This is a genomic window from Catenovulum adriaticum (genome assembly GCF_026725475.1).
In the GTDB taxonomy this organism is placed as follows: Bacteria; Pseudomonadota; Gammaproteobacteria; order Enterobacterales; family Alteromonadaceae; genus Catenovulum; species Catenovulum adriaticum.
Genome location: NZ_CP109965.1, coordinates 402,874 through 460,544, shown reverse-complemented (window position 1 = coordinate 460,544; position 57,671 = coordinate 402,874). Strand labels below are relative to the sequence as shown.

Below are 57,671 nucleotides of genomic sequence, written 5' to 3'. Positions count from 1 at the left end.
ATGTCTGAGTCCGCATAAACTGGTCGGCTTAAATCCTGATATTTAAGCATTACAGGCCACAAATATTCAGGATCCCAGCGATTTTCCTGCGCAATATTGCCTTGCACCATCGCCAGTTTAACTTGCTTGTTAACTTGATTAGCCGCTTGACTGCTTGTTTGGTAATCAGGATAAGGCGTGAGCAAGCAACCCAATAAAACAACCAAAATAGCAAATACAGGTTTAACGGCCGTTTGAAAACCTAACGGACTGGCAGGCATAGCATTTAAATTTTTTGCTATCAAACTTGGAAAAACGGCAACGGTCATTAAGCAAGATAATAAGATCAGTACAAAACTAATCCCCACCTCACCAATATATGGCGCAAGCACGGCAAAAAAGGAATGGGTTTGACTATAACCAATAGATAACCAAGGAAACCCCGTTAAAACAAAACTTCGAAGCCACTCAAACAATAGCCAAGTGGCTGGCAAGGTGAAAATAGCAAATCGAGTATATCGTTTTAACCAGTGGCTAAGCGCAATGGCAGCGGTAAAATATAAGGCTAAATAAGCGGCTAAAAGCCCTATCATAGCTACAGAGCCTAATGGAGGCACATCACCATATTGATCTAAGCTAACGTATATCCAACTAACGCCAGATCCAAACCAGCCCAAAGAAAAGAAAAATGCATGGCGCACTGATGCTCTGGGCGTAGCCAAAAAACAACAACTAACCAACAAAGGAAATAATAAATAAATTAACCAATATTGATCAAAAGGTGCAAATGCAAAAGAGCTCAAAGCACCAGCCAGCATTAGGCCAAAACTAACTCGTTTTGCATTTATTAGCGTCAACTCAAACTATCCTTTTCAATAGGTTCTTCTTTTGGAATGCTCATTTGCAATTGATTAATCCGGCGTCCATCACAGCTAACTACTTTAAAATTAAAACCGTATATTTCGACCGACTCACCTTTTGCTGGCAAGTGTCCAAAAGCTTGAGTAACCAACCCACCAATGGTGTCTATATCATCGGCTTTCCATTCCGTATTAAAGTAGCCATTAAATTCTGAAATTTCAGTTAATGCGTTTACCGCATATACATAGCGAGTGACCCGTCGAATATCTTCTGGCTCAATGGCATCGTGCTCGTCTTCAATTTCACCAACAATGAGTTCCAGAATATCTTCAATGGTCACTAAACCTGATACATTGCCAAATTCATCAATCACAATAGCCATGTGATATCTTTCTTTACGAAAGTCTTTTAATAAAATATCAAGGCGTTTACTTTCAGGGATTACCACTGCAGGGCGCAGTAATTCAGCAAAGCTAAAGTTATCAAACCCATTGTGATAAACATAAGCTAATAAATCTTTTGCTAATAATATTCCTTCAATATGATCTTTATCTTCGCAAATAACCGGAAAACGGCTATGCGCTGATTCGATCATAATCGGTAAAAAAGTTTCAACAGGCTGGGATAATTCAATCGTCACCATTTGTGATCTTGGGATCATTATGTCTCGCACACGCATTTCTGCGATATCCAAAACCCCATCAATCATTTCTTTGGTGTCGTTATCAATTAAAGCTCGCTCGGCGGCTTCTTCAAATACTTCATGTAGTTCTTCACGGTTTCTCGGCTCTCCGGTAAAAATCTGGCCTATTTTATCTAACCAAGATTTGTTCGAGGAGCCGTTACTAGAGTGAGGGTTGTCTTCGCTCATATAAAGTTTATTCTCTGTCAATCAACAATCTGTAGTTTGTTCAGTTTTATAAGGATCGTCAAACCCTAATTGCAACAAAATACGTTTTTCCATGCTTTCCATCAATTCAGCTTCATCATCTTCAATATGATCATAACCCAAAAGATGTAAACAGCCATGGATAACCATATGCGCCCAATGGGCTGTTTCGGTTTTATTTTGCGCTTTAGCTTCTTGCTTAACAACGTCCGCGCAAATGACCAAATCGCCTATTAGCGGCAATTGAATCCCCGGAGGATTTTCAAACGGGAACGACAATACATTGGTCGGCTTATCTTTTCCACGATAATCGTGATTTAATTGCTGACTTTCTGCTAGTTCAACAATTCTAATCGACAGTTCTGTTAAATCTAAACCTCGTTCAACTAATGCAGCCTGAGCCCATAGAGTAAATTGTTCTAATTCAGGTATATTACCTTTATATGCAAGTTGTACATCGAGCTCAAGTGGTATTCCGGCTACATCTAACGTTGTCATGATTGGTTTTGCTCGTCTTTTTCAGCTTGCTCAGCACGCCGTAAACGAGCTTTTTCTATTTTTTCACGCTCTTGTATCTCTTCCCAACGTTCATAGGCATCAACCACACGTTGCACGACAGGGTGGCGTACTACATCATGAGAACGGAAAAAGTTAAAGCTAATATCTTCAACATCAGCCAATACATCAACGGCATGACGCAAACCAGACTTTTGACCTTTAGGTAAATCTACCTGTGTAATATCACCTGTAATCACAGCCTTGGAGTTAAAACCAATTCGAGTTAAAAACATTTTCATTTGCTCAACCGTGGTATTTTGGCTTTCATCCAAAATAATAAAGGCATCATTTAAAGTACGGCCACGCATATAAGCTAAAGGCGCAATCTCTATAACACTACGCTCAATTAAACGTTCAACTTTTTCAAAACCTAACATTTCAAATAAGGCATCGTATAAAGGACGTAAATAGGGATCAACTTTCTGGCTTAAATCACCCGGTAAAAAACCCAATTTTTCACCTGCTTCAACCGCCGGACGTGTTAATAGTATACGGCGCACTTCTTGTCGCTCTAGCGCATCAACAGCACAAGCGACCGCTAAATAGGTTTTACCTGTACCGGCAGGCCCAACACCGAAGCTAATATCGCTATTAAGAATTTGATTAACGTATTTACTCTGGTTAGGATTCCGAGGCTTAATAACCCCACGTTTGGTTTTAATAAAAGCTTCTTTACCAATATCAGATTGATCGGTTAATTGCTCAAGAACATTAAGCTCCTGAATTGCCAAATGAACTTGCTCTGAATCTAGCTCTGCCGCTTTGCCTTTAACCACCTGTGTTTCAACATAAAGTTTACGTAATAATTCAGCCACGGCTAAGTTAATTTGCGCTTTACCGGTAATTTTAAACGCATTATCCCGATAACTTAACTCCACGCCCAAGCGGCGCTCTATCAATTTTAAATTATCATCGAATGGGCCAGCTAAACTAGCAAGTCGAAAACGGTCGGCAGGTTCAAGGAAAATTTCTAATGATTCAATTTGGCTACTCAAAAAGCAATACCCTCTTGGTGTTAAAAATTAATTTAAAAAATTGGTATAAAATACCGTACTGGTATATTAAAGACAAAACAGCCTGCATTTGTCAAAGAAACAAATGCAGGCTTGTATTTTTTGCAAAGCTAACACAGTTTAATTAGGAACAAATACACCCACACCCGATTCATCCGGTGCTTCTTGTTTTGCTCGACTTAAAATTTGTGCTGGCGCGGTTTCAACTCTAAGATTCATTTCATCTTCGGTGCGAATCAACTCACCCCGCAACGAGTTGGTCCATACATCCACAATTTTGACATCCACAAATTGACCAATACAAGTATGTGGGCCTTCAAAATTTACAACTCGATTATTTTCAGTACGGCCGCAAAGCTCCATTGGATTCTTTTTAGACGGACCTTCCACCAAAATACGTTGCTCTGTATCTAGCATGCCACGTGCAATTTGCAAAGATTGCTGATTAATACGTTGCTGCAATAAGTATAAACGCTGTTTCTTTTCATCTTCACTGACATCATCAGGTAAATCTGCAGCTGGTGTACCTGGGCGGGCACTGTATATAAAACTAAAGCTCATATCAAAGCCGACTTTAGCAATTAAGTCCATTGTCTCTTCGAATTCAGCATTACCTTCACCCGGAAACCCAATAATAAAGTCAGACGACATGCTTAAATTGGGTCTCACTTTTTTAAGTTTTCGAATAGTTGATTTATATTCAATGGCCGTATGACCGCGCTTCATCAAAGTTAAAATACGATCTGAGCCTGATTGAACCGGTAAATGCAAATGATCAACCAACTCTGGGATATCTTTGTAAGCTTCAATGATATCATCGGTAAATTCAACTGGGTGCGATGTGGTATATCGAATACGGTCAATGCCATCAATTGCGGCAACTAAACGTAACAGCTCAGAAAAATGGCAAACGTCACCTTCAAAATGCTCACCACGATACGCATTCACATTTTGTCCAAGCAAGTTAACTTCACGTACACCTTGATCGGCTAATTGCGCAATTTCGTATAAAACATCATCTACCGGACGCGATACTTCTTCACCACGGGTATAAGGCACAACACAAAAAGTGCAATATTTAGAACAGCCTTCCATAATAGAAACAAACGCACTCGGGCCTTCTGCTTTAGGCTCTGGTAAACGGTCGAATTTTTCAATTTCAGGAAAGCTAATATCAACAACTGATTTTTCACCGCCCCTAATTTGATTAATCATTTCAGGTAAACGATGCAAAGTTTGAGGGCCAAATACAATATCAACAAAAGGCGCACGCTGGCGGATGTGATCCCCTTCTTGCGAAGCGACACAACCACCAACACCAATTACCAAATCAGGCTTATTCACTTTTAATTCTTTCCATCGACCAAGTTGATGGAATACTTTCTCTTGTGCTTTTTCACGAATAGAGCAGGTATTTAATAAAATCACATCTGCATCTTCTGCTTGTTCAGCGACTGAAAAGCCATGAGTTGAATCTAATAGGTCTGCCATTTTTTGCGAGTCGTACTCGTTCATTTGGCAGCCCCAGGTTTTAATATATAACTTTTTGCCCATTTAAAAACGCCCAAAAATTAACCAACGGGAAAATGACCGCGTATTGTAGCGAGTTTAGCGAAGCCTGACCATAGTAAAGCGATGAAATATTACAAGCATTGGTGTTTTTTTATCCATCAAGTGTAAACTTAGCCAAACTTAACTCAAATCGAGTGAATATTTAATTTAAAATTAAAGCTTAAATATAAATAATGACTTTCGAATAATTAACCCCTAAGCCTAACCTGGCTGACAAAAAATGCTATGTAAAACATGGATAATTTTGCTGACATTAGCATCGTTTAAACGATAAAATATCGTTTGAGCATCGCGCCGAGTTTTCACGTATTGCTCGCGCCTTAACCAAGCTAAATTTTGCGATAAGCTCGACTGTGATATTCTAATTTGATCATTTAGCTGAGAAACAGAAAGCTCACCTTCTTCCAATAAACACAAAATCATTAACCTATGTTTGTTGCTTAATGCTTTTAGCAGGCTCTCCGCTTGTTCAGCATTTTTCTCTAACTGTGCAAATGCATTCTTGTCTATCATTTTTGTCATAGCTACTTAATCAAAGAACAAGCCTAGGTTATCTATAAAAAATAACTAAGGCTATTCGGTTACAGAGTTTATTTAGCCATATTAACATATTTAGTTAAAAACATGCCTAGCGCCATAAAGACAATAAATACCGAAATTTTACTTGTATCACCTAATATATTCACTAATGCTGGCCCCGGGCAAATGCCGGCAATCCCCCAACCAGCACCAAATATCATGCCACCTAGCACCAAAGGTTTGTCTATCTTTTTGTTAGCAGGTAAATCAAACTTGTCACATAAAATGGGTTTATTACGCGTTTTAATCAATAAATGATAAGCACTAATAAAAACGACTAACGCAGATCCCATAACAAAGGCTAAACTGGGATCCCAATGGCCACTAATATCTAAAAAATTTAAGACTTTTTGTGGATTAGCCATTTGTGACACTATCAGCCCAATCCCAAAAATAACACCTGATAATAATGCAACTATCAACTGGATTATAGATTTCACATTAAGCTCCTACTGTTATTAACTTTACAATAAAGACGGTTACAATCGCACTTGCCATAAAAGTACAAGTCGCGATAATAGAACGTTTAGAGAATCGCCCCACCCCACAAATACCATGTCCACTGGTACAGCCAGAGCCTAACTTACTGCCAAACCCCACTAAAAGCCCCGCAATAGCTAAAGTAAGCCAAGATGCATCTAACTCTACTGGTAAATAAAACCCAAAAGGTTGAGCAAGCAATGGACTAATGATTAACCCTGCAATAAATGCTACACGCCAAAAGCGGTTAACGGTTACTTCCGGTTGGTTTAAGCCGGTTATTAAGCGCGAAAAAATCCCGGATATTCCCGACACTTTGCCAACTAGCAGCAACATAATAATTGCAGCCAAAGCGATTAACATGCCTCCTATTGAAGCTTCTATTGGGGTAAATTCTGTCATTTTATATTCTCCAAAAGTTGATTTAGCTGAAGTGAGAGCCAATATTAATAAGCGTTAAATATAGGTATTTTAATAAAAGATTTTCCACTCGCTGATTTTTCAGGTAAAGCACCCGCTTTAATATTCACTTGAAGTGATGGGTACAATAATTTTGGTGCCGCCAATGTGTTATCTCGTTGTGTTCTAATATCGACAAAGCTATCGATACCAGTATCTTGGTTAACATGAATATTGGCTGCTTTGCTTTCTTTCACACTGGTTAAATAAGCCAGCTCACGCTGATTAGGTTGATAGTCATGACACATCCAGATCTTTGTATCGTCTGGCAAAGCATAAATACGCGTAATACTTTGATATAACGTTTTTGCACTTCCACCCGGAAAATCACATCTTGCAGTGCCAGCATCCGGCATAAATAAAGTATCGCCCACAAATAAATTACCATCGACTAAATAACTAACACCATCAGGTGTATGTCCTGGCGTCGATAATACTTCAATCGTAAATTGTCCTAACGGTAGCGCTTGCCCATCTTGTAATAAACAGTCAAATTCAGCGCCAGTTTTTGAAATATCTTGCTCATTTAAATCAAAAATATCAGCGAAAGTTCGTTGTACTTGAGCAATATTTTCGCCAATGGCCACTTTTGAAAGTTGCCCACTTTGCATCAAGCTGGTTTTTAAATAATGAGCCGCGGATAAATGATCAGCATGAGCGTGTGTTTCAAGTATCCACCTTACATTAAGCTGGTGAGCGCTAATAAACGCTAGTTGCGTATCTGCAAATTCTGTCGCCAAACGACCCGATACACCATCATAATCTAACGCACTATCAATAATAGCCGCAGATAAATTTTCCGCATCGTACACAATATAACTCAGTGTACTGGTTAATGAATGAAAAAAAGCTTTTACCTGTACACTACTCATACTCACCTCATAAAATATATTCCACACAACTTTGTATATTATAATTTAATAATGTACGATATACAAATCTAATTTAGCGAGTTTATAATTATGCTTTTGATATTATTCAGTGCGACTTTTATTGGAATCAGTTTAGGTTTGCTAGGCTCTGGTGGGGCAGTTTTAACTGTCCCTATTTTAATCTTTGGCTTTCAGCTAGATGAAAAGGTCGCAATAGCAAGCGCTTTAGCAATTGTCGCTCTCATTAGTTTATTTAGTTCTATTAACAACTACAAACAACAGCTAATTGACTGGAAATCTTTAAATCGCTTTATAATGCCCAGCTTAATTGGCAGTTACATTGGTGCAGTTTTAGGCGCTTATGTTAGTAATAATGTACAATTAATCGTTTTTTCTCTGGTGATGCTCATTGCCGGCATAAAAATGCTTAAACCAGTTAAAACAGAGTCTAAACCCGTTTCAAACTTAATCATTGTTACAGTCGGTTTGCTCATTGGGATTATCACTGGGTTTGTAGGTGTGGGAGGCGGATTTTTAATTGTGCCAGCTTTCATTATTTTATTAAACCTACCCTTAAAAAACGCAGTCGCGACTAGTTTAGTCTTGATTTTTGCCAACTCAAGCATTGCATTTTGCCAATACTTTTATGTATTTAGCGTTAACTCAATACAACTAAATTGGATATTAATAAGTACCTTTTCAGGCTTTGGGATACTGGGCAGCTACTTAGGACAAATTTTATCAAATAAATTAAATACAAACATAATATTAAAAATATTTGCTTGGGTATTAGTTATTTTATCTTTATTTACTTTTTATCAGGGGGTTTCAGGCGGGTAAATACGAGTTTATTTTAGGCATAAAAAAAGGGCAAACCCGTTAGGTTTACCCTCTGAAAATATCAGTTACTAATTAAAGAGCAACGATGTTTTCAGCTTGAGGACCTTTTTGACCCTGTGATACTACGAACTGAACTTTTTGGCCTTCAGCTAAAGTTTTGAAACCTTCGCTAGAGATTGCACTGAAATGTGCAAAAACGTCTGGACCTGATTCTTGCTCGATGAAACCAAAACCTTTAGCTTCGTTAAACCATTTTACTGTACCAGTAGTTGTATTAGACATAATAATATCCTGAAATTTAAAAATAATATTGCCTCAAGAGGCTCGAATTGCATGAAAAATATAGACTTGGATTTAAAAACTGCAGGACGAGTGTTACGAATAATACAACGAAATGTAGGATGTAAATTATAGACTTTCTTTCTAGCTGATGAGTACTTTATAGACATAATAGGCTTGTGTCTACTATTAATTTAATTTTTTTCAAATTAAGCAAATTAAAAGCACAGCTTACGGTATAATCTTATTATTAGTGACAAAGCAAACAAGGCCATGGCATGACAGACACAAATCCTTATTTAAATAACCCACTGCACGGATTAAAGCTAGAGACTTTAGTAACTGAGCTTGTTGAACATTATGGTTTTGAAATTTTAGCCGAATACACTCGAATAAAATGTTTTGATAAAAAACCTTGCATTAAATCCAGCATTAAATTTTTAAAAAAGACCGCTTGGGCGCGCGAAAAATTAGAGATTTTTTATTTATACAAATACAAAAATTTACCAAAACCAGATGATACTAACTATGCCCTGCCCCCTCGAGAGCGCATAGTGCCAGAACACCAAAAGCCACGTCAGCCAATTGAATTAGTGTTAGGTGAAGCGCCACCACCCAAACAAAGAAGCAGCCAGCCTAACAATAGCTCAAGGAATAGATCAAGCAATAGAGCCAGTAACGACCCATACAAACAAAATAGCAATCCTAAACGAAGCCACCGTGATCAAGACGAACCTTGGGATCCTTGGGCAGCACACAGATAAATAAATGAGTCTTTAGATAATCACGGCTTGAGGCAATTTTGGACTTCAAGCCAGTATTAAAATTGGATGATTATTCAGGTTTAAATAAGCCAATAACCTGACCTTCTCTTTTACTTGAAGCGGCTACTTGTGCATCGGTTTGGCTTTTAATATCTCCGCAGTCAACGCACTCAACTTTTTCAACTTCATTTTCTTTATATAACATTAGCGTATCTTGTCCTTTGCATTGCTGACATATAGCACCTGCTATAAAACGCTTTTTATGCTTCATAATTTGCCGCCATATATTTGATTGCTAAAAGATATGTTAAGAGTGTATTTAACTATCATGTCTAATTCCAGTAACATAGCGTTTAATAGCCCTATAACTTCAACTTTGATTTGTAAAACAAGGCAAATAATAGCCTGATTTACTACGCTATCTCAAAGTTATCACTCAAATTGCGGTAATAAATGATTTCAATACAACAAATTTCCTTACAACGTGGCCAGAACTTTTTATTAGAAGGAGCTAGTGCTGTTATTCACCCTGGCCAAAAAGTGGGTCTTATTGGTAAAAATGGCTGCGGTAAATCTAGCTTGTTTGGATTATTTAACCAGTATTTACAAGTGGATGCAGGAGAACTGCACATACCTAACAACTGGGTTATTGCTAACGTAAAACAAGAAACACCAGCCTTAGAACAAACCGCTATTGAATATATAATTGATGGCGACCAAGAATACCGCCAAATTGAACTATCAATCGCCAAAGCAGAACAAGAGCAAGCCCAAGTGCAAGCCGGTGAAAAATTAGCTCAGCTTTACGAAAAAATGGAACACGTAGACGGCTACACTATTTACGCGCGTGCTGGGCAATTATTAGCAGGTTTGGGATTCAATGAAAAACAGCAACATTCACCCGTTTCTGATTTTTCAGGTGGGTGGCGAATGCGGCTAAATTTAGCGCAAGCACTTATTTGTCGGTCTGATTTGTTACTACTGGATGAGCCAACTAACCACCTTGATTTAGATGCTGTCATTTGGCTTGCGAAATTTTTAAATCAATACGCTGGTACTTTAGTGGTTATTTCACATGACAGAGACTTTTTAGACGAAGTTTGCCAGCAAATATTGCACATAGAGCAACAAAAAATTCATACCTATAAAGGCAATTATTCACAATTTGAAGTACAGCGCGCGACTAAGCTTGAGCAACAACAAGCCATGTTTGAACGACAGCAAAGAGAGCGGGCGCACATGCAAAGTTTTATTGACCGCTTTAAAGCGAAAGCCAGTAAAGCTAAACAAGCTCAATCGCGCGTAAAAGCATTAGCTAAAATGCAAGTTATAGGGCCTGCGCATGTCGATAGTGAATTTAACTTTAGCTTTAGAGAGCCAGAAAAAAATCCAAACCCGCTTATTTCACTCAAACAAGTGAGTGCCGGTTATCCGGATAAAACGATTTTAGAAACCATTAAACTCAATTTAGTTCCGGGTAGCCGAATTGGCTTACTCGGCAGAAATGGGGCGGGTAAATCAACCTTAATCAAATTACTCGCCGGTGATTTAAAACCGCTTTCAGGCGAGCATACCGCCAGCGCCGGCCTAAATATTGGGTATTTTGCGCAGCACCAATTGGAGCAATTAAGAGTAAAAGATTCACCACTTGAACACCTAGCTCGTTTAGCGCAAAAAGAAACAGAACAGCAACTGCGTGATTTTTTAGGCGGTTTTGGCTTTAACGGCGATCAAGCACTCGATAAAGTTGAAAATTTTTCTGGTGGCGAAAAAGCCCGCTTAGTATTAGCTTTATTAGTCTGGCAAAAGCCCAATTTACTGCTGCTAGATGAACCAACAAACCATTTAGATTTAGACATGCGTCTTGCGTTAACCATGGCATTACAAGAATTTGCAGGCGCTATGATTATTGTTTCGCATGACAGACACATATTACGCAGCACCTGCGATGATTTTTATTTGGTTGATAATGGTCAAGTGGAGCCGTTTCAAGGTGATTTGGAAGATTACGAAAAATGGCTAACAGAGCAGCAAAGCAGCCAACAAAATGATAAAACAACTAACGACAAGGCTCATTCGGCGGCCAATAAAAAAGAAACCAAACGTCGCGAAGCTGAATTCAGACAAAAAACCAAACCACTACGCCAACAAATTGATAAATACAGTAAAATTGTAGATAAATTACAAGCACAGCTCGATGATATTGAAGCTAAACTAGCCGATACTGAGCTTTACACAGACGAAAATAAATCAATTTTAACCGATTTAATAAAAAGCCAAGCCAATGTTAAAAGCGAATTAGAAAAAGCTGAAGAATCTTGGATGTATGCTGAAGAAGCATTAGAAAATGCACAAACTGAGTTTGACCAGTCTTAAGGCGACACAATGAAAAACGCAGGTTTAAATAAACAAAAGATCGATATTAACGACATTTGGCAGCAAACCTGCGCTTTATATCAACAAGCAGATATCAAAACGCTATGCCTAAACTTACAAAATAACTATCAAGCGAACGTAAATTTGGTTTTAATATTAAGCATATTGCAAAATCAAGGTTATCAATTTACTCAAAACCAGTTAAACGACTTACTACAAACTGTATTAGCATTTAGTCAGCAAACTACCGTACTAATCCGCCAAGCCCGCTTTAACTGGCAACAATACAAAAACACAGCCAAACCTAATGACTATTTAATCGTAAAGAAAAGCTTATTAGCGACAGAGCTTCACTTTGAACAGCAAGAACAAAAGCTAATTATTGAGCTTTTAAATAAAGCACTTGCCAGTCCGTTAAGCTATCCCCCCACACTCCCCCCCTCATCTTGGTACTTTGCACAACAAAACATACCAACAGATAAACTAAACGACTTAAGCTTTTGGTAACACAAAACCGCCAAAGGGATGGTAATAATCCCAATAAGAATGACCCAAATAAAAAAGCGCTTAGATCGGGTTGTTTACAGAATATACAATGCGGTACTTTGTTTAACATTTTATTAAGCTTAGCAGTGAAGCTAATTGATACCGAGCAGGATACAGACACAACTGAACGTTTTTGAACGACCTCTTTTTGTTATATTGTTTGAAATATACCTGTTATGTATAGGTTAATTGGCGGGCCTTGATTTTAAAGGCCCGCCAACCTTTTTATGATATAACGTTAGCTGATTAATCTACCCAAAACGTAATACTAGTGATGTTATATGTACTATCAACATTGTGACCAGCTATCACTGTTTCCCCGGCCATGGGGTAATCGCTAGAAACAACATATAAGCCTGTTTCTTTGGTTGGCACTGTCATGTTTCCTTGTTGGTCTGTACTTAATTTTATTTGTTCCTTATTAGGCGTTAATACAACGACAGCATGTTCTTTAACTGGGGTGTTGAGGTAAGTTAGTGTCATAGTGTTACTTTGTGCACTTACAGGTACAAATTCAAAATCGGTTTTGCTGTGGGTTTCATTTCTACCGGCTTTCGCAAATAATTTAGCAGCCTGTTTTTTTGGCGACTTCCAAAATTTCCATGCTGGCACTTTTTCTAAATCCCACGGTTCCCATAGATCATTACAGTTATGGCTGGTTTTCTAAGTTTAGCCATAGTGCTTTACGTTTTAGTGGGGTTTGTTCTGTTAATGTGGGGTTAGGAATACGAATGACTTGACGTTGAGATAATTTCGCAAGCTTGAGTGCATTTTTAATGTGCGGCGCATTGTAAAACAGCTCATCGAAGCTTCCATCCGCGATCGCTTGCTCTAAACCTTGTACAATTAACCGGTGCAGATCAGGATTATCGCGACTCACAAAAAAATACATCGCCATTGGATAAACCAATAAAATGTGTTTTTCCACCATTAAACCTAATGTCGGTCTGTTGAGTACTTCATCCCAAGGTTCATGAACAGCTAAAGGAAAATAATCAAAACGACCGCCTTCTAGCATATAAAATAAATTTTCTTTTTTTACCGAAGTAACCACAGGTAAACCTGAAAACTTTAATATTTCTGTATCGCCCCAAAACCTTCCCTGTCCTGCCTTTAAGGTTTTTAAAGCTGATAAGCTATCTACCTTTGAAAAAGCAGCTTGCTGATCCGGCCGGATAATAAACAAACGATGTCCTTGCAAGCCTTTCATTAACGGTATGCGTATTGGTAATAAATTATGCTCGTAATCGGGCTGAGTGCCTGCCCACATAATTGATAATTCGCCATTTTTAATCCGCTCAACTTGCTGTTGTTGATTAAAATTTTGACTAGATTCGATAATGCTAAATTGTTGCTCAACATTGGCTTTAGCCAATGCTAGTTCAATTAACGCTATAAAATATTGGCTTTTAAGATCGTCGACTCGTGTGTGTTTTATTTGTTGAGCCTGTAAACTAAATACCGTGAATAACAACAAAAAACTTAAATATCTCATTATTTAGCCTTTAACGGTTATACTGATAAAACATCCCTGTTTAAACGTTTATGCTTCTAAACCAAAGTTAAGCTTGAATAATTTTAGTTAGCTCTGCTGTTTTTTCATTTAGCAAAATGGTGTCTGCTCGGGTTTCAATATTTAACCGTAATAAAGGTTCTGTATTGGATGCCCGTACATTAAAACGCCAATGAGTAAACTCAACACTTAAACCATCGGTTAACTCAATTTTTAACGCAGTTGGGCTATAAATATCGTTTAGCGTTGTCAAAACAGCTTGTGCGTCAGTTACGGTAAAATTTAACTCGCCGCTGCAAGGATAAGCTTGCTGTTGCTCCTCCACTAGCCCGGATAATTTCACGTTTGACTGCGACAACATTTCTGCCAAAATTAACCAAGGTATATTACCATTATCGCAATAAGCAAATTGCCTAAAATAATGATGGGCACTCATTTCTCCGCCATACAGCGCATTTTTTTCACGCATGGTTTCTTTAATAAAAGCATGACCCGTTTTGCTCACGTAGGCATGGCCACCGTTTTTCTCAACAATTGCTTGAGTATTCCAACACAATCTTGGATCATAAATAATATTTTGCGAAGGTGTTTTAGCTAACTGTGCGGCGGCTAATAATCCCACCATATAATAGCCTTCAATATAACGGCCGTTTTCATCAAAGAAAAAACACCGATCAAAATCACCATCCCAAGCAATGCCCAAGTCTGCTTTATGTTCAACAACCGCTTTCGCCGTTACAACTCTATTTTCCGGTAATAAAGGATTTGGTACACCATTTGGAAACTGCCCATTAGCTTCGTGATGCAACTTAATAAACGTAAATGGCAACGCATCTTCCAATAAATCGATAATAGCGCCTGCCCCACCATTACCTGCATTAACTACTATTTTTAAGGGCGTTAATAGTGCAGGATCAATGTAAGACAATAAATGCGCTTTATACTGACTGCTTAAATCAACTTTAGTGACTGTGCCAATAACCGTAGTAGTGGGAAATTCTTTAGTTTCCGCTAAATTTTTAATCCGCAGTAATTGCTCACTTGAGATAGGCTTGGCATCTTGTTGTACAAATTTCATCCCATTATATTCTTTGGGGTTGTGACTAGCGGTCACACAAATACCGCCATCGACCGCTAGGGTTTGCGCAGCAAAATAAATTTCTTCGGTACCGCATTGGCCAATATGAATAACATCGCAGCCTTGTTCAGTTAACCCTTTAATAAGCGCGGTAGTTAACGCCGGTCCAGTCAACCGAATATCGTGCCCCACTGCCACTTTTTTCGCGTTCAATTCAACCGCAAATGCTCTACCTATCTCGTAAGCTATCTGCTCATTTAACGCCTGTGGTACCTTGCCACGTACGTCGTACGCCTTAAAACACTGTAAATTAGTTTTCATAAAACCCCTACCCTAAAAACCGGTTACATTTAACTTTCAAATAATAACCGGCTTATCCATTTAATCCGCTGAATAAACAATATTATCTAGTTGAACGACAACACCAACTTGTTCACTGCTCCACGGTTGTGGTACAAGCACAAAAGGCGCGGTTACGTAATCAATCATTAAACTATTATCCCCATTTAACGTCAATAAATCAGCAATTCTAAATTTATAACGTTGCCACTCCCCAACTTTAGGGGTTGTACCCGCAACATTGCTCTCTAGTGCAACGTCGCCTGTACCACAAGGCCAACCACAATCAATTTTAAATGACCAACCTGTAATACCCGATGGCTGATTAACTATTTTTAAATCGAATTGAATACTCCCGTCTTTATAGGCTGATAAGTCTTGCGCTTCATTAAATATCAACTCACTAACGGTTTCTCCTCCAATGTAAGTATGCTGGAGAACTTTGCCGTGTTCAGCATCACCGTCAACTAACTCTTGCGTTACTTTACCAGATTGACCAACCATCCACTCATCTGGTAATTCATTTTCAAAAATAGCTTTGTCAGCAACGCTAGGAGCCTCTACCACACCCGCAGTATATTTAATATTGTCTAATTGAATAACAACTCCAATTTGCGCATCGCTCCAAGGCTGCGGCACTATCACAATGGGCGAAGTAATATAATCAATTTCCAGTGCGTTATCAGCATTCAACTTTAACAAATCACTAATATAAAACTTGTAGTGTTGCCACTCACCTACCGTTGGCGTAACGCCATTTGCATTGGTTGATAAATCAACGTCACCTGTACCACATGGCCAACCGCAATCTATTTTAAATGCCCAGTATTCAATACCTGCTGGTTGATTCACTATTTTAAGATCAAATTCAATTGTACCGTTTGCGTAGTCAGATAAATCTTGAGGGCTATCAAATATAAACTCACTAACCGTCTCACCTGCTGTATAAGTATGCTGAATAACCTTGCCATGATCAGCATCACCTTCAATAATTTCGTGAGTTACTTTGTCACTTTGACCGGCTGTCCAGCCATTTGCTGTATCCTCAAATATAATTAAAGGTTCGGCTGGGGTACTGTCATCCGGCGGAGTTATACCACCGGGAATATCTAGTACAAGTCGATCATCTCCAGAAAAACCAGGCCAACCAGCTTTATCTTCAAGGGTAACAACATTGTCTGCGCTATAAAGTGCTTTAATAGAAGAATCGGAATTATCAATAAAAGTTAATTCAGCCCAACTCATTACAAATGTCCATTTAGGCTGTTGCTTAAGAATTTCAGGTGTAGGTAAAGTCGCCACTTCACCTAATGCAATTGGCTTGTCACCCGCTTTATTAAGTAATAAATCGTATTTTTCTTGAGAGAAGCCTTTACCGTCGGTATTGTAATTATCTAGTGATAAAATATCCCAATAACCGGCACCTGGATCATAGGCATCTAAATCAGCCTCTAATGTAGAGAAATCTTGTAAATTCCATGTGAAAGTTAAATTGGTAAGCGCTTTGTCGTCAACCAAATAATCATGGGTTAGCTGATATAATTTTACGGTATACTCTGGTTTACCTGCCAGAGACCACCAAAATAAGGTTTGATTCATTTCGTGAAAAGGTCTAAATAATACACGAACACCACGCTGATTCATTGATTCGAAAATTTTCGCGTAACTATCTAACCTTACTTTCCAAGCATTATTAAGGTCTCCGCCTTCGGTCAATAAACTGGTCCACTGAGCTTCGGTTAAATCGGTTAACACACCACCTTCCCAACCGCAATCTTCATTTGTTGTTGGTGGGCAAACATGCATCATCACATTCACCAACGCACCTTGCTGCCAAGCAGCCTCTGCTTGACTGACTAACGATGCCCGTAAACCGACCCCTGCTTCACCAAAACCAAAATCCATCCCCCACAATGCAGGCCAACTCCCCGTCAATTCGGCCGCTTTTTTTGACCAATAGCTCGGATTGTTTTCTAAAACTTTTTCATCATTATGTACACCTACAACGGTTTTACTGCCTTTAATTTCATTTAGGTAATTTAGCATGACAGGTTCTAAGGTTGGCCCGTGCAATGAGCCACCGTCAGCCCCGCCGTTTCCAGCATCAGAAATATAAGTAACCTTAGGATCCTCATTGCCACAACCTGTTAACGCAAATAATAAACTAGCTGCAAGGCTTAAATTTAATAACTTTTTCATTTCAGCTCCGATTTTAATTGGAATAATCAAACCAAGACACAGCCCAAAAAAGCAAATGGGTACGCCTAGATGAAATAACAATACCACCAACTGAAACCCGTTACAATTTAAAATTAACACAAAATTTACCTTTTCCTTTTATTTAAGTATAAATAACATTATTTTTACTTATTAATGCAAAAATAGTTGAATACCTTGCTTAATTCAGCTAAATTCCTTTAAGAATTAGCCGAAAAGCATCTTTTTTAGCGAAAAGTAAGTAACCGGTTCCAAATAAACGTTACATTATACTTACTGCTAAAATGGTATTATATAAGTTAAAAATGGTGGAATAGTTATTATGAACTTAAAGAAAACGCTTCTTGCAACCAGTCTAACAGCCGTATTTGTCCAGTTAACTACGAGCAGTCTCGCGTTTGCCGCTGAGACGCAAACCGAAGAAACAGAGGTAATCACAGTTAAAGGGATTCGTGGTTCGACAATTGCAGCAATACAGAATAAAAGATTTTCTAATTCAATTGTTGAATCAATTGCTGCTGAAGATATTGGTAAGTTACCGGATATTACAATAGCTGACACATTACAGCGTGTAACCGGTATCCAAATTCAACGTTCAGCAGGTGAAGGGGCGCAAATAAACGTCCGTGGTTTATCTCAAGTTACAACATTGTTAAATGGCGAGCAATTTATAAGCGCCGGTTCAATAACAGGCTTAACACCAGACTATAGTGATATACCAGCCGAATTATTAGGCGGTGTTGATGTATATAAATCAGCAGAAGCTAACTTAATGGCTGGTGGTATTTCAGGCACAATAAATTTAAAAAGTCGCCGCCCACTAGCGTTGGAAAAAACCGGTTGGACATTTGTTGGTTCTGGCGAACTTTCTGACGGCAATTATACCGATGAGCTCGGTAAAAAAGTAACGGGCTTCGTGGGTTACAAAGGCGAAGATTTTGGTTTTATTGCAACAGCCACGCGTTCTGATTCAACCTTAGCAAATTATCGTTATGGAATGTGGAGTGATTATTGGCAAGGCTTTGTTGACGATTTTGACGGCAATAGTGATGGCACTGATGAGCAAGTTGAAATTTTTGGTAATATTGACTACGGCATCACCAACAAAATCGCAGAGCGAGAAAGAACCGGTTTCTCATCAACTTTCCAATATATTGTAAACGACGATGTAGAAGTACTAGCCGACGTTTTTTATACAAAAATGACGAATTATGATACCGCAAATGGTTTAGTTATTGACAATAATTGGAGTAAAAACCAAGACTATATTACTCCGTTAGAATTTGTTAACCGTGGGCCTAGTGTTGATGGATCAGGTCGAGACTTAATTACACCTATTACATATGAAATCAACGCACCTCGGATAAAATCAAACGGCGAAGCGGTAGTCAGTGAAAGAGAATCTTTAAATTTTAATTTACAAACTAATTTACACCTATCTGATTATTTGACGACAACGGTTCGTTTTATCCATGGCGAAGCCACTAACGATACCATGAGAAACTTTGTTGATGCTTATACCACGTCAGGAGCTCAGTCAGCAGTTAACCGAAATACCCGAACAGATGGCGTTACCGCGCCAGTTAATCCGAATGGAATGGGCCCGGAAGATGTAACCGTATTAGTAGATACTAAAGGTAAGTATCCAGCTTTCGCCTTTCCTGCTGAATTGGGATATGACATCAGTAATTACACATTAGTGTCAACTTTTTCAGATCAAAATACCATTGATGAATCAAATTTAGATGCACTACGTTTAGACAGCAAGTATGAATTCGAAAATTCTTTTGGCTTTGTTGATACCGCATCTATTGAGTTTGGTGCAAGATACGGTCAGTGGAATGTCGACTCAGTCAACTACGACTTAGTTGCACCTGTACAAGCAAATGATAGAAATGGTGAGTTAGAAACAGCTTATGCCAAATGGAAAGATATTAGTGCATCTATTTCCAATGGCGGCGACACGATTACGGGTGCAGAAGACGTATCGTTTGAAAACTTATTTGGCATGGGTTACGTGAAAGAGATTTCTGATTTTGGCCCTGCGACAACTTATATTTACTCAAAAGATGACGAAGGTAATTATAGCTCTATTGACCCTGCGCAATTAGGCTATTACTTTATCGACACCGAGAAAATGAAAGATGTTTTAGGTTTTCAAAATACACTTTATCCGGGTAATATCCGTGCAAACCGCTGGAACAATACATATGAAGTTGAAGATAAGTCAACAACGAGTTATGTCCAGTTAAATTTAGAAGGCGAATTAGGATTACCGTTCACTGCAAATGTAGGGGTGCAAGCAGTAAACCGGAAACGTACTGTAACCAGTTACAATACGCAAACCAATGCAGGTACGCTTGAAGTTGGTCGAGTTGAATACAAAAGCATTTTAGGTACACCTGACCCCAGGGTTGGTAAAACAATTACCGAAACTGAAACGCTCGACTTTTTACCTCGCGTAAACCTTTCGGTTGATATCCGCGACGATTTAAAATTGCGATTTTCATACACTGAAAACTTAACTCAATTAGATGCCAATATTTTAGGTAAAGGTTCATCCACAACTTTTGTATCGCACCCAACGTTAGAAGGAGTATTTTCTGCAACTCAAGTCAATACAACGGGTAATCCAAATTTAGATCCATGGAGTTCAACTAACTATGATGCCAGTATTGAGTGGTATTTCAATGAACAAGGGATTATTAACTTGGGGGCTTACCGCATCGAAATAGATAGCTTCCCTACTGGTTTCCAAACAACGATAAATGGTATTGCTGACACTGATGGGGTGGTTCGTAATGATGGTTTAGATCACTTTACCCTTAAAAACGGCGATGGCGGAACATTAGAAGGGTTTGAAATTGGCTATCAACAAGCTTATGACTTCTTACCCGGTATTTTAGATGGGTTAGGTTCAAACATAAACTATACCTATACCGATGGTGAAGGGGGCGATACCGATTTTTATGGCGAATCTATGGTCATGGGCGGTATATCGAAAGAACAAGTTAATGCAATTTTATGGTACCAAAGAGACGGTATTGAAGCCCGTATTGCATATAACTACCGCAGTGATCGCTACATACAAACAAAAATGTTTGAACAAGTAAACGGCAACTCAAATCGTGTCGCTTTATTTGTAGAGCCAACTCGTTTTGTTGACGCCTCAATTTCGTATAGCTTTAACGATAATATTCAAGTGTATTTACAAGGCCAAAACTTAACCAAAGAGTATGAGCAATCTTACGCGCAATGGGCAGATATGAAAGTGAGCCAAAATATCTTTGAAGCGCGTTACACAGTTGGTTTAAGAGGTAGTTTCTAAACCCAATTTTCGACTATAAGCCTAGTAACACTAGGCTTTTTACATTATTTATGTATGGTATGTTATGAAAAAAATAGTTACGTTGTTACCAATTTTTGCGCTTGCAAGTTGTGCAAGTTATCAATCAGGTATTGCAGTTAAATCACTTGAATCGCCTGCGTTTCAACAAGCAAACTCTGACCAATATGCGCCTATTATCATTGATAGCCAAGTGGTTGCAGAGTGGCAAAATCCGTATGACTCACAAGATGTAGCGGTCGATTTAGCCATCACTACACCAAGTGGTACCACAAAGAAATTGCCAGGTTATTTTGTTGAAGGTAGCAGTTTAACCAAGGCAACATGGCGTTTTAAATTTACCCCTACAGAAATTGGACAGTATCAAGTTAGCACGCACCTAACCGATGATGGACAGCAGGTGCAAAGTGAAAAGAAAACTTTTAACGTAAAAGAAACCAATTTACAGGGCTTTTTACGCGCCAATGACCAATGGACTTTTAAGTACGATAACGGTGATTTGTTCAGAGGTATAGGCGAAAATTTTGGCTGGGAATCACGTGATGAAGACGATTCGCGCTATTTTAAAGCGTTGCACGAAGATAGTCGTTTTAATTATGATCACATGCTTAAAACATTAAATCACCAAGGTGCAAACTTAATCCGTACCTGGATGATTTACTGGAATTTACCGGTTGATTACCAAACTGTAAATAACAACTCTCGTTACCAAAATTCATCCAAGCGTTTTAACCCAAGTGGCGTAGCACGCATGGATCATTTACTTGATCTGGCTTCTCAATATGATATGAAAATTATTTTATCTATGGATAGTCATGCCGGATTTACGGGTGATGGTTGGGCATTTAATAGTTACAATCAAGCCAATGGTGGTCCAGCTGAATCAGCCACCGATTTTTTCACTAACCCAATCGCAAAACAGCGCTACAAAGACAAACTAAGGTTTTTAGTGGCTAAGTGGAGCTATTCGCCACAAATCGCAGCTTGGGAATTTTTTAACGAAATTGACAATGTAATGTACCATGGTGAAGAGCAACAAATTAGTGATGAAATCATTACTAGCTGGCATCGCGAAATGAGTGATTATTTAGCCCAAATCGACGTTCATGATCACCTTGTGACTACCAGTATTTCTCATCGTGGCGTTGCGGGTTTATTTGACCTACCCAACATAGATATTAACCAATCGCATTTGTATAAAATTACCGATCGCATTCCGGAAGTAATCAACAAATACACCCAAGCACACAACAAGCCTTATTTTGCTGGCGAATTTAGCGCGGAGTGGGATTGGAGCAAAAACTTTAACGATTACAAACTGTTAATGGTTAACGACTTTAAACGAGGCCTATGGTATGGCTTATTTTCTCCAACGCCAATTGCACCACTCACTTGGTGGTGGGAATATTTTGACGAAAATAATACAACCCCTTATTTTAACCACGTTAAAACCATTAACCAAAAAATGCTTAAAACAAGTACGGGTACACTATCCCAAATACAGTTAAATAACAGTAACAGTCATTTAACTACTTACGCTGTTAATAATGGCAATCAAATATTTGTTTATGTAAACAACCCAACCAACGCTGAACAAACGTTTGAGTTAACCGGCCATTCGGCTTTAAGCAATCTAAATGCGATTTACCATTGTGAAACGGGTAAATTTATATCAACAAATGCTGGCTATAATTTACTATCCGCAAATAGCGATCATGTTTTAATCTTTAATTTATAACTTTTTCTTTAAAGGGTTAAAACCGGCTGTAGCCAATTATAAATAATAGGCTACAGCTTTCCTCGTTAAAAGCCCCGGTAATCCCCCACCGAGTAGATACAGCGCATTTACTTAGCTTACTTTAAGATTCTGTATTATTTTTAGTATTGTTTTGAATCTAACTGTGTACTATTTCAAAAGCCAGTTAGCTGGATTTCTATCTATACTCTATGCTCTATGTATACCAAACTCATGAGTAAAATAAGTGAAAGTTCTTATCATTGGCGGCACAGGCGGAATTGGTTCAGCGCTTATACAGCGAATTATTAGCTCGCATGACGATATCAGGTTGTACGCGACTTACCATACAAACCACCCTCAAATTGAGCACCCCAATTTAACATGGTTTAAAACCGACATTTCATCAGACTTGGCCATTAAACAACTGGCTATCCGGATAGACAGCTTAGATATTCTTATTAATGCCGCAGGTTTTTTACATTTATCCAATAAAATGAAAATGCCCGAGAAATCAATTAATGAATTTAGTTCTGAATTTTTTATGCACAACCTTAATTCAAATACTATCCCTACCCTTTTACTTGGAAAGTATTTTGCGAAACATCTGAAAACTAACCGACAAACCCATTTTATTTCTATCTCAGCTAAAATTGGCAGCATTGAAGATAATCGCATTGGTGGTTGGATTAGCTATCGGTGTTCTAAAGCAGCGCTAAACATGGCAATTAAAACCATCAGTATCGAATGGCAGTACAAACTGCCAAACTGTTGTGTGTTAGCTTTTCATCCGGGTACAACCGATACACAGTTATCTCAACCTTTTCAAAAGAATGTAAATCCCGAAAAACTCTTTTCAGCCAACTACGTTGCTCAATGTCTGCTAAAACTCATTGATAGCACTAGCTCAAATGACACGGGTAAATTCTTTAGCTTTAGCGGAGAAGAAATCCCTTGGTAAAGCGATAAATTTGCTAGGGGTAAGGCTGCATTACGTGAAAAATGCATGGATTGACTGCAACTTAAGCGGAATTTTACGACTAAACCGGTAACTAATAAGTAAGTCATTTTGCTTAGCCGTAAATATATTGCCTGAATTAAACTGGAATGGTTCGCCGCTGATTTACTCCCCACCACCGTTAAGCAACTTTATAATTTCCATCATAGCTCTACCGTTATGATAAGGGGCTTTCCAAAAACCAGCTTTATAAGTGCTGTAGTTTGAATCTTGATCGCGAGTCGCCATCCAATGCCATTCCCCATGCTCTGAATCAATATGAAATTCATTTATAAACGCCCAAATATTGAGAAAGGCATCCCAGTACTCACTTTGCTCAGTTAATTGGTACGCATATAAAAACCCCACCATTGCTTCCGCTTGCACCCACCAACAACTCTCTTGATGTTTACGTTTAGGCAATATTTCAAATTCATCGCACACCTGCCCTAAATCACCCATCCCTTCTGCAAGGGTTGTTGCCGCCATATCTAAAACCAAGGGTTTTACACGTTTCATTAAAAATGGGTCATTTAACGCTACTAAGGCTTCATACAGTAACCAACTACATTCAATATCATGGCCATAAGAATAGGCTTTAGAGTGATCCTGCCAGTCCATATCCATAAATAGGCGTAAATGTTTATTAGATTTATCAACGATGATTTGGTCAAAAAACTCGATAACCCGGCTAAGTCCCAATGCACTTTCAGCAGTAGGTTTTACCATATGTAATGTGGCAAAGGCTTCCATTACATGTAAATGTGTATTCTGTGTTTTAGGGAAATTGTCGTCTTTTTCGCTTAAACGTACGTCGCCAATTTCGCCCCATTGACGATTAAAAGCCTCTAAATAACCGCCTTTTTCATTGTCATGGCAATGCTTTTGTAACAAATTAAAATAGTTGTATGCTTTATCAATGGCGGCTTGATTACCCGTTAATTTGTAATACGCACTCAGGCCATAAATAGCAAATGATTGAGCATAGGTTTGCTTTTTATCGTCATTGACTTGTCCTTTAGCATTGAGCGACCAGTATACCCCACCGTATTCAGGATCGTCAAAATGTTGAATGATATAATCGTATGCACGGTTTGCAGCAGCGCGATAGCGGGCATTATCTACGTAATGACACACCTCACTAAAAAACCACAAAACACGAGCGTGCATAACAATGCCTTTATCAGCTGTATCTACACCGGTACCGTCGGCATTTACTTGTCCAAAAAATCCACCATTGCGCTCATCAATAGCATGATCAATCCACCAATCTGCAATATTACAGAGTTCCTGTTGGAACTCTGTAAGCAAGCTGGTGATTTCTAGCTTGCTAAATACCGACATATTATAGAGTTTCCAATATAGTTAAGTTTTTATTAATTAAATCATTTCTGACTTCAACTGACGCCGCAGACCTTAGTCCATCCGCAGGTGTATTTTTTACATAATCAATAAGTTTATCTAAAGTCGTTGTAGCAACATGCATACGCGTATCTGATGACGCGTAGTATATATTCACTTGGTTATCTTTTAACGTCCAGCCATTTGCAAAAACCACGTTAGACACATCACCAACACGCTCTTCACCTTCTGGTGCAATAAAATGTCCAGCTGGTGCGTGTGTAATCACCCAAGGGCGTTCTAATTCTGTCATAAACATATATAAGACATACCGTAAGCCTGCAGCTGTATTTCGTACACCATGGGCTAGGTGTAACCAACCTTCAGATGTTTTAATTGGTGCTGGGCCTTGGCCATTTTTGATCTCTTTAATAGTGTGGTAGGCTTTATTATCAATAATAACTTCTTGTTTTATTTCAGCATTTTCCATTGATTTACATAAGCCCCAACCAATACCACCTCCGCTACCAACACTAATAAAGCCATCTTGAGGGCGGGTATATAGGGCGTACTGGCCATCCACAAACTCCGGGTGAAGTACCACATTACGTTGCTGGCCTGAATAAGTAATTAAGTCAGGTAATCTTTCCCAATTGACTAAATCTTTCGTTCGCGCGATACCACACTGAGCTTCCGCAGCTGATAGATCGTTTGGAAAGTTTTCATCTTTACGTTCAGTACAAAATAAACCGTAGATGTAACCATCTTCATGCTGAGTTAAGCGCATATCGTAAACGTTTGTATCTGGACAATCTGTCTCTGGCATGGTGATTGGATGTGACCAAAAACGGAAATTGTCTACACCAGTGTCACTTTCGGCAATTGCGAAAAAAGATTTACGATCATCGCCTTCAACACGAACCACTAATAAATACTTTCCATCTAAATAAATTGCGCCTGAATTTAAAGTCGCATTAACACCTTGTCTTTCTAATAAAAATGGATTTGACGCTTCATTAAAATCAAATCGCCAATGCACAGGAACATGCTCGCGAGTAACAATAGGATTGGCCCACCGTTGATAAATACGGTTACCACCAGCTTTTGCTGAATTAGGTTTAGTTAATAAGCGTTCCTGCTCTGAAATTAAGGATTTTACTTGCTGAATATATGAACTCATGAAAAATACTCCAATAATACCGGTTACATCACAACTAAAAAATAGCTGTAACAGAAATTTAAGTTAGATTTTTTTAAGATGGCTTGGTGTTCAAACTGCCTTAAACACCAAGCCGATACTCGTTAATTTTGCATTCTTCTTGACTGTAATTCTTGATTTACTTTTACCATATACACATCTGTTAATCGGTAAAAAATCATAAATATCGCAGAGATCAGTGCGCCTACCGCTGGTAAAAAACTGACCATGTACCTAAGCCCTTCTTTGGCATATTCAGTTTGATCGGCATTGGCTACATAACCAAAATACGCGAGTGTCCAACCCGTTAAAGCACCCCCTAAAGTCCACCCCATTTTTTGTGCAAAAGATGAAGATGAAAAGATAAGTCCGGTTGTTCTGCGCCCTGTTTTGTATTCAGCGTAATCCGCGATATCAGCGTACATCGACCAAAGTAGTGGAAAAATAATACCTGCACATGCACTTATCACCACTTGCAAAATAAGAATTAGGGTTAACTGATTTTCATCTAAAAAGAAAAATAAACAACTTAAAATAGAGGCGATAAACATCGCAAACATAAATGTATTACGCTTGCCAATAATTTTTGAAATAGGCTGTGCCAAGATCACTCCAATAATGTTAGCGGCTTGCCCCAACACTAAATAAACGGTGGTTATACCAAAGCTTAAACCTAAAAATGACCACTCAGGTGATTGAATGTAGTATTTAAAATAATAAACGGATGCACCGTCCCGCATACTATTAAAGATAAGTGTTGCAAGCGCCGCGCCTAATAAAATAAACCAAGGTTTATTGGTGGCTAAATTTTTAAAGTCTTTTTTAAGTGAACTGTCTTGTGATGCCGGTGGTTTGATACGTTCTTTTGTCCAAGCAAAAGTGAGATAAAATAAAACAGCGGCAATACAGCCGTATACCATCATTGTAAGCATCCAACCAGTCTGAGGATCAGGGATATCGGTTAAATTAGTGAAAAAACCTGTTAAGGGATCCACCATAATAAATGCAAATATGCTTCCCGCAAATGCAAATACCATTCGAAACGATGCTAATTGGGTGCGCTCATTACTATTAGCAGACATAACGCCAAGTAACGACGCATACGGTACATTAACTGCTGTGTAAGCCATCATCATTAAAGTATAAGTACAATAAGCGTATACTAATTTAGCTTCGTTTGACCAATTGGGAGTCGTAAACGTAAGTACACCAATTAATGCAAAAGGAATAGCACCCCACATTAAATAAGGTCTAAATTTACCCCAACGTGTATGGGTTCTATCAGCCAAAATCCCCATTACCGGATCATTTGCGGTGTCCCAAATACGAGTGATTAAAAACATAGTGCCTACGGCAGCAGCAGAAATACCAAATACATCTGTGTAAAAAATCATTAAATAAACAGAAAACATCTTCCAAAACATAGATGAAGCAAAATCACCTAAGCCATATCCAACTTTTTCTTTTAATTTTAACTGCTGGGTTTCTATCATAAACTCGCTCTACATTTTATTAGCTAGTACAACCGTAACAATGACTAACACACTTAAAATTGTATCCGGTTACATTTTAAAAAATAATAGCACAGGTTCCATAAAAAGTAACAGAAAAAGTTTCGAATAAACATTTTTATTACATCAAGATTTGTTAAATTAACGCTTAAATGTTAATTATTAGCATAATAAACATAAAAAAATTATTGCAAGCTATTCATATATAGACGAAAATAATTTTGAGTATCTCAAAAGGTCAAAAGTTGAAAGATTAACTTGTTTCATTAATTATTATTTTTGACTGCTTAAAAATGGAAGAAAACTGGCAAAAACCCAACGTTTTTGAGGTCTTAAATGTTATAGCTACATAAAATAGAATTTATATTATCTATTTTATCCACTCCGGTTTAAGTAACTACACAATTCAATTAAATAACCAGTTAACCGATTATAGTCTAATAACCAATTTAAGAAACCGGTTAACGCCTTTTAAAATAAGCTATTCAGCTAAAAATTACCGATAGTATTGTTTTTGTTTCTTTGGTAAATTGAAACAATTAATAAGTAAAACAATAAAAATATAAAGAATGGAAGTTAAATGAGTAATATAAGAGAAGTTGCGAAACGAGCTGGAGTATCTATTGCCACTGTATCGCGTGCATTTACTAACCCAGATAAAGTTTCTCAAAGTAGTCTGAAAAAAGTAATGGATGCAGTAGATGAAGTGGGTTATCGCCCCAATATGATGGCACGAAACTTCAGATCGACTAAATCATACGCTGTGGTTGTTTTAGTACCAGATTTCGCTAACTTGTTTTTTAGTAAAGTTATTCGAGCTATTCAAGAAACCGGTCAAAAACACGGTTACAATATTTTGTTAGGCGAAACTCGAGATTCAAAAGAACGCGAAGCTGATTATTTAAAACTGGTAGAGACACGACAAGCAGACGGTGTTATTCAGCTAAGTCCACATATACCAGAGCAAGAATTGTTACCTCACCCTCATATCAGCGCTGTTGCAGCCTGTGGTGCTTGCGACACACCGTACGCATCGGTGAGAATGGATCACATTGCAGCATCGTTTTCGATTGTCAATTATTTGATTTCAATGGGACACCGTAAAATTGGCTGTATATCGGGGCTAAGCGATAATCCCCATAGCAGGGACAGGTTAAAAGGTTATAAACAAGCTTTAGCAAAAGCGGGTATCGATTTTGATGATAGTTTGTTATATGAAGGTAATTTTACCATGCAGTCTGGGCATGATGCAGGGGTTTACTTCGCCCAACTCTCCCAACGACCAACAGCAGTGTTTTCTATGAATGACCTAATGGCTGTCGGTGCCATTAAATCATTTAAAGAACATAATATTCGCGTACCCCAAGACATTTCAATTACTGGGTTTGATGATTTAGATTTTGCCACATATACAGACCCCGCATTGACTACCATACGCCAACCCGCAGAAGAAATGGGTAAAAAGGCAATGCTACTATTGTTACAAATTTTGGATGGTAAACCGCCAACTCAACAAGAATTTATTTTAAAACATGAATTTGTTTTACGTGACAGCGTGGTTCAATTTAGCGGTTAAAGTGCAGCGCATTAAACACAGAATACAATAGATGACTTTATTATTGTATTCTGTGTTGAGTTACGGATATCGAATTAACAATGCAGGTTTATTTAAGCGGTTTTAGAATTGAGTATACACTCGGCCAATCTGTGCTTGGCCAGTAATAACCGCAGCTTTGAGTGCACTAGGCATTAAAAATGATTCACCCTGCTGATAGCACTCACCTAAAATTTCGCACTGACCTTCCACAACAAAGTACAACTCCGCTGAAGCACTGGATGACGTAATGTAATGCGTTTCATTTTTTAAATTAATTAATTCAAACTGAAAATCTGGACAGGGTATTTCAAACGATCTAACGTGCTGGGTTAATTCACCTAACTGCGGGTGAATACAATTAGCCTGCTCAGTATATTGCGTAATTTTAACTAACTCTTTACGATCCATATGTTTAGATGTTAGCCCTCCCCGCAAAACATTGTCAGAGTTTGCCATAATTTCAATCCCTGTACCTTGCAAGTAAGCATGAGGACAACCTGCGCCTAAAAATAATGCTTGACCTGGTTTTAATTCAAATAAATTTAAAATTAATGGAAAAAAGATACCTAAATCAATCCCATATAATTGATATAAACTCTCCAACCATTTAAGTTCATTCACTTCAGAGGTTTTCGCAATGTCGAGTGCATGCTCAACTAGATCTTTGAGTAAGTCTAAATCCAAATGCAACAACCAACCATAGAAAGCTTCCACATCTCGTGATGTCCCTATCGCTAACGTATCTGCCCATTGGTCAAATTGTTCATGTTGTAATAAACGTAACGACTTGGCCAACTCACGATTTGGTCTAAAACCCGCCATGGCTGAAAATTTAGTTAACGCATAAATTAATTCTGGTTTGTGGTTATCATCTTGGTAGTTACATTGTGCGTGATTACCCTCTATATCATTTTTTCGTTCTTGAGTATAACCTTCAACAGCCTGCGCTTTAGTCGGATGTACTTGGATTGATAGCGCTTTGCGAGCTGATAATATTTTAAATAAGTAAGGTAACTTATTACCCATTTTACTTGCATTTTCGCCAAGTATTTCAATAGGATTTGACGCTATTAATGCATCCAAAGGTTGATCTTCATCAACAGCAAACGATGGTGATTTAGGATGCGCACCCACCCATAATTCGGCTAATGGTAGCTCAGTGTTTGGTTTTTCCATCCCTAATATTCTAGGGATTTCATTAAAAGTACCCCAATCGTAATTTTGAAAGTTATTTTTTAATCTAATGGGTTTAGAAAACATTTTATCTCGCTTAATTTAAACTGTTTCAATAATAATTAAGAAGCACTAACCAATAATTGTGAGCAAAAACACAACATGCATTTTGGACGGTTGAATACACAGCCTCAAAATGTAACCGGTTAACTTCAACCTAAATAAGTATACAGATAAATATCAACAAGCCAACTAAGAAGATAAGTACAAGTATACGAACCAGCTCTGGCAAGGTAGGACTAAATTAGTTAAATTGGCGAGGTGAGGCTTGCATATTTGGGTTAGGTCTATTTAAACCCAATACATATGAAATAGTAGATTCGCCTAACAATCAGAAGCTTCAATCCCGCATATACACGAAGAATTACCTAACGGTTTGATGTGTAAAAGTGCGATATGATTGAATGAATTGGAAAATCTCAGAAGGCTTGGTTTATGCATAAAATCAAGCCTTTACGATCTTGAAAATGGCTAAAATCACCCAAGGAGAAATAACCACCACCTCTAAAATATCTCAATTTGCGGAGTGTTAGGTTCAGACTAAAGCGTTACCGGGTTAATGCCTGACCTAGTGTAGAAAAATATCTAGAAAAATGATACGCGATGATATTACGCTGGTCGTGAGATGGGTATATACCCAATTTTGCTTCTGGTGATTGCGTGGTTCCGTGCACTAAAAAAGCATTTTTAACACTTTGGCTCTCCACATATGACTCAAAAGCACGGGCCGCAACTTCTTCTGGCATGGCATAATAATAACAGCCTAATACTTTATCAGCCTGCACACTTTTCATAAATAATTTGCTGGGATCATGGCTCTTATGTTGCAAAAAGATATGCTGGTAACAAGATTCCAGTAAGCGATTAATTGGGTGCTCTATGACATCGTGCTTTTTTAACCAGAGTGCAGATGCAAAATCTTTTGAGGTGGCAGAGCCTAAAAAGCGGGTTGCAATAAAATGGTCAAAGGCATGAAAATATTCGTGTGCTAGCGAACCTGCTCCGGCATTTTTTGCAAGTGCCAGTGTTTTGGTCGCTGAATTATAATGAGCCGAACTATGTTTTTGACCACCGCTCCCAAATGCAATAGATAAAGTGCCTTTCAATGAAATCACTTGCTCATTAACTTGTAAAATACTCATTAAATCGCATAAAGCATCAAAAAAAAGATTGGCAGCTATTTGTTGCTCTTCGGCTGTTACCCAAGCGCCTACAGTGGCCGTTTTAAAACCAAATATTTTGACAATATCTCTAAACGAAACATCGGCGCCACTACGATGATTTGGTCCATTTCGATAAAATTTTTTATAGAGAGCTGAAGGCTTTTTAAACTGCATATAATAGTAAAAGAGTAAATGGTGAGAAATAGCAGGTAGCAGTAATGACGCTCAGGGCGTATTGAACTTTGCTGTATAAAGTTTGTTCTAACTAAACGCTTTTTAATCGCGGCGCTGGTTTGTAGGCCTAGTGGGCTAAGTCAAAAATCAGCAACAAAGAGTAAAAAGCGTTTAGGACGAACCCCTCGGGCAGCGTTTGTGCGGCATTTCTACTGCCTTAGCACTCATTTATGTAGAACAACTACACCACAATCGTGCTTTATTGTATAAATACCGCACAACTCGCTGCAAAGTCATACAGAAAAGATCAACACGCCCTAATTTAGACTCGTCTAAACTAAGCGAATAGTTCAAACAAAAATTTATTTTGCCGCTTGTCGTTGGCGAACCATTTCAAATAATGTCACGCCTGTTGCAACACTAACATTTAAACTTGAAACACTACCCGACATTGGTATTGAAATAAGCTCATCGCAGGTTTCGCGCGTTAATCTGCGCATTCCACTGCCCTCTGCGCCCATAACAAGTGCCATAGGGCCTGTTAATTTTGCTTGATATAAAGTTTGTGTTGCTTCACCCGCGGTGCCTACTACCCAAACTCCTTGCTGCTGAATATCACGCAAAGTTCGCGCTAAATTAGTTACTTGAATAAAAGGCACCACTTCTGCCGCTCCGCAAGCTACTTTTTTTGCAACTGCGGTTAAACTACCTGATTTATCTTTAGGTACAATAACGGCGTCTACACCTGCCGCATCTGCTGTGCGCAAGCAAGCGCCTATGTTATGAGGATCGGTTACCCCATCTAAAATCAACAAAAACGCAGGCTTATTCGATTGTTTTAAAATAGCATCTAAATCATTTTCAGTAAGCGCAGGTGTTGGTTGAACACGAGCAACAATCCCTTGGTGCTGCTCACCTTTGGCTTTATCATCTAAGGTTTTACGCTGAGTAAATTGAATAGAAATTCCGTGTTTACGCGCAATGCTAATAATCTTGTTTAACCTATCGTCATTACGACCTTTTAAACAAAAAATTTCTATAAATCGGTGTGGTGCGCTTTCAATTAATGATTCTGCAGCATGCAAACCAAAAATTAACTCTGACTTACTCAATGTTATCTCCGCTTAGTCTTATTTGCTTTTGGGGTTGATTTTTTATTGGCGTTTGCCTTTCTGCTTGTACTAGAAGCTTTAGGCTTTTTGCCTCGTTTAGGTTTGTCTGTTGCTGGTTTTCCAGCATTATCTTTTGCCATGAACTGCTGAGTTTTACTGCCGCTTGGCTTTTTTTTAGCTGGTTCAAACGAAGTGTTATGGTCTGCCGATTTTGATTTTTTAGCTTTTGAGCTTTTAGCTTTACGTTTACCATATTTAGCTGGGCGACTTGGTTTAGCTGATTGAGATTCTAAATCATTAAGCACAAAATCAATTTTTTTATCTTCTAAATTGACAGACATCACTTTAATTTCAACTTCATCGCCAATTTTGTACACTTTGCGTTTGTGCTCGCCAATTAAACGATGCTTAATTGCATCGTAAATGTAAAAGTCACTTTGCAGTGTGCTGACATGAACTAAACCTTCAACAAAAAGATCATTAATTCGCACAAAAAAACCAAAGCTGGTCACGGCTGAAATCACCCCTTCAAACTCATCACCAACATGATCTTGCATAAACTCACATTTAAGCCAGTTAGCAACATCGCGAGTTGCGGTTTCAGCGCGTCGTTCAGCCATTGAAGTATGATCGCCTAAATCCTCCATTTCAGTTGGATTATAGGTATGCTCACCACTTCCTTGGGGAATATTATTTTGTTTAAGTAAAATAGCCTTGATTGCACGGTGCAAAATAAGATCTGGGTAGCGACGAATTGGCGAGGTAAAGTGCGCATAATTTTTGAGTGCCAAACCAAAATGACCAATATTCTCTGGCGTGTAATTAGCTTGCTTCATTGATCTAAGCAACATGGTTTGAATTAACTCTTGATCAGGTCGTCCCTCTATTTTATCAACAACTGATTTAAAATCGGTTGGTTCTATATCGCCATCTAGGGTTAAACTGATACCTAACTCAGCTAAAAATTGAATAAACTGAGATAGTTTTTCACTGTCGGGTTTATCATGAACTCGATATAACGCCTGAGCTTGATGCTTATCAATAAACTGTGCTGCGGCAACATTCGCTAAAATCATACATTCTTCAATAATTTTATGAGCGTCGTTACGAGTCACTATTTCTACTGATTCAATTTTACGTTGCGCGTTAAACACAAATTTAGGTTCAAGTGTTTCAAATTCAATTGCGCCACGCTCCATTCTAGCTTGTTTTAAGCTGGCATACATTTGATTTAAATCTTCAAGGTGTGGTACTAAATGTTGATATCGCTCACGTAAGGCTTCATCCCCTTTTAAAATAGCGCTCACTTTATTATAAGTTAAACGTGCATGAGAGTTGATAACTGCCTGATAAAATTTATAACCCGACAATTTACCGCGCGCGCTCACTGTCATTTCACAAACCATGCATAAACGATCAACCTGAGGGTTAAGCGAGCAAAGTCCGTTTGATAGTTTTTCGGGCAACATAGGCACAACTTGTTCAGGAAAATAAACCGATGTGCCGCGCTGCTGGGCTTCGTCATCTAACGTGGTTCCTGGGCGAACGTAATAGCTTACATCCGCAATAGCAACCCATAGTCGCCAGCCGCCTGAGCGTTTGGTTTCGCAATAAACCGCGTCATCAAAGTCTCGAGCATCTTCACCATCTATGGTGACAAGTGGTAAATCGCGTAAATCAACCCGATCTAACTTTGCTTTTTCAGGCACTTGTTCGCTAAAAGCTTTTAGCTCTTTATCTAGCTTTTTAGGCCATTGATGCGGAATATCATAGTTGCGAAGCGCAACTTCGATCTCCATTCCAGGAGCCATGTGTTCACCCAACACTTCAACTATTTTTGCAGTTGCGTTGACTCGCTTACTCGGTCGGGTCATTAATTCAGCAACGACCATTTGGCCATTTCGAGCACCATTTTTATGCTCGTTTGGAATAATAATTTCTTGGGTAATTCGGCTGTCATCAGCCATTACATAGGCAATACCATGCTCAACAAATAAACGACCGACTAAAGGTTCGGTTCGTGATTGTAAAACGCGAACTAAACGGCATTCTTTACGGCCGCGATGATCTGTACCTGATTGCTTGGCTAAGATTAAATCGCCATGCAATAAAGTTTCTAATTGGTGATGGGGAATAAATAAATCTTTAACCCCTTTTGCAAGTTGTAAAAAGCCAAAGCCATCTTTGTGGCCAATCACTTTACCAACATGCAAACCTAATACCTCAGGTGTGGCGTAATTGTTTTGTTTATCACGCACAACTCTACCCTCTTGTTCCACTGCGGTTAAACAAGCTTGGAGTTCTTTTTCTGCTTCTAAACCATGAATGTTTAATTGTTCACACAGCGCAAGATAACTCATTGCTTGGTCTTGCTTTTCAACCAAGGCGACCAGTTTCTCTGCTAATAGCGGATGATATTTGAGAGTATTAGTTTGATTTGTTAATTTCATTAATTAGGTATGTTTCTCTTTTGGTTATTTAATTTTAGTTATTTAATCATTGTCATTGCTTACTTTAATTTGGTAAGCACTTCACTTGCAAGTATACGCTAATTAGCAATAAGTGTGCAGAATATAGCCATTGATTGCTAATTATTTTATCGAGCTTGTATGACAGGCCACAATTAGAACAAGATAATTTATTTATAATTAGGTACTATTAAACTTTGTTTTATGATGATTTAAGGTAAGTTAAATTTTGATTTTTCGTATTGTCCCTGCGCTATTAACTTTGCTCACGTTAAGTTTAACCAGTTTAACCTCATGTGCAAATCAACAAACCTTACCAAGTAGTAACTACAAAACTCAACTGTCTTATCCAAAACAAACCGAGGAGCTGGTTTTTATGGAGCAAGATCAGTCAGATAATCCTTTATTTGGAACAAGGTTAAGTTATCAAAGCCGGTTTTATGAGTTAGATATTTTTAACGTTTTTATCTACCCCATCCGTCAACTTAATTGGCAAAATCAAACCAGCATCTTAATGGACGAGGCCGTTTTAGCCTACCAAAACCTAGATGAATTAGTAAAAGAGAAAGGTTACCAATCGCGAAGCTTAGAAGATATTGATGAAGTTTCATTTGAATTTGGGCAGCAAAAATATCAAGGATTAAGAGGCAAAAGCCGAATCCACCTACACGATGAGCTATATATGCACAACTATGTGTATTTCTTCGTTCAGCAAGATAAAATTATTCGCTTTAGCACCAATATGAAATTTGCTGAGCAGCTTCCGCCACCCGATGATTATATACAGGGGTTATTAGCTGAGTTAAAAGTGCCAAAAGAGTCCGCTTACATGGCAGATCTTAGAAAAAGTGTTAGTAAGTCAAACTCATAACCGCAACTTATAAGTTACTGGTAATGGTTCACTTGCCTTTCTTTAAGTAACTGCGCTAACTCTGGCAATGCAAACTGGCTTAGTTGAGCTAACTTAGCTTGCTCAGCTAATACATCTTGCAGAATTTTTTCTGTGGTTAATGGATTAGCTAATACCACTCTGAACACTGTAATGGTTTGATTCGAGTAAACTTGGCTACTTAACCGTGTCCGACTGACAAACGATTTACCGGCTTCACGCTGACACTTTTGAATAAAACGGGTTAAATCATCTAACTTTTCATTAATCACAGCTTGTAAGGTTTCATCGGCTGAGGCTAATAAAGTCTGAATTGCTTTAGGCACATATCTATAGGTTAAAATACACAGCTCAGGTTTTGAAACTAATTCAAAATCACTTTGTTGATTGATTAAATCAGCAAAATATTGAGCTTGTTTTAAACTCCGGTTTATCAATAATTCATAGCCCTGACGACCCAAGACTTTAAGTGCAGAGTAAACTAACATTGCCATGCCTGGCCTTGAGCCTTCAAGCGTGTGTGAGCCTAAATCTTTAGAGCCTTTACGTAACACATATTCAGCATGTTGTTCTATCTCGCTGGCTAGCTCAGGGCGCTTAAATAAAACCAGCCCAGAGCCCATAGGCACATACATTTGTTTATGCGCATCTATTGTTACACTGTCAGCTCTTTCGATGCCTTTTAATAAGGCTTTGTGCTTTTTCGAAAATAAAGTAGCGCCGCCCCAAGCCGCATCAACATGAAAATGGCAATTTAAAGATTGCGCCAAATCGGCAAGTTCGTTGAGTGGATCAACGTTGCCGGTTTCAGTGGTGCCAGCAATCCCGACAATCGCCATCACTTTTATGTTTTGCTTTTCAAGTTCATTCGCCGCTTGCCGCATTTCATCAACCAGCACTTTGTGCTCGCCATTGACATGTATAGCAATTAAATTATCACGGCCGATACCTAATACATCTGCAGCTTTAGCTAACGAATAATGACCCCGCTCCGATACCAACACTGCGAGTCCGTTATAGCCATAATGTGTTAACGCCGGAAACAAACCCGCGCGATTAACGCCTTTAAATTGATCATCCGCTTTTAATAGATTATTTCTTGCTACCCAAAGTGCAGTAATATTAGCCAGCGTACCACCCGAACAAAATGCACCTAATGAATCAGATTCAGAATGCATATAGGTTTGATAAAAATCGTCGTTTTGCTCAAAAACCAAATTATGCATCATGCCTAGCACTTGGCGCTCTAGCGGTGTAAAAGCTTTTGAGGTTTCAATTTTGACGAGATTTTGGTTTAACGCGATCATAATTTTTGACAGCGGCAACATAAAATAAGGCAAGGCAGATGTCATATGACCAATAAAACTAGGCGCGGCAGTGTGAACTGAGTTCGCGACAAGTTTATCTAATAAAAATTGAGTGTGTTCAGATACAAAAGTTGGTTTTTCAGGCATACCAGAGCAGCTAAAATCACGTTCAATATCAGCCAATGATACTGCGCGCGCAACAATACGTTCATTCAAAAAACCAGCTAGGTTTTCTGATATTTCACGTTCAATCTGGCCTAATGTTGAATCTGGCGCTTCGGCTACCGTAAAAATACGATATAAAGATTCAAGATCAGCTGTAGCAACTTTTATATTGGAATGTTTGACCAAAGGAATAAATCGTTTTTAAGTAATGTCAGATCCCTAAACTTTAAATAAGTTTAGCCGAGTTGTCTTCTTTTTCGCATGAATAATTGCTTAGTTGTTCAATTTTCAATCAAAAATGACGTTTTTAATCAATACAATGCTATGATTAGGTTAATATTAGCATAGCTAATAAACTAAGCGAAAAGCAAAAATCATTGGATATCAGCGAGTATTTTTAATTTTACTTCAATTAAAGTCTCTAAAATTACCAATACAATTAACTGTACAAATAACCAGTTAATTGGTAAAGTAAAAAAATACACTGTATAGCAAACATAACTTAATCCAGTTTAAAGGTGAATAAAATGGCAGTTAGAGCACTATGGCAATGTGATCGGGACGGAAAAATGTTTACCAGTAAAAAAGATGCAGATGCACATGATCAAATGTTAGAACTTGCAGAAGCGATTTCTAATGCAGTTAATGAAAATGTTCCCGGTTTAAATGAAACCCAACTAGATGATATTGGTCGTTTAATTGCGCGCAATAAAGATTTATTTGCAAAAGCATTTAAAGGCAAGTCAGCTGAGCTATCCAAATTAGATTTTGCAGAGCCAGTAGACGAAATTGAAGATAAATTGACACAAGACAATATCGCCAAATTTGATAAAGCTAAAATAGGTTAAACTGCCAATACTTTAGTCACAATAAGCTACTTGTATTGACTTCAGTGTTAATATAAGTAGCTTTGAAAAGGGTCCCTTTTCTTATTATTTCTCATACCTCAAGGTTAGCTTTCGATTTTTTGTAGCCAAGTAGTGTTGAGTCCCTAATATTAAAATGAGGTTTAGCAGCTAACATCAGTTTAAAATAATGACTGATCCGCACCTAAGCAAATTGAGCTACCGCCCAACCGAACCGCTAAGCAAACCTTTAAGGGTGAGCAAATATTCTACCCATTGTTTAACGCCGTTATTTGAACAATAAATTTGAGAAATAAGTTTGAACGATAGTTAAGATATGGATTGGCTTTTTACCTCAAAACCCAAATACACCATAAAAAACAGTAATAACCAAATTATTCTGGTATCAGAGATGATTAGATAAAAATGATTAGCTTGTTGCTACAGCCTTTAAAAGGTGAATGAGTAGTTAATGTGAATTAACCAGAAGATTCCGGCTATTGGCAACTAAGTTGACATCAAGCCGCATTCTATTAAAGACAGCTTAAACTCCAAATGCAGCTTCTTTTGCAGTGAATTCAGGCTGATATAAAGTAGACATAGCAGCCTTATAATTATCAAAATAAAAGGTTGGTATAGGTGAAAGCGTTTTAACTACCTCTTGCACTACCCCTTTAACTTCACCAGCTGGCACTATCACAACTCGTTTGCACAGGCCGTTTTGTTTTGCCCAATAATAAAAAGGTTCAACTAATTCAAAGCAAGCTGGGGTGGCTAACTGCCATTTAGAGAAATCAATTAACTCAACCCAGTCTTTATCACTAATTAAACTGGCTTTTTGTTTAAGTTCACCATAAAGCTGTTTAGCCAACGCTAAATCAAACTCACCCCAAACTCTTACTTCAATACGCTGTTGAATCACTTTAATCGTATAACCCGATATAGCTGACATTTTCTGCTCCTTCATCAAAATGCGTTACCATTCAGTTTAGACCTAAAACCGTAAATATAAAAACACAAGTTAACTTACCCTAATGACATTTTTATATCTAGCCGACATTTATTTAAAATATTATTTTTGAGCGGTATTAAAAATACCACTCGTAAGAAAGCTGCACAAAATCCTCTTGTTCAAATTGCGAGCTAATATCTTGCGGATCATCGCCGCTAAACAGCCACATATCAAAAATGAGTTTAGATGAATCTCCCACTCTAGTATTGGCTTCAATGAATAAAGCGCGGCTATCGCTAAATTCTAAATCTTGGCTAAAACCCGCTAAGATTTCAGTGGAATCTATGTCATTCATAACAATTCGGGCAGCTAATGAAATATCATTTTGGGTCGCGACCTCGTTTGCATCTCTTTCATCATAAGCATATTCAACCACCCAGCCTAAATCTGTCGTAGAGTCGCCAATCCCCACTAAGGTATATTCAAAGCCACCCACCATGGCATTATAATCGTCAATGGTATCGCCACCTCGGTTAATCGTTTCTAATTTCCACAACCAAGCTTCATTAACATATTGAACCAAAGCACCAAACTGGGTGATTTGAGGATAAAATGGAATTAACTCGCCAGTGGGTTCACCAGTTGAATCTAACTTAGCAACAAATTCAGGTTCTCTTGAAGTCCCTTTAAAAACATTAAGACTTAAATCTAAAAAGTCATAGGTATTTCGCCAGTTGGCTGCAAAATCAATATGGTTTTGTTCTTGTGAAGATTCATATATCGCGCTGTCTGTATCTATCTTAAATTGGCCTCGAAGACGGCCTTCTTCCCCAGCAAATGTTCGTTCTCTGAAATAAGGCAAAATGAAAACGTCTAAATAGCCCCAGTCTTTAAATAACGAAAACTGCACCATGGGCTGCCCCAATTTTTCTTCGCCATCAAATGATTCAACGCCATCGGTTTGATTAACAATATCAACTAAGTGTAACGTTTCAGTCACACCCCAAAATACTTTGTTGATACCAACTCTAAGCTCCCAATCATCTTGCACATGCAGCCAAACCGCTTCTCGAATATCAAAATGAGTTCGTTCGTCGTCCGCAGAATCTACCCGAAGAAATGGCTTTGCGGTAAATGAATCATCGCCATCGTTCCACTGTAAATACAATTCAGGCTCTGCAAATACTGAAAGTTGAGATTTTGTTTGCTGTGGATCATTCGCTTGTTCAGTAAAGTAACGCCCTTGCGCGCCAAGGGAGCCGATAAATTCATACTCTACCGCTTGGCTAGCACTAAAAGGTAACAAACTGCTTATGCTTAATAAAATAAAGGCGGCTGGTTTAATCATATTGTGCCCGTTTAACTGAGTGTCAATGTTGAGTGAGATAAAGGTAAAACGTAGCGGGTCGCTTAACCCGCTACTCAAACAGCGTTTAAAATAGTTATTTAGCGCGCTCGGCGTAAGCTATTTTGGTTAAAGTCATTGTCTGTTAAGCCAACTTTAAAATTAATTTCTTTGGCGATCATATCTGTGCTTTTACCGGTTTGATGATTAGTCATTGTCATTTTATGTGCGCGCCAATATTTATCTAAATACAGCTTGTATTGATCAAATATTAACGTTTTTAATAATGATTTTTTTCGATCATAAAAATCAATTTTTTGCACTCTATACTCTGATTGGTCAATCCATGTGACTTGCTTCGTATAACCTGAGTATCTATCTGTAGGGGTAGATTCAATCACCCAACAAAGCTCACCATTAACGGTTTCATCTCTTAAATACTTATAGGTATATTTAGCGACTTCAAATGAAGCTAAATCTTCGTATGCGAACTCACTGCCCATAAAAGGGCCAGATTTATTTCGTGAGGCGATACGCTTTACCCGTTTTAATGCGGGTAAATATAACCATTGATCATCAGGTTTATTGACATGTGAAAAGTTTAAAAAAGCAGAACCTTTAACATCTCTAGGCTCATCAAATATCGTTAACCCTTTATCTCCATCGCCTTGTACCTCTAATGCTTTTATGCGCATTTCACGCACGCTTTCATCGCCTTGGGCATTTTTTAATACCATTAACGACACTGACTCAGAATCACCCCAACCCTGATCTCTGGCTTTGCGTTCTTTAGCAATTTCTAGCCCTTTATTAGCTGGCTCTGCATGGCTAGCAAAACTGGCTGTTATTAATACCAAACTTGATGCAACAATCAGCTTAAGCCAGCTGGATTGTTTTTTTGCTTTAAACATTGTCTAAACTCCTGTTTGAATAAACCGTCTTATCAAATACCAACAAAAACGCAGGTAAAAATAAAAAGTCGACCGCTAATGCCAATAAAATAATGACGGCTGTTAATAGCCCCATATCACCATTGAGTGCAAAGGCTGATTGAGCCAGAACCATAAAACCGGTACACAATACTAAAGTAGTAATCCATAAGGCTCTGCCGACACTACTAAAAGCGTAGCGTACCGCTTGTTCTGCGCTATTTCCTTTTTCTCTCGAGCGTTTATATTTACTTAAAAAGTGAACTGTATCATCAACCACAATACCAATACACATACTGGTCACAACCGACAAACCTAAATTCACCTCGCCCGAAAACAGAGCCCAAAAACCAAACCCCATTGCAACAGGTGCTAAATTTGGCAATAAGCTAATAAAACCATATTTAAAAGATTTAAGGGCAAAAATAAGTAAACCTGAAATCAACACTAATGCCAGTGTACTACCCACTAACATACTTTTCATGTTGCGCTCACCAATATGCGCAAACATCAGTGAAGGGCTCGCAGCCTTAACATCAATAAAAGGTGCATTTTTTTCAAACCAAGTATCAACGGCTTGTTCTATCGCTACTATTTCTTTTGAACCTAAATTATCCATAGTCACGCTAACGCGCATGCTTGATTTATCAATATTAATTTGGTTGTTTAAATCTAAGCCGTACGGTAATGACATTTCATACATTAATAAATACTGCGCCGCTAACTCTTGAGATTCTGGCAATTTATAATAACTAGTATCATCACCATGCATATTTTTGTTTAGGCGTTTAAATGTATCACTCAAACTCACCACGTGATCGACTGACTCATGCGCTCTTAACCAAGCCGTAAAATCCCCCACCGCTTTTAAAAATTTAGGGTTGTTAATTCCGCTCGATTCACCGCTAGATAGTTCAAAATCAAGCATGGTAACGCCTTGTAAATTTTCATCGACAAAATCAGATGCCTGACGAAATTTAATTTCTTGATCAAAATATTTATTCGGGACGTCGTTGACTTGATTAAGCGGTACTAACGCAGCTGAAGCTAAAATACATACAGCAGTAATGGGCAATAAAATTTTGTGCTTATTAATAACCCAATCACCAAACTTATCCATTTTGCCAAGCTCACCTTGGGTTTGCTTAGGTATTTTAATTGGTAATATGGTTAACAACGCAGGTAATAAAGTAATAGCTAAAACAAATGCCAACATGACGCCTACAGCCACTAAATTACCTAAATCTCTTAGCGGAGGCACATCTGAAAAGTTGAAAGTTAAAAAACCAATTGCTGTCGTTGCACTGGTAATTAGCACAGGTGAGAAGTTAATTTCCAACGCCTCGGCAATCGCTTGTTGTTTATTCATGCCTTGCCGTAAATTATAATTCATTGATGCAATAATATGCACACAATCAGCAATCGCGAGTGTCATCACTATGGTAGGCACATTAATGGTCGCGGTAGATAAGTACATGCCAAGCCAACCAGCTATACCCATGGTAGATGCAATAGAAGTGATAATAATACACAGCGTAGCTAACGTCGCAAACAGCGAGCGTAATAAAATAGCCAGCATGAGTAAGACAGCTAAAAACATGAGCGGAATTAATGTCATCATGTCGCCTTTTGACTCTTCAACAAAGCTATTATTCATCATAATAATACCCGCTTGATGAAAATTAATATCAGGGTATTCCGTTTGATATTTAGCAACGATACCTCTAACAAAATTGGCAATTTCAACCACTTCTTGAGTTTGATCAAGCTTATCAGGCAATTGAACAGTGATGTTTATCATAGTGACATGGCCAGATGGCGAGACCATACGATTAATCAATAAAGGCTCGTTTAGCGCCACTTGTTTTGTCTTGTCAGCCATTTCTTGTGTGATTTCAACATCTGAAAATTCAGATACTAAATAATCAACCATTAAGTCATCGTATTCGGCTTCGGTGTGTTGGTAATTGGTAACTGAATCCACTCGGGTTGAAAAGGGCGTCTGCCATGCATCTTCAGTTATTTTAGCCACTAAGCCCAATACTTTCGGGTTAAAGACATCACCAGACTCTGGCTCTAAAACGATGGTGACATTATCATTTTTACTGAATGTTTTTTGCATAGACTCAAATGCTTGTAACTGAGGGTTTTCTGGGCCAAAAAATACTTTGTAATCACCGCGAAAATACAAGCTACTAGCGCCAAAAGCCATCAGCACCACTAATAGTAAGCTTAAAACCAATGTCCAGCTTGGCTTAACTACAACCCTATTTAAAATATAATTTTTCATTGTTTTTCCTCAGTGCGCTGTGGCGACTGTTCGGTTCCGTTTAGCATAGCAGTATAATCTGAGAAAAAATCAATGATGTTTCCCCAGCTTTGTTGATAATCCAATTGTGATGACAAAGGCTGCCAGTTCATGCCATCTAATAATAAATTAACGCTTTGTAATAATAAATTATTTTGCTTAAGCCGGGTGACGCCTAAAGTTGCTTCACTTTGACTGGCTAAAGTAGTGGCACCAAAAGATAAAGCCCAACCAGAAAACGAATATAAAGCGATTTGCTGCTGCTGAGAAATTTCAGGGTTAATCGGTAAGCTGCCATCGGCAATTCCATCATTAAATACTTGATCTATATACTCAAAGATTTCCATTTCTTTGGTTTGCAAATTCTGCATTTGCTTGGCTGAGGCTTTATCGATTACGGTGGGTGTTTTACATGACAATACACACATACTTAACGCTGGCTCTAATTGAGTATAGAGTTGATAAGCAAAATTAAGTGCTAAAGCGCGCTCTCGAGCTAAACCAGGAAACGAGCTTGCTTTTTCCATCAGCTCAAGAATAAAACTTATCGAATACCCTCCAAGTGCAGCTAATAAATCTTCTTTGCTGCCAAAGTGATTATAAATAGTCCCTTTGGAGTAAATTGACGCACTCACTAGTTTGTCCATAGTAAGGTTAGCAAAACCAATTTGATCGACTAACTGATGTGCCAGCTGGATAAGCTCAGTTTCCCGTTCTGCTATTTTTTGCACTTTTGTTTGCGTATAAATAGATGGGTTGCCTTGTGTTTGTGCATGCTTTTTATGCTGTAAATGATTTAACCAAAGACCCATATTATACAAACCGTCACATTTTGACTTTTCGTCATTTTAGTGCAAAAAAAAGGCAAATCAAGTAATAAAAGATTAAAATTTACGGAGGCAGGTAGGTGAAGGCTAGGCCATAGGCTTTGAAACGCCTAGACCAATAGGGTTTCAAAGCTTGGGTTATCTAACTGTCTATCTATTACAATTTCTAATTTTGCCAATCCGTTTAACTGACAAGGTTCAAATCTAACATCGTCTTGCACAGCATTAATTTTTAAAATGCCTTTACTGGTTTTAACGATAGCTTTAACTCGATTTGCTTTAACGTGTGCAATCCAATCTAATAAGTCAACCAATTCAAACTCGATATCTGAGGCAATTAGCCAACCATAGCTCCAAAAACCATCAGCAAAATGTGAACGCATTACCCAGTTTTGACCTTTTGGCAATTCAAGCGACTCAGTTACCGCGGATTCACTTACACCTTTATGTTGTTTGGCTTGAACCAAACTACTAGTATTTACCTTCGCGGGTTTATCTAACCACTCAAGTGATAACTGGCCAAAACTAATTTGCCCAAGTTGGCTCGCATTAGGATAATTAGCACTCCAGTCAGTAAAGCGCTCTAGCTGTTCGCTACTGGCTTGTTCAACTTTGTTTGCAACAATAATATCGGCGATTTGTGCCTGAGCAATAAAGTTTTCATTCTCTAAGTACTTAGGATCATCTAATGTCGCGGGGTCAACCATTGTAATAGTGGCACGCATCGCCAAGTACTTGCTGAATATTTCGTTTTGTAGAGTTTCCATTATTTTTTTAGGATGCCCCAACCCAGTGGGTTCAATTAAAATGCGGTCAGGGTTTTGTTTAATGAGTTCGTTTAACCCAACTTGCATGCCTACCCCTTGCACACAGCACATGCAGCCACCCGGAACTTGTTTAATTTGGGCACCACTATTTTGTAGCAAGGCGCCATCGACACCTATTTCACCAAATTCATTAACTAATACGGCCCATTTTTCATTTTCTGGTTTATGTTTTAATAAATGTTGTATTGCTGTTGTTTTCCCCACACCTAAAAAACCAGTAATCAGGTTGGTTGGTATTTTATTTGTAATTTTCATTCTATTTATTTCCCTTCTAATTTCGTTTCTTTCTATCTATTTCTTTTTTATTTAATTTTTTCTTTTTTATTCGTAACAGATACTGCGTACGATATTGGAGTAGATGCTAACCTACAAAACCAAATTATACTATGACAGCTAAGTTAAGCTTAGCCAGTGTTGAACAATGTGAATATGAAACTGGCTAAATAAATTCCATCTGCTTCAATTACTAGGTGGGATTTATTTAATCAGTTTCAACAAAAAACCTAAAATTAGGTTAAACAGGGATGTTTATGTCATTAGCCATCATATATAGCCGCGCCAGAATTGCAATAGATGCACCTTTAGTTACAGTAGAAGCCCACATATCTAACGGTTTGCCCGGTTTCGCTATCGTCGGCTTACCAGAAGCGTCAGTTAAAGAATCACGCGATCGTGTGCGCAGTGCCATTATCAATAGTCACTTCGAGTTTCCGGATAAAAGAATTACGGTTAACTTAGCGCCTGCCGACCTGCCGAAAGAGGGAGGTCGATTCGATTTAGCTATCGCTTTAGGTATCTTAGCTGCTAGCGGCCAACTGCCGGGCGATCAACTCGCTAACTATGAATTTGCAGGGGAGCTTGCATTGTCGGGTGAACTCAGACCCATTATAGGAGAGATTCCAATGACAATGGCTTGTAAAGACGCCAACAGAATTGTGATTTTACCGGAACAAAATGCACAAATAGCTAGCCATATAAAATCGGCTCAGGTGATAGGCGCGAACCAATTATTAGATGTATTTCATCATTTGGCTGGCCAAAGGCTACTCCCGTTAACTCAACAAATACCGCAACCTAAAACAAAAACCTTTCATATAGATATGCAAGATGTGATTGGTCAGCAACATGCAAAACAAGCTTTAGAAATTTGTGCAGCTGGTGGGCACCACCTAATCATGCTAGGCCCGCCCGGTACCGGAAAGACCATGCTGGCCGAACGTTTAGCCAGTATTTTACCGGACATGAATGAAGAACAAGCCCTGCAAACAGCCGCAATTCATTCTATAGTGGGTAGAGCTGCTGATATTGATAGCTGGCAAACTCGTCCTTTTCGTAGTCCGCATCATACCTGCTCAGCGGTTGCTTTGGTGGGCGGTTCAAGTAACCCTAAACCGGGAGAGATTTCATTAGCACACAATGGCGTTTTATTTTTGGATGAATTACCTGAGTTTGAAAGGCGAGTATTAGATGTTTTGCGAGAGCCGTTAGAATCTGGCAAAGTGACGATTAGCAGAGCGGCTCGCCAAGTTGATTTTCCGGCAAAATTTCAGCTAATTGCCGCGTTAAACCCATCCCCTTGCGGTCATTATAATGATGAAAAAATGCGCTCAACCCCAGATCAAATGCTGCGTTATTTAAGTAAAATTTCCGGCCCTTTTTTAGATAGAATAGATTTACAAATTGAAGTGAGCCGACTTGCAAAAGGCGCATTACAAAAAAACATGGACCGTGGCGAGTCTAGCCAAGTGATCAAAAATCGAGTAATTCAAGCGCGACAAATCCAACTCAACCGACAACATAAACTCAACTGTGAACTGACTAACCGAGAATTAGATAAATATTGCAAGTTAAGCATGGAAGATGCTGATTTTTTAGAAACCGCCATTGATAAATTAGGTTTGTCGATTCGGGCTTATCACCGAATTTTAAAAGTTGCCAGAACAATTGCAGATTTGAAACAGGAAGAACAGCTGAACCGAGCTCACATAGCTCAAGCTCTTGGCTACCGAGCAATGGATCGTTTATTAATGTCATTACATCAACAATAATAATTTAAACAAATCAATCAGCCGTTTGAATTGAATTATGGTAAAGTAAAAACTTTATTATTCTGCAGGTTTTTCAATGACTGAGCCAAACTCAACCACTTCTATTTATGACTTAATCATTGTTGGCGCTGGTATGGTTGGCGCTAGTTTAGCGGCAGCTCTGTCTGAGCTAAATATCAATGCATTGCTCATCGACAAAAAAATGAATTGTTACGATCAACAAGCTGAGATTCCTGAGTTACGAATTTCCTCAATCAGCCAAGGTTCAGTTGACTGGCTAGCACAACAAGGCATTTGGCCACACTTAGCACAACAACGAATTCAATACTACCAACAGCTCAGTGTCGCTGAATCAGCAAAAAGCCATTGCCATTTTGATGCTCGATCTTTACATATCGATGCTTTAGGCTGCTTTGTTGAAAATTCGAATCTACAAAATGCCGCGTTATTACAAAATAAGTTTCCGGTAGTTGAAGCTGATATTGAATCTTGTTGGTTTGCAGATGAGCTTTGGAATTTGAATTTAAGCAACCATACTCAACTTAAAAGTAAATTGGTCATCGCGGCAGATGGCGCCCGTTCTCAAATCAGGCAGTTAGGTGGCTTTTCACAACAAGGCTGGCAATACCCACAAGCTTGTTATAGCGCCAGTGTTAAATTAAAACATCCAGTTGAAATGAATCATACATGGCAGCGATTTGAGCAAGGTAATGCCATTGCGTTTTTACCTTTATACCAAAATTTTGCCAGTTTAATTGTTTATCAAAAACCACGTCATATCAAGCAGCTTAATAAAGCGTCTCGGGCTGAGCAAATACAACAATTAAAACACTTGTTTAATGCGCATATAGGTGAATTTGAACTCATAGATTCAGCCAGTTTCCCCCTTCAAAAAATGAGTGTTTTAAATCCGGTAAATCAGGGGATGATTTTAGTTGGTGATGCAGCTCACACCATACATCCGCTAGCTGGGCAAGGGGTTAATGTCGGCATTAGAGATATTGCCCTATTAACCCACTTAATTCAGCAATTTCAGACCGATTTAGCCCAGTTGCAAAATAATACGCACTGGCGCTCATACAAAATAAAACGTAATTTAGATGTGCAAACAATGAGCGCGGCAATGGATATGGTCTTTTATTCATTTAATCAGAAAAACCCACTGGTTAGTTGGTTGCGGAATCAGGCGCTAAGCAGCGTAGAGCATATAACTCCACTTAAACAACTTATTCTTAAACTTGCTTTGGGAGAAATAAAAGCATGATAATGCTAAAACACCTTATTTTCTGTTTCAGTTTATATTTCGCTATCACAAGCTTTAGTGCAATAGCCGACACAATCCAAATAAAAACGCCTTTAATTGATAACTGTGATAAAAAATCACATCAAGCAATAGTCTATTCTATCTGTTTAGATGAAGCCGTTAAACAAGTTGAACGAGAACTCAAAGCTTGGCAACTCGAAAGCGAAGATAAAGTAAAAGCTATCACCCAAAAATTACAAAATGAAGCCGCTTTATATGAATTTAAAAAAGCCAATAAATATTATAATCAATTTATTGAGTCTCATTGCCGTAGCTTGTTCTTTACTAAACAAAATATGGCTGAAGCGGCCAACTTATTTAGAGTTTGCAAAATTAAGCAAACTCGAATCCGTATGCAAAACTTAAAATATGAAATTAATCAAAAATAAGCGCATCTGGCTATATCCTTTTGCGCTTATTGGCCTCATCTCATTTTGGTTGATTGCCGATAAACCAATGGCACTAAGTCAGTTGTATTACGAATACTGGGCTGCCTCTGCAACTATGGTATTCGGCTCTTTTGTTGCAGGAGTTACCCCACTAGGCGGAGGCGCTGTCGCATTTCCTGTATTAACCAAAGTTTTTAATGTTAATGCGATAGACGCCAAATACTTTAGTTTAACCATTCAAACAATTGGGATGGGCTTTGCTTCTTTATTTTTAATTAGCCGACGAGTAAAAATTCATTGGGAGCTGCTGGTTTATTGCTTTCCGGCGGCTATTATTGTGTTGCCATTTGCATTAGAGCAAACCAGTTTAAGTGCGCAATGGCTCAGGTTTGCTTTTAGTGAGTTTATTTTAATAACAGCTTGGGTATTGTGGCTTTGTAACCATAGCTTGCATGCTCGCCAACACAGTTTAAAGTTTAAACCTTTAATTCTTTTTGCTACGGCGCTGTTAGGTAGTTTTTTATCTGCCAGTATTGGTTCTGGTTCGGATGTTGTTTTATTTTTTATTCTAGTTTACGTACTTAAATATCCAATCAAAGAAGCGATTCCAAGCACGGTTGTACTCATGGCGTTTAATGCAATATGCGCATCTATTTGGTTTGTTTTTATTAATCCTATTGCCTTGTCTGATTTTGTTATAAATAGCTGGTGGGCAGCTTGCTTGGTTGCAGCAATTGGCGCGCCACTAGGGGCTTTTATGCTAACCGTGTTAAAAGAGCACTTTTTGCGTCGATTAATATATGTTGTTATCAGTATTGAGCTAATCAGCACTGTATTTAATCATAACTTGGCAATTGAGTTAAGATATGCCGTTGCAGCATCAACCTGTTTATTGTTGTTAGCAATCGCGCATAAGCGCTTATTTCATAAAGCCAAGCAAATAGAACATCAAGCTGAATTAGACTAAAGAATTTAGAATTTAGAATTTAGAATTTAGAATTTAGAATTTAGAATTTAGAATTTAGAATTTAGAATTTTCAAGAAGGATATGAATAAACAAGGGAGTGTAAAGCTAAAGTAAGATAAATGGCTGGGGTACCAAGATTCGAACTTGGGAATGGCGAGATCAAAACCCGCTGCCTTACCACTTGGCGATACCCCAGCAAAGGGTGAAAAACTACTTTTAGAAAATGGCTGGGGTACCAAGATTCGAACTTGGGAATGGCGAGATCAAAACCCGCTGCCTTACCACTTGGCGATACCCCATCATTATGGTGCGGACGGAGAGACTTGAACTCTCACATCTTGCGATACTGGAACCTAAATCCAGCGCGTCTACCAATTCCGCCACGTCCGCATAAAAAGTAGTGGTGGCTACACCGGGATTTGAACCTGGGACCCCATCATTATGAGTGATGTGCTCTAACCAGCTGAGCTATGTAGCCACTACAGCTTGCCTCTCAGCAAGTGGCGCGTATTATGCTTATCTGCCCCCTACTCGTCAACCCCTTTTTTTAAAGAATTTCACTTCTTTTTGCACTTTTTATTCAAACACTCAAAAAAACAACAATTCTTGTCTAAATATCAATCAGAACACTTGAAACGTCAATTAATTGCATTAATTAACCAGCTTATAAACTCATGCCGAACACTTACGCTAACACCCCCTTGTACAATTCAGACCGTTTTACGTTGTTCTATTTAAATAAACGCACCATTAACAAGTTTAATTTTCTAAGCATATTTAATACTAAAGAGCAGTATTAACCTTAAAACTTACGTTCAATTAGATCTTCATGAAAAATGAAAACTCCATGCTTGAAAACTAAGATAAAATCCCTGCTCTGTGATAATACCCAATCCATCATACGCTTCACCACCATAAAACACTTTTAACAAGAAATTTGCATTTAAATTAAATCAGGCATTATTATGTATACAATTTACTGTATACATAATAAAAATATCTCTTTGCACTTCGAGTATTTATAACCTCCTAGTGTTAGAAAGATCCTAATTCAAATTTATATAATAGAAAGGTATGAGTGATGAAAAGTTTTACTTTTACTCGGCTTGTCAAAGCATGCTTTACGGCAGGTTTAATCTCAACGAGTACGCTTGTGGCGCAACCACTAACAAAGACAGTGCCTGACAGTGTTACTTTATTCGATTTCGAACAGAACTTTGAGCTAAGTGCATTAAAAACTGATGATGCAAAGGTGAGCTTGATAAATAAACAAGGCTCACGTCAGTTGCTTCTTGAAACCGGGATGCACTCAGGCTCTCCCGGTGTCACCATTAAACGTCCAAATGGGAATTGGGATTTAAACAACTATTATCACGTGAAAATGGACATCACCAATGTGGGCGAACATCCAGCAAGAATTATTTTTAAAGTGGGCAACCCTGAAGATGGTATGGAAGCATGGCAAATGGAAATCCGCTTTGATTTAGCTCCAGGCGAAACTAAAACCGTTTCAGATGATATTAGCACAACACCTTGGCGCTTTAGCGAACCACTTAACCTTTTAGCCATGCGTGCAGCACCCGGCCAAGCTAAAACAGATTTAAGTGCGATTGATCAAGTTAAAGTCACAATTAACTATCCGACCAACGAGCATAAATTATTAATTGATAATATTCGGGCGACAAATCCGGTTCGTTGGATTGACCCCGAAGGTTTCCTGCCATTTATAGATCGCTTTGGTCAATATAAACATGCCCACTGGCCAGATAAAACACTCTCAGTTGATGATTTACAGCAGCAAGCTAAAGACGAAAAAAGAGCACTTTCGACTGAACCTGGCCCCGCAGAATTTAATCAATATGGCGGATGGAAAAACGGCCCTCAGTTAAAAGCGACCGGCTATTTTAGAACTGAAAAACATAACGATGCTTGGTGGTTTGTTGATCCAAATGGCCGTCTATTTTGGTCTCATGGGGTTGGCGTTGTCAATGCTGGTACAGCAACAACGGGCATTACAGATCGAGAATCTTATTTTGAGTGGTTACCAGAAAAAGATTCTCCTTATGGAAAATTTTATTCGACAGCGGGACGAGCTTCTCACGGGTACTACAAAACCTTAGCGCAGCGCGAGACTTATAATTTTACAGCATCTAATTTGTATCAAAAATATGGTTCAGACTGGCGCAAAGAATTTGGCCAAGTAACTCATGCTCGAATCCGCAGTTGGGGGATGAATACGTTAGGCGTGGCTTCAGATCGACGCTTAACGACAGATGGCATTACGCCTTACACAGAAACAGTTTGGGTACGCGGCACCAAAAAAATTGAAGCTTCTAAAGGCTATTGGGGTAAGTTTCACGATGTATTTGATCCCAGCTTTAAACGGCAATTAAAAAAAGCGCTATCTAATCGCGAGCACACCGTAGATGCTCCTTGGCTATTAGGCTTTTTTATTGAAAATGAATTATCTTGGGGCGCTGAAGGCTCACTTGCTATTGCTACATTAGAGAGCCCTGCTGACCAACCAGCAAAAATAGAATTTGTTAAAGACCTTAAAAGCAAATACCAGAGTATTGCTGGTTTGAATAAAACTTGGGGTTCAAACTATAACTCTTGGGATGCCTTATTAAACTCAACAAACGCGCCAAATAAAAGTAAAGCTTGGTCAGATTTAAGTGCGTTTTATAAAAAAATTGTCACTACTTACTTTTCAACAGTGCGTGCTGAGCTAAAAAAAGTTGCGCCTAATGCGCTTTATTTAGGGTGTCGCTTAGCTTGGGCAAACAGCGATACCGTTATTAGTACGGCGGCTGAATATACCGATGTGATCAGCATGAATAAATATCAATACGAGGTTACGAATGTAGGCTTGCCTGAAGACGTAGATAAACCCATATTGATTGGCGAGTTTCACTTTGGCGCATTAGACCGTGGGGCGTTGCATTTAGGTGTGGTTTCAGCTAATAGCCAGTCTCATCGCGCTGAATTATATACTCAATATTTAGATAGCGCGTTACTTAACCCATACATTGTTGGTACGCATTGGTTTCAGTACGCCGAGCAACCGCCAACTGGGCGTGGTGACGGTGAAAATTATAATGTAGGTATTGTTGATTTGGCTGACAAACCATTTCCTGAACTAGTTAAACATATAAAAGAAGTTGGCTATCGATTTTATCGTTTCCGAAGTTTTGCAGCTAAAAATGATCAATTAGTACAGCCGAAAAAACCAAAAAAGCTTGATTATATTCAAGTGGATGAGGATATGCATACCCGCTCAAATTAATAAAGGTATCGGCAGGCTATTTGCTTAACTCAACCTATAACGATTATAAAGTACACACCAGCCAACAGTTTGTGTGTACTTTATATCGACCTAACTTAATCTAGCTCAGCCTAAAAACACAAAAGCCGCTGTTACAGCGGCTTTTTTAATAATTCGAATGTAAAGTTATAATTACACGTTAAATCGGAAGTGAATGACATCACCATCTTTAACGATATAATCTTTACCTTCAAGACGCCATTTACCAGAGTCTTTTGCGCCTGATTCACCATTATTATCGATGTAGTCATCATAGCCAACCACTTCAGCTCGGATAAAGCCTTTTTCAAAGTCAGTATGGATTTTACCAGCCGCTTGTGGCGCGGTTGAATTTACCTTAATGGTCCAAGCCCTCACTTCTTTAACACCTGCTGTGAAATAAGTATGTAAATTTAATAGTTGGTAACCACCACGGATAACCCGATTTAAGCCTGGCTCTGTTAAACCTAAGTCAGCCATAAAATCAGCTCTGTCATCTGCGTCTAAGTCTGCTAATTCAGCTTCTATTTCAGCACAAACAGGTACAACTATCGCGTTTTCTTTTTCAGCGATAGCTTTTACGACATCTAAATGAGGGTTATTTTCAAAACCATCGTCACTTACATTTGCAATGTACATGGTTGGTTTTAACGTTAAAAAGTTTAAGTATGATATAGCCGCTTTTTCTTCTGGCTCTAAATCAACACTACGTAACATTTCACCTTCGTCTAAAACTGGTTTTAGCTTTTCTAATACTTCTAATTCAGCTTTAGCATCTTTATCACCGCCTTTCGCTTTTTTAGCAGCGCGCAGCATGGCTTTTTCACAAGTATCCATGTCAGATAAGGCAAGTTCAGTATTAATAGTATCAATATCTTCTGCAGGGTTTACCTTACCTGCAACGTGAACTATGTTGTCACTTTCAAAACAACGAACCACATGACCAATTGCGTCAGTTTCGCGAATGTTCGCTAAAAACTTGTTACCTAACCCTTCACCTTTAGAAGCACCTGCAACTAAACCTGCAATATCAACAAATTCCATAGTTGTAGGCAAAATTCGCTGAGGATTTACAATTTTAGCCAAGGCATCTAATCTTGGATCAGGTACAGGTACAACCCCTGTGTTTGGCTCAATGGTACAAAATGGAAAGTTAGCGGCTTCAATGCCCGCTTCTGTTAATGCATTAAATAATGTTGATTTACCGACATTTGGCAAACCGACGATACCGCATTTAAAACCCATATCTAAAAACCTTATGCTTTAAAACTATGTAATCGGCTTACCGCTTTGGTATATCCATCGCGAAACCAAACTTCTGTGCATCTCACCGCTTCGTCTATCACGGCATCTATTACTTCTTGCTCAACTTTTGGCGCTTTGCCTAAAACGTGTCCGGTTACTTGTTCTCTGTGACCTGGGTGTCCAATTCCAATACGTAAACGTAAAAAATCTTTATTATTTGCCAGTCGACTAATGCTGTCTTTTAAACCATTGTGACCACCATGGCCGCCTCCGCGTTTAAATTTTGCAACACCAGGGGGTATATCTAACTCATCATGGGCAATTAAAATTTGTTCTGCCGGAATTTTATAAAACTGAGCTAGAGCTGCGACCGCTTGTCCACTTCTATTCATAAAAGTAGTTGGGATAAGTAAACGTAGGTCTTGGCCGTTAATTTGAATTAAACCCGTGAAACCAAAATATTTAGGATCGAGTTTGAGTTGAGCGTTATATCTTTGCGCTAGTTCGCGGACGTACCACTCTCCAGCATTATGGCGAGTTCTTTCATATTCGCGGCCCGGATTTCCCAGGCCCACGATTAATTTAACAGTCTCTGTCATCAGGTATAGACCCGATATTATTCAGCGTCTGTTTCAGCTTCGTCAGCGTCGTCTTCGTCTGCTGCTGAAGCTTTAGGCTTATCTACAGTTACGATAGCAACATCGTGATCTTCGCCTTTAGCTAATTCAACTGAGCTAACGCCTGCAGGCAATGTAACATCAGTTAAATGTAGTGAGTCACCCACTTTAAGTGCTGCAACGTCTACTTCAATAAACTCTGGTAAGTCTTTTGGTAAACAAGCAATTTCAATTTCAGTTACGTGGTGAGAAACTACACCACCAGCTTTAGCTGGCTTGTCTTCATTAACAAAGTGAACTGGAATAGTTGTGTGAATTTCTTGACCAGCAACAACACGTAAAAAGTCAACGTGCATAATTTTTGGCTTGAACGGATGACGTTGAATATCTTTAACGATTACATCGTTTTTCTCACCGTCAATCACTAAATTAATAACTTGAGAATAAAAGCTTTCTTGCTCTTGTGCTTTAATTACTAAGCGGTGTTCTAAAGCGATAGATACAGCATCTTTGTTAGCGCCATAAACTACAGCTGGGATTAGATCTGCGTGACGTAGGCGGCGGCTCGCACCTTTCCCCAAATCGCTACGCACATTTGCGGTTAATTCGATAGTTGACATAAATATACTCCGATAAAAAATGAAATGTAGCCACTTCGCGACCAAAACGGCTACCTATACCCTAATATAATCTGAATCAGATTAATTGGGCGGCGTAGTTTATCATTGCCAGCCAAGCTTAAAAAGTAATAATTGCATTTTGTCTAAAAAACAGGGCAAAAAATAAACTAGATGCGGCTATCAGGGCTGCACTATTATTGGTTTAATAAGCCAAACAGTATTTTTTTAACCATGTTAGGTTCAAAAGGCTTATCGCAGATCGCGTTCACACCTGAACGTTCAATATGCGCTAAATGAGCATCGTTGGCTTCTGAACTGACCATTAAAATTGGAATATGCGATTGCTGGCTTTGCTGACGAATGTACTCGGTTAATTCGCGGCCATCTAGCTCTGGCATATTAAAATCCGTCACCACTAAGTCAAACATATTATCTATTAATATTTGTTTAGCCTGAGCTCCATTTTCTGCTTCTGTTATTCGTTTTATGCCTAAATTGAGTAACACTCGTTTAATGTGGTTTCGAGCCAGTTTACTATCATCCACTAATAATACACGTACATCGTGCACGTCAAATAGCTCAAGCTCTAATTCATCATTAGACAGCAAATCAATGGTTGAGTTAATCGCTGTTGCTAAATGAGCCGAGTCAAAAGGTTTGGGTAAAATAGCCACAACCCCCGCTTGCTTAAATTCTTCTAACTGTTCTTTTCGCCATTCGCTTGAAACCAACATAAAAGGCACATCAGCAGATGTATTTTGGTGTCTGATATGGTTTAACAGTTCGAGTCCTGTACCATCTTTAAAGTGAAGCGCACAAACAATTAAATCTGGAACATGTTGAGCAACCGAAGCTTGAGCGGATTGAATATCTTCAGCTTGCTCTATTTGAGTGATAGATTCTTGTTGTAAATGTTTAATAATCACTTTGCGTTGAACTGGAGATGGTTCGACCAACAAAATAGATAAATCTTCAGGAGCTAATTGACTCATAAAAATAGGCACACCTTTATTATGCTAGATATCTAAATAGTTATACCCTGCACTCCCCCCTTATGTCACTATTTTCTATTTAAATTTTGTTAATTTTTAAAGTTCGCACTTTAGTAAAATAATATTAACCTCGCCATTCACAAATGATTTCTAGCTGCTAAACTCAATTTAATTAATTATTGTATGGAATAATAAAAAGGAAGACTCAATATGAGCCTAACAAAAAACCTTTCGGCCGATAAAGAAACTTTTACAATTCAAATTGATGGTAAATTCGATTTTAATTTAGTTCAAGAATTTAGAGCTGCTTATCAAGATATTGGTGACAATAAACCCAAGGTAATCATTGATTTACGAAATACCGAATACATGGATTCATCAGCCTTAGGCATGTTACTTAACATGCAAAAAAACTTAGGTGATAAGGTTTCATCCATTACCATTAGTAATTGCCGCCCGCAGATAAAAAAGATATTGCAAATTTCTCGCTTTGATAAAAAATTTAATATTGATTAAATCTAACGTTAACTATTTACATAACTCGCTGAGATTTATTACCTCAATGCTATCGCTTACAAGGAGAGTCCTCTTATGCGAATCTTGGTAGTGGATGATCAAGAGCTAAACCGCACCATGCTTCAATATATGCTTGAATTAGAAGGCTATCAGGTTTTTCATGCCGAAAATGGCAAGCATGCATTAG

50 protein-coding genes and 4 tRNA genes (2 of these 54 only partly in view) are annotated in these 57,671 nt (G+C 38.4%); 17 read left to right on the top strand and 37 right to left on the bottom strand.

What is annotated here, in order from left to right; all coding sequences use genetic code 11:
* The 9 genes from lnt to OLW01_RS01965 all read right to left on the bottom strand — a co-directional run.
* On the bottom strand, positions 1 to 836 hold the 5' portion of the coding sequence (gene lnt / locus OLW01_RS02005) for an apolipoprotein N-acyltransferase (RefSeq protein ID WP_268074964.1). The gene continues 787 nt to the left of window position 1, outside the view; the window shows 836 of its 1,623 coding nt (coding positions 1–836); the start codon lies at positions 834 to 836; its stop codon lies beyond the left edge, outside the window.
* The gene (gene corC / locus OLW01_RS02000) at positions 833 to 1,711 is read right to left on the bottom strand and encodes a CNNM family magnesium/cobalt transport protein CorC (RefSeq protein WP_268076135.1); all 879 of its coding nucleotides are present in this window, start codon (positions 1,709 to 1,711) and stop codon (positions 833 to 835) included. Before corC ends, lnt begins: the two co-directional genes overlap by 4 nt.
* Before the next feature lie 21 nt (positions 1,712 to 1,732).
* Entirely contained in the window at positions 1,733 to 2,227 is a 495-nt protein-coding gene (ybeY, locus tag OLW01_RS01995) for an rRNA maturation RNase YbeY (RefSeq protein WP_268074963.1), read from the bottom strand.
* Positions 2,224 to 3,282 carry a PhoH family protein gene (locus tag OLW01_RS01990; RefSeq protein WP_268074962.1) on the bottom strand — a complete coding sequence of 353 codons (1,059 nt, stop codon included), beginning with the start codon at positions 3,280 to 3,282 and terminating at the stop codon, positions 2,224 to 2,226. Before OLW01_RS01990 ends, ybeY begins: the two co-directional genes overlap by 4 nt.
* 138 nt (positions 3,283 to 3,420) lie before the next feature.
* The gene (gene miaB / locus OLW01_RS01985) at positions 3,421 to 4,854 is read right to left on the bottom strand and encodes a tRNA (N6-isopentenyl adenosine(37)-C2)-methylthiotransferase MiaB (protein ID WP_268074961.1); all 1,434 of its coding nucleotides are present in this window, start codon (positions 4,852 to 4,854) and stop codon (positions 3,421 to 3,423) included.
* Positions 4,855 to 5,073: 219 nt separating this feature from the next.
* Complete coding sequence (locus tag OLW01_RS01980; protein ID WP_428980170.1) at positions 5,074 to 5,394, bottom strand: metalloregulator ArsR/SmtB family transcription factor; 321 nt, start codon at positions 5,392 to 5,394, stop codon at positions 5,074 to 5,076.
* A 68-nt stretch (positions 5,395 to 5,462) separates the two neighbouring features.
* Positions 5,463 to 5,891, bottom strand: coding sequence for a YeeE/YedE family protein (locus OLW01_RS01975; RefSeq protein WP_268074960.1), 429 nt, complete (start codon positions 5,889 to 5,891; stop codon positions 5,463 to 5,465).
* A 1-nt stretch (position 5,892) separates the two neighbouring features.
* A complete protein-coding gene (locus tag OLW01_RS01970) occupies positions 5,893 to 6,333 on the bottom strand; it encodes a YeeE/YedE family protein (RefSeq protein WP_268074959.1) in 441 nt (146 codons plus the stop codon).
* A gap of 44 nt (positions 6,334 to 6,377) precedes the next feature.
* Entirely contained in the window at positions 6,378 to 7,262 is an 885-nt protein-coding gene (locus tag OLW01_RS01965; RefSeq protein WP_268074958.1) for an MBL fold metallo-hydrolase, read from the bottom strand.
* Between the two features lie 90 nt (positions 7,263 to 7,352).
* On the opposite strand from OLW01_RS01965, the gene OLW01_RS01960 reads away from it, so the two are divergent.
* On the top strand, positions 7,353 to 8,102 hold the full coding sequence (locus OLW01_RS01960; protein ID WP_268074957.1) for a sulfite exporter TauE/SafE family protein: 750 nt from the start codon (positions 7,353 to 7,355) through the stop codon (positions 8,100 to 8,102).
* A 72-nt stretch (positions 8,103 to 8,174) separates the two neighbouring features.
* Here OLW01_RS01960 and OLW01_RS01955 read toward each other — a convergent pair whose 3' ends face one another.
* Positions 8,175 to 8,384: a cold-shock protein gene (locus OLW01_RS01955; protein WP_268074956.1), complete on the bottom strand. Its 210-nt coding sequence runs from the start codon at positions 8,382 to 8,384 to the stop codon at positions 8,175 to 8,177.
* A 275-nt stretch (positions 8,385 to 8,659) separates the two neighbouring features.
* Between OLW01_RS01955 and OLW01_RS01950 the strand changes: the two genes are divergently transcribed.
* On the top strand, positions 8,660 to 9,145 hold the full coding sequence (locus OLW01_RS01950; protein WP_268074955.1) for a VF530 family protein: 486 nt from the start codon (positions 8,660 to 8,662) through the stop codon (positions 9,143 to 9,145).
* 70 nt (positions 9,146 to 9,215) lie between these two features.
* On the opposite strand, the gene OLW01_RS01945 is transcribed toward OLW01_RS01950, so the two are convergent.
* Positions 9,216 to 9,416 carry a YheV family putative zinc ribbon protein gene (locus tag OLW01_RS01945; protein WP_268074954.1) on the bottom strand — a complete coding sequence of 67 codons (201 nt, stop codon included), beginning with the start codon at positions 9,414 to 9,416 and terminating at the stop codon, positions 9,216 to 9,218.
* A 182-nt stretch (positions 9,417 to 9,598) separates the two neighbouring features.
* Between OLW01_RS01945 and OLW01_RS01940 the strand changes: the two genes are divergently transcribed.
* Both OLW01_RS01940 and OLW01_RS01935 read left to right on the top strand, forming a co-directional pair.
* Positions 9,599 to 11,521: an ABC transporter ATP-binding protein gene (locus OLW01_RS01940; protein WP_268074953.1), complete on the top strand. Its 1,923-nt coding sequence runs from the start codon at positions 9,599 to 9,601 to the stop codon at positions 11,519 to 11,521.
* A gap of 9 nt (positions 11,522 to 11,530) precedes the next feature.
* On the top strand, positions 11,531 to 12,028 hold the full coding sequence (locus OLW01_RS01935; RefSeq protein ID WP_268074952.1) for a TIGR02444 family protein: 498 nt from the start codon (positions 11,531 to 11,533) through the stop codon (positions 12,026 to 12,028).
* Between the two features lie 285 nt (positions 12,029 to 12,313).
* Here the strand turns inward: OLW01_RS01935 and OLW01_RS01930 are convergent, their stop codons facing one another.
* The 4 genes from OLW01_RS01930 to OLW01_RS01915 form a co-directional block, all read right to left on the bottom strand.
* A complete protein-coding gene (locus OLW01_RS01930; protein ID WP_268074951.1) occupies positions 12,314 to 12,679 on the bottom strand; it encodes a hypothetical protein in 366 nt (121 codons plus the stop codon).
* Between the two features lie 37 nt (positions 12,680 to 12,716).
* Positions 12,717 to 13,562: a type 2 periplasmic-binding domain-containing protein gene (locus tag OLW01_RS01925; RefSeq protein ID WP_268074950.1), complete on the bottom strand. Its 846-nt coding sequence runs from the start codon at positions 13,560 to 13,562 to the stop codon at positions 12,717 to 12,719.
* Positions 13,563 to 13,629: 67 nt separating this feature from the next.
* The gene (locus OLW01_RS01920) at positions 13,630 to 14,979 is read right to left on the bottom strand and encodes a phosphohexomutase domain-containing protein (RefSeq protein ID WP_268074949.1); all 1,350 of its coding nucleotides are present in this window, start codon (positions 14,977 to 14,979) and stop codon (positions 13,630 to 13,632) included.
* A 60-nt stretch (positions 14,980 to 15,039) separates the two neighbouring features.
* Positions 15,040 to 17,196 carry a glycosyl hydrolase gene (locus OLW01_RS01915; protein WP_268074948.1) on the bottom strand — a complete coding sequence of 719 codons (2,157 nt, stop codon included), beginning with the start codon at positions 17,194 to 17,196 and terminating at the stop codon, positions 15,040 to 15,042.
* Positions 17,197 to 17,536: 340 nt separating this feature from the next.
* Here OLW01_RS01915 and OLW01_RS01910 point away from each other — a divergent pair, with 340 nt between their 5' ends.
* The 3 genes from OLW01_RS01910 to OLW01_RS01900 all read left to right on the top strand — a co-directional run bounded on the left by OLW01_RS01910 (position 17,537) and on the right by OLW01_RS01900 (position 23,256).
* Positions 17,537 to 20,542 carry a TonB-dependent receptor gene (locus OLW01_RS01910; RefSeq protein ID WP_268074947.1) on the top strand — a complete coding sequence of 1,002 codons (3,006 nt, stop codon included), beginning with the start codon at positions 17,537 to 17,539 and terminating at the stop codon, positions 20,540 to 20,542.
* Between the two features lie 64 nt (positions 20,543 to 20,606).
* Positions 20,607 to 22,298, top strand: coding sequence for a DUF5060 domain-containing protein (locus OLW01_RS01905; protein ID WP_268074946.1), 1,692 nt, complete (start codon positions 20,607 to 20,609; stop codon positions 22,296 to 22,298).
* Positions 22,299 to 22,542: 244 nt separating this feature from the next.
* Entirely contained in the window at positions 22,543 to 23,256 is a 714-nt protein-coding gene (locus OLW01_RS01900; RefSeq protein WP_268074945.1) for an SDR family NAD(P)-dependent oxidoreductase, read from the top strand.
* A gap of 162 nt (positions 23,257 to 23,418) precedes the next feature.
* On the opposite strand, the gene OLW01_RS01895 is transcribed toward OLW01_RS01900, so the two are convergent.
* The 3 genes from OLW01_RS01895 to OLW01_RS01885 form a co-directional block, all read right to left on the bottom strand.
* Positions 23,419 to 24,636: an AGE family epimerase/isomerase gene (locus OLW01_RS01895; protein WP_268074944.1), complete on the bottom strand. Its 1,218-nt coding sequence runs from the start codon at positions 24,634 to 24,636 to the stop codon at positions 23,419 to 23,421.
* Position 24,637: 1 nt separating this feature from the next.
* Positions 24,638 to 25,813 carry a glycoside hydrolase family 130 protein gene (locus OLW01_RS01890; RefSeq protein ID WP_268074943.1) on the bottom strand — a complete coding sequence of 392 codons (1,176 nt, stop codon included), beginning with the start codon at positions 25,811 to 25,813 and terminating at the stop codon, positions 24,638 to 24,640.
* Positions 25,814 to 25,935: 122 nt separating this feature from the next.
* Positions 25,936 to 27,324, bottom strand: a complete 1,389-nt coding sequence (locus OLW01_RS01885; RefSeq protein WP_268074942.1) for an MFS transporter — start codon at positions 27,322 to 27,324, stop codon at positions 25,936 to 25,938.
* 598 nt (positions 27,325 to 27,922) lie between these two features.
* On the opposite strand from OLW01_RS01885, the gene OLW01_RS01880 reads away from it, so the two are divergent.
* On the top strand, positions 27,923 to 28,918 hold the full coding sequence (locus OLW01_RS01880) for a LacI family DNA-binding transcriptional regulator (protein ID WP_268074941.1): 996 nt from the start codon (positions 27,923 to 27,925) through the stop codon (positions 28,916 to 28,918).
* Between the two features lie 102 nt (positions 28,919 to 29,020).
* Here OLW01_RS01880 and manA read toward each other — a convergent pair whose 3' ends face one another.
* From manA to rnr, 4 genes are all read right to left on the bottom strand, one after another.
* Positions 29,021 to 30,199 (bottom strand): mannose-6-phosphate isomerase, class I, encoded by a 1,179-nt coding sequence (gene manA, locus OLW01_RS01875; protein WP_268074940.1) that lies wholly within the window; start codon positions 30,197 to 30,199, stop codon positions 29,021 to 29,023.
* A 521-nt stretch (positions 30,200 to 30,720) separates the two neighbouring features.
* The gene (locus tag OLW01_RS01870) at positions 30,721 to 31,509 is read right to left on the bottom strand and encodes a CLCA_X family protein (protein ID WP_268074939.1); all 789 of its coding nucleotides are present in this window, start codon (positions 31,507 to 31,509) and stop codon (positions 30,721 to 30,723) included.
* 362 nt (positions 31,510 to 31,871) lie between these two features.
* On the bottom strand, positions 31,872 to 32,621 hold the full coding sequence (gene rlmB / locus OLW01_RS01865; protein WP_268074938.1) for a 23S rRNA (guanosine(2251)-2'-O)-methyltransferase RlmB: 750 nt from the start codon (positions 32,619 to 32,621) through the stop codon (positions 31,872 to 31,874).
* A gap of 2 nt (positions 32,622 to 32,623) precedes the next feature.
* Complete coding sequence (gene rnr, locus OLW01_RS01860; RefSeq protein ID WP_268074937.1) at positions 32,624 to 35,071, bottom strand: ribonuclease R; 2,448 nt, start codon at positions 35,069 to 35,071, stop codon at positions 32,624 to 32,626.
* 247 nt (positions 35,072 to 35,318) lie between these two features.
* On the opposite strand from rnr, the gene OLW01_RS01855 reads away from it, so the two are divergent.
* Positions 35,319 to 35,960, top strand: coding sequence for a hypothetical protein (locus tag OLW01_RS01855; RefSeq protein WP_268074936.1), 642 nt, complete (start codon positions 35,319 to 35,321; stop codon positions 35,958 to 35,960).
* A gap of 14 nt (positions 35,961 to 35,974) precedes the next feature.
* Here OLW01_RS01855 and panP read toward each other — a convergent pair whose 3' ends face one another.
* A complete protein-coding gene (gene panP, locus OLW01_RS01850) occupies positions 35,975 to 37,636 on the bottom strand; it encodes a pyridoxal-dependent aspartate 1-decarboxylase PanP (RefSeq protein WP_268074935.1) in 1,662 nt (553 codons plus the stop codon).
* 341 nt (positions 37,637 to 37,977) lie between these two features.
* On the opposite strand from panP, the gene OLW01_RS01845 reads away from it, so the two are divergent.
* Positions 37,978 to 38,298, top strand: a complete 321-nt coding sequence (locus OLW01_RS01845; RefSeq protein ID WP_268074934.1) for a YebG family protein — start codon at positions 37,978 to 37,980, stop codon at positions 38,296 to 38,298.
* Between the two features lie 541 nt (positions 38,299 to 38,839).
* On the opposite strand, the gene OLW01_RS01840 is transcribed toward OLW01_RS01845, so the two are convergent.
* The 6 genes from OLW01_RS01840 to OLW01_RS01815 form a co-directional block, all read right to left on the bottom strand.
* Positions 38,840 to 39,247 carry a hypothetical protein gene (locus OLW01_RS01840; protein ID WP_268074933.1) on the bottom strand — a complete coding sequence of 136 codons (408 nt, stop codon included), beginning with the start codon at positions 39,245 to 39,247 and terminating at the stop codon, positions 38,840 to 38,842.
* Between the two features lie 136 nt (positions 39,248 to 39,383).
* A complete protein-coding gene (locus OLW01_RS01835) occupies positions 39,384 to 40,595 on the bottom strand; it encodes a hypothetical protein (RefSeq protein WP_268074932.1) in 1,212 nt (403 codons plus the stop codon).
* Positions 40,596 to 40,693: 98 nt separating this feature from the next.
* On the bottom strand, positions 40,694 to 41,503 hold the full coding sequence (locus tag OLW01_RS01830; RefSeq protein WP_268074931.1) for an outer membrane lipoprotein-sorting protein: 810 nt from the start codon (positions 41,501 to 41,503) through the stop codon (positions 40,694 to 40,696).
* Positions 41,496 to 43,811, bottom strand: a complete 2,316-nt coding sequence (locus OLW01_RS01825) for an efflux RND transporter permease subunit (protein WP_268074930.1) — start codon at positions 43,809 to 43,811, stop codon at positions 41,496 to 41,498. The genes OLW01_RS01830 and OLW01_RS01825 overlap by 8 nt, the downstream gene beginning before the upstream one ends.
* Positions 43,808 to 44,641: a TetR/AcrR family transcriptional regulator gene (locus tag OLW01_RS01820; protein ID WP_268074929.1), complete on the bottom strand. Its 834-nt coding sequence runs from the start codon at positions 44,639 to 44,641 to the stop codon at positions 43,808 to 43,810. The genes OLW01_RS01825 and OLW01_RS01820 overlap by 4 nt, the downstream gene beginning before the upstream one ends.
* Before the next feature lie 125 nt (positions 44,642 to 44,766).
* Positions 44,767 to 45,738 (bottom strand): CobW family GTP-binding protein, encoded by a 972-nt coding sequence (locus OLW01_RS01815; protein ID WP_268074928.1) that lies wholly within the window; start codon positions 45,736 to 45,738, stop codon positions 44,767 to 44,769.
* A gap of 275 nt (positions 45,739 to 46,013) precedes the next feature.
* Between OLW01_RS01815 and OLW01_RS01810 the strand changes: the two genes are divergently transcribed.
* The 4 genes from OLW01_RS01810 to OLW01_RS01795 all read left to right on the top strand — a co-directional run bounded on the left by OLW01_RS01810 (position 46,014) and on the right by OLW01_RS01795 (position 50,190).
* Complete coding sequence (locus tag OLW01_RS01810; RefSeq protein ID WP_268074927.1) at positions 46,014 to 47,531, top strand: YifB family Mg chelatase-like AAA ATPase; 1,518 nt, start codon at positions 46,014 to 46,016, stop codon at positions 47,529 to 47,531.
* Between the two features lie 76 nt (positions 47,532 to 47,607).
* Entirely contained in the window at positions 47,608 to 48,795 is a 1,188-nt protein-coding gene (locus tag OLW01_RS01805; protein WP_268074926.1) for an FAD-dependent monooxygenase, read from the top strand.
* Positions 48,792 to 49,223 (top strand): hypothetical protein, encoded by a 432-nt coding sequence (locus tag OLW01_RS01800; protein ID WP_268074925.1) that lies wholly within the window; start codon positions 48,792 to 48,794, stop codon positions 49,221 to 49,223. Before OLW01_RS01805 ends, OLW01_RS01800 begins: the two co-directional genes overlap by 4 nt.
* Complete coding sequence (locus OLW01_RS01795; protein WP_268074924.1) at positions 49,204 to 50,190, top strand: sulfite exporter TauE/SafE family protein; 987 nt, start codon at positions 49,204 to 49,206, stop codon at positions 50,188 to 50,190. The genes OLW01_RS01800 and OLW01_RS01795 overlap by 20 nt, the downstream gene beginning before the upstream one ends.
* A 120-nt stretch (positions 50,191 to 50,310) precedes the next feature.
* Here the strand turns inward: OLW01_RS01795 and OLW01_RS01790 are convergent.
* The 4 genes from OLW01_RS01790 to OLW01_RS01775 all read right to left on the bottom strand — a co-directional run bounded on the left by OLW01_RS01790 (position 50,311) and on the right by OLW01_RS01775 (position 50,668).
* A tRNA-Gln gene (locus OLW01_RS01790) sits at positions 50,311 to 50,385 on the bottom strand.
* A gap of 29 nt (positions 50,386 to 50,414) precedes the next feature.
* Positions 50,415 to 50,489, bottom strand: a tRNA-Gln gene (locus OLW01_RS01785).
* 6 nt (positions 50,490 to 50,495) lie between these two features.
* Positions 50,496 to 50,580 (bottom strand) — tRNA-Leu (locus OLW01_RS01780).
* Between the two features lie 11 nt (positions 50,581 to 50,591).
* Positions 50,592 to 50,668: transfer RNA gene (locus tag OLW01_RS01775), tRNA-Met, on the bottom strand.
* Between the two features lie 675 nt (positions 50,669 to 51,343).
* On the opposite strand from OLW01_RS01775, the gene OLW01_RS01770 reads away from it, so the two are divergent.
* Positions 51,344 to 53,476, top strand: a complete 2,133-nt coding sequence (locus OLW01_RS01770; RefSeq protein WP_268074923.1) for a beta-galactosidase — start codon at positions 51,344 to 51,346, stop codon at positions 53,474 to 53,476.
* Between the two features lie 171 nt (positions 53,477 to 53,647).
* Here OLW01_RS01770 and ychF read toward each other — a convergent pair whose 3' ends face one another.
* The 4 genes from ychF to OLW01_RS01750 form a co-directional block, all read right to left on the bottom strand.
* Positions 53,648 to 54,739, bottom strand: a complete 1,092-nt coding sequence (ychF, locus tag OLW01_RS01765) for a redox-regulated ATPase YchF (RefSeq protein ID WP_268074922.1) — start codon at positions 54,737 to 54,739, stop codon at positions 53,648 to 53,650.
* 11 nt (positions 54,740 to 54,750) lie between these two features.
* Entirely contained in the window at positions 54,751 to 55,338 is a 588-nt protein-coding gene (pth, locus tag OLW01_RS01760; protein ID WP_268074921.1) for an aminoacyl-tRNA hydrolase, read from the bottom strand.
* 17 nt (positions 55,339 to 55,355) lie between these two features.
* Complete coding sequence (locus OLW01_RS01755) at positions 55,356 to 55,982, bottom strand: 50S ribosomal protein L25/general stress protein Ctc (protein WP_428980181.1); 627 nt, start codon at positions 55,980 to 55,982, stop codon at positions 55,356 to 55,358.
* A 188-nt stretch (positions 55,983 to 56,170) separates the two neighbouring features.
* Positions 56,171 to 56,968 (bottom strand): response regulator, encoded by a 798-nt coding sequence (locus OLW01_RS01750; protein WP_268074919.1) that lies wholly within the window; start codon positions 56,966 to 56,968, stop codon positions 56,171 to 56,173.
* A 210-nt stretch (positions 56,969 to 57,178) separates the two neighbouring features.
* Here OLW01_RS01750 and OLW01_RS01745 point away from each other — a divergent pair, with 210 nt between their 5' ends.
* The gene (locus tag OLW01_RS01745; RefSeq protein WP_268074918.1) at positions 57,179 to 57,484 is read left to right on the top strand and encodes an STAS domain-containing protein; all 306 of its coding nucleotides are present in this window, start codon (positions 57,179 to 57,181) and stop codon (positions 57,482 to 57,484) included.
* 75 nt (positions 57,485 to 57,559) lie between these two features.
* Positions 57,560 to 57,671, top strand: partial view of a fused response regulator/phosphatase gene (locus OLW01_RS01740; protein WP_268074917.1) — the 5' portion only. The gene runs 1,544 nt beyond the window's last position; only the first 112 of its 1,656 coding nucleotides appear in the window; its start codon is at positions 57,560 to 57,562; its stop codon lies beyond the right edge, outside the window.

Coding starts and splice junctions, on each gene's coding strand:
- OLW01_RS01960 (WP_268074957.1), top strand. CDS start 7,353: ATGCTTTTGATATTATTCAGTGCGACTTTTATTGGAATCAGTTTAGGT.
- OLW01_RS01835 (WP_268074932.1), bottom strand. CDS start 40,595: ATGATTAAACCAGCCGCCTTTATTTTATTAAGCATAAGCAGTTTGTTA.
- OLW01_RS01820 (WP_268074929.1), bottom strand. CDS start 44,641: ATGGGTCTTTGGTTAAATCATTTACAGCATAAAAAGCATGCACAAACA.
- OLW01_RS01895 (WP_268074944.1), bottom strand. CDS start 24,636: ATGTCGGTATTTAGCAAGCTAGAAATCACCAGCTTGCTTACAGAGTTC.
- OLW01_RS01815 (WP_268074928.1), bottom strand. CDS start 45,738: ATGAAAATTACAAATAAAATACCAACCAACCTGATTACTGGTTTTTTA.
- ybeY (WP_268074963.1), bottom strand. CDS start 2,227: ATGACAACGTTAGATGTAGCCGGAATACCACTTGAGCTCGATGTACAA.
- OLW01_RS01965 (WP_268074958.1), bottom strand. CDS start 7,262: ATGAGTAGTGTACAGGTAAAAGCTTTTTTTCATTCATTAACCAGTACA.
- OLW01_RS01950 (WP_268074955.1), top strand. CDS start 8,660: ATGACAGACACAAATCCTTATTTAAATAACCCACTGCACGGATTAAAG.
- OLW01_RS01870 (WP_268074939.1), bottom strand. CDS start 31,509: ATGCAGTTTAAAAAGCCTTCAGCTCTCTATAAAAAATTTTATCGAAAT.
- OLW01_RS01810 (WP_268074927.1), top strand. CDS start 46,014: ATGTCATTAGCCATCATATATAGCCGCGCCAGAATTGCAATAGATGCA.
- miaB (WP_268074961.1), bottom strand. CDS start 4,854: ATGGGCAAAAAGTTATATATTAAAACCTGGGGCTGCCAAATGAACGAG.
- OLW01_RS01940 (WP_268074953.1), top strand. CDS start 9,599: ATGATTTCAATACAACAAATTTCCTTACAACGTGGCCAGAACTTTTTA.
- OLW01_RS01915 (WP_268074948.1), bottom strand. CDS start 17,196: ATGAAAAAGTTATTAAATTTAAGCCTTGCAGCTAGTTTATTATTTGCG.
- OLW01_RS01750 (WP_268074919.1), bottom strand. CDS start 56,968: ATGAGTCAATTAGCTCCTGAAGATTTATCTATTTTGTTGGTCGAACCA.
- OLW01_RS01830 (WP_268074931.1), bottom strand. CDS start 41,503: ATGTTTAAAGCAAAAAAACAATCCAGCTGGCTTAAGCTGATTGTTGCA.
- OLW01_RS01795 (WP_268074924.1), top strand. CDS start 49,204: ATGAAATTAATCAAAAATAAGCGCATCTGGCTATATCCTTTTGCGCTT.
- rnr (WP_268074937.1), bottom strand. CDS start 35,071: ATGAAATTAACAAATCAAACTAATACTCTCAAATATCATCCGCTATTA.
- corC (WP_268076135.1), bottom strand. CDS start 1,711: ATGAGCGAAGACAACCCTCACTCTAGTAACGGCTCCTCGAACAAATCT.
- OLW01_RS01885 (WP_268074942.1), bottom strand. CDS start 27,324: ATGATAGAAACCCAGCAGTTAAAATTAAAAGAAAAAGTTGGATATGGC.
- OLW01_RS01805 (WP_268074926.1), top strand. CDS start 47,608: ATGACTGAGCCAAACTCAACCACTTCTATTTATGACTTAATCATTGTT.
- OLW01_RS01880 (WP_268074941.1), top strand. CDS start 27,923: ATGAGTAATATAAGAGAAGTTGCGAAACGAGCTGGAGTATCTATTGCC.
- OLW01_RS01890 (WP_268074943.1), bottom strand. CDS start 25,813: ATGAGTTCATATATTCAGCAAGTAAAATCCTTAATTTCAGAGCAGGAA.
- pth (WP_268074921.1), bottom strand. CDS start 55,338: ATGACAGAGACTGTTAAATTAATCGTGGGCCTGGGAAATCCGGGCCGC.
- OLW01_RS01980 (WP_428980170.1), bottom strand. CDS start 5,394: ATGACAAAAATGATAGACAAGAATGCATTTGCACAGTTAGAGAAAAAT.
- OLW01_RS01800 (WP_268074925.1), top strand. CDS start 48,792: ATGATAATGCTAAAACACCTTATTTTCTGTTTCAGTTTATATTTCGCT.
- ychF (WP_268074922.1), bottom strand. CDS start 54,739: ATGGGTTTTAAATGCGGTATCGTCGGTTTGCCAAATGTCGGTAAATCA.
- OLW01_RS01945 (WP_268074954.1), bottom strand. CDS start 9,416: ATGAAGCATAAAAAGCGTTTTATAGCAGGTGCTATATGTCAGCAATGC.
- OLW01_RS01970 (WP_268074959.1), bottom strand. CDS start 6,333: ATGACAGAATTTACCCCAATAGAAGCTTCAATAGGAGGCATGTTAATC.
- OLW01_RS01955 (WP_268074956.1), bottom strand. CDS start 8,384: ATGTCTAATACAACTACTGGTACAGTAAAATGGTTTAACGAAGCTAAA.
- OLW01_RS01905 (WP_268074946.1), top strand. CDS start 20,607: ATGAAAAAAATAGTTACGTTGTTACCAATTTTTGCGCTTGCAAGTTGT.
- OLW01_RS01920 (WP_268074949.1), bottom strand. CDS start 14,979: ATGAAAACTAATTTACAGTGTTTTAAGGCGTACGACGTACGTGGCAAG.
- manA (WP_268074940.1), bottom strand. CDS start 30,199: ATGTTTTCTAAACCCATTAGATTAAAAAATAACTTTCAAAATTACGAT.
- OLW01_RS01840 (WP_268074933.1), bottom strand. CDS start 39,247: ATGTCAGCTATATCGGGTTATACGATTAAAGTGATTCAACAGCGTATT.
- OLW01_RS01925 (WP_268074950.1), bottom strand. CDS start 13,562: ATGAGATATTTAAGTTTTTTGTTGTTATTCACGGTATTTAGTTTACAG.
- OLW01_RS01845 (WP_268074934.1), top strand. CDS start 37,978: ATGGCAGTTAGAGCACTATGGCAATGTGATCGGGACGGAAAAATGTTT.
- OLW01_RS01935 (WP_268074952.1), top strand. CDS start 11,531: ATGAAAAACGCAGGTTTAAATAAACAAAAGATCGATATTAACGACATT.
- OLW01_RS01825 (WP_268074930.1), bottom strand. CDS start 43,811: ATGAAAAATTATATTTTAAATAGGGTTGTAGTTAAGCCAAGCTGGACA.
- OLW01_RS01745 (WP_268074918.1), top strand. CDS start 57,179: ATGAGCCTAACAAAAAACCTTTCGGCCGATAAAGAAACTTTTACAATT.
- OLW01_RS01910 (WP_268074947.1), top strand. CDS start 17,537: ATGAACTTAAAGAAAACGCTTCTTGCAACCAGTCTAACAGCCGTATTT.